Consider the following 55,377-nt stretch of genomic DNA (forward strand, 5'->3'; position numbering starts at 1 on the left):
CCCACTTCGCGCTGGCCCGCACCTACCAGCGGCAGGGCCGCGCCCGCCCGGCCAGGCGGCACTTCCGGCTGGCGGCGGCACTGGACCCCAACCCGGAGTATCTGAAGGCGGCCCGCTTCGAGGAGTGACGGGCGGCCCGTGTGTTCGGGCAGACGGGCGGCCCGCGTGCTACGGCCGGTCCCGGGGCGGTGAGTCCTTCGACGGCTCGTACGGCGGGACGTCGCGCCCCGGCTGCCAGTGCGGTCCCTGGCGGATGTGCCGGAGGACGACGAGCAGATCGGCCGTGACCAGCAGCCACAGTGCCCCGCACGCGAGCGCCCAGGCAGGATGACCGGCGAGAGCGAACGCGACCGTTCCGGCCACCGTCCAGACCTCGCCCCACACGCTCAGCCAGAACCGCATCCGCAGCGCACTGCGCGCGGTCGCCGGCTCACTGCCCGTACGCATCGTCCTCACCACCGCACGGTTCCTTCCGCCTCCGGGTGCCCCGGAACCCGCTGTTCCACCGCCCGGCCGGCCACCGGCTCTCACTCGGACGGGTGAAAACCGGGGGGCTGGGAACGGGTGTGCGGGGATGGTCCGTTGGACGGGCGTGGAGCTGAGAATGCGTGAGGGGCACGAGGGGACGGGACCCGGGGCGATCACTCCGGACGGCAGCGCGGTGGAGCTCTACGAGCGGCTGCCCGTCGGGGACGAGCCGGACATCATCGCCGCCGCCGTGCCGGCCGGGGCGCGGGTGCTGGAGCTGGGCTGCGGCGTGGGGCGCATGACGCATGCGCTGCTGGAGCGCGGTTTCGAGGTCACGGCGGTGGACGAGTCGGCGGAGATGCTGGCGCGCGTGCGGGGCGCGCGGACGATCCGCGCGCCGATCGAGCGGCTCGACATCGGCGAGACGTTCGACGTGGTGCTGCTCGCCTCGTTCCTGGTGCACGCGGAGGACGTCGGGGTGCGCCAGGGCATGCTGCGTACGTGCGTACGGCATCTGGCGAAGGGCGGGTGCGTGCTGATCCAGCGGGAGGGCGAGGACTACCACACCGATCTGCCGCGCGAGCGGGTCGACCCGGCGGGCTTCACCGTGCGGATCCTGTCGGCGGAGCCGGTCGGTGACGGGGTCGACTCGGTGCGCGCGGAGTATGTGTTCCCGGACGCGGTCTGGACCCAGACCTTCCGTGCCCGCCCGCTGACGAGGCAGCAGTTCGAGGAGGCGCTGGCGGAGGCGGGCCTGAGGGTGGACCGGTATCTGACGGCGGACCGGGTGTGGGTGAGAGCGGTCCCGGCGGCCGAGCGAGGAATGAGGACCGGGGAGCGATGAGTTCGCGGGCGAAGGGCGGTCTACCCCGGTGACACCGAGACGGACCACATCCTCAGGAGCCCTTCATGTCCGAGACCACCGTTGACGCCGCGACCGCCACCGGCCCCGCGACCACTCGCGGACGGCGTGCCCGTATCGCACTGCGCGCCGTGCAGGTGCTGCTCGCCCTGTTCTTCGCGGGAGCCAGTGCGCTGCCCAAGCTGATCGCCCACTCCTCCGCCCTCGAGCCCTTCGAGGAGATGGGCTGGGGCAGCACGGGCATGTACGCCGTCGGCGTGCTCGAACTGGCGGGGGCCGTCGGCCTGATGGTGCCCGTGCTCCAGTCGGCTGCGGCGACGGGCCTGGCCGCGCTGATGGTGGGCGCGTTCGTCACGCAGGTCACGGTGTTCGACGGTGAGAACGCGGCGACGCCCGTCATCCTGCTCATACCGCTCGCCCTCATCGCCTGGACCCGCCGCACCCACAACAGGGACCTGCTCAGCCTCCTGCGCCGCAGTTCCTGAGGCGGGCCGTCAGCGGCGGGGCGAGCCGCCGGGGTCGCCGCCGCGGGACGGGCGGCCGCCCTTCGTACGCCGGGTGGCCGCCCCTCCCCGGGCACCGGGACCGGGACCGGCGCCCGGGGTGCCGCCGTCCGGTGGGGCGAACCCGCCCAGGCCGCCGAGTCCGCGCAGGCGCTCCATCTCGCGGCGGTCGCGCTTGGTCGGGCGGCCCGTGCCGCGGTCGCGGACACCGGCCGGGGCGACGGCCTCGCGGGGCGGCGGAGGCGGTGAGTTGTCGATGTAGCACTGGACGGCCACCGGAGCGCCCACCCGCTTGCGGATCAGCCGCTTGACGACGACGATCCGCTCCCGGGTCTCGGCCCGCAGCCGCACCTCGTCACCGACGCGCACGGAGTGCGAGGGCTTCACCCGCTCGCCGTTCACCCGGACATGACCGCCCCGGCAGGCGGCGGCACCGAGGGAGCGCGTCTTGACCAGACGCACCGACCAGATCCAGCTGTCGATCCGCACGGACTCGCCGGCACCCGGCCCAGCCGCCTCGGCGGCGGCCACCGCGGCGGCGGTCTTCGGGCCCTCGGCAGCCCCGGACGCGGCACTCTCAGAAGCCATGGTCCCGACCCTAACCCCGCGACCACCGCCGGTGCGGACGATTTTCCCGCTCCCCGCAGCGCCTACCGTGGAGTCATGGACCCCGACGGCCTCTCCCGTCTCGACCGGCGCATCACGGACTGCCGTGCCTGCCCCCGGCTGGTCGCCTGGCGCGAGGAGGTCGCCCGTACCAAACGCGCCGCGTTCGCGGACTGGACGTACTGGGGCCGGCCGGTACCCGGGTTCGGGCCGCCGGACGCCCGGCTGCTGATCATCGGACTGGCACCGGCGGCGCACGGCGGGAACCGCACGGGCCGGATGTTCACCGGGGACCGCTCCGGTGACGTGCTGTACCAGGCCCTGTACGACGTCGGGCTCGCCTCGCAGCCGTCCTCCGTGCACGCGGAGGACGGCCTGCGGCTGTACGGCGTGCGCGTCACCGCGCCCGTGCACTGCGCCCCGCCCGCCAACAAGCCCACCCCCTCCGAACGGGACGCCTGCCGGCCCTGGCTGGTACAGGAGCTGCACCTGCTGCGCCCCACGCTCCGGGCCGCCCTCGTCCTCGGCGCCTTCGGCTGGCAGGCCGCCCTGCCGGCGTTCGCCGAGGCCGGCTGGACCGTGCCCCGGCCCCGGCCCGCCTTCGCGCACGGCGCCCGCGTCACGCTGGACGCCGCCGACGGGCCGGGCCTGGACCTCTTCGGCTGCTTCCACGTCAGCCAGCGCAACACCTTCACGGGCCGGCTCACCCCGGAGATGCTCCGGGAGGTCCTGCGCACCGCAGCCCGAGCGGCGGGACTGGGCACCACGGAAACCACATGAGCGGGTCCGGCCGGCGGCATTAGGGTGACCGGATGGGCAGATACCCGGCGATCGAACCGTACGACCACGGCATGCTGGACGTCGGTGACGGCAACCGCGTCCACTGGGAGATCAGCGGCAACCCGCACGGCAAGCCCGCGGTGGTGCTGCACGGCGGGCCGGGCTCCGGGGCCGGACCGAACCTGCGGCGCTACTTCGACCCGGCCGCTTACCGGATCGTCCTGCTCGACCAGCGCGGCGCCGGACGGTCCCGGCCGCCCGCGAGCGACCCCGCCACCGACATGAGCGTCAACACCACCGCGCACCTCATGGCCGACCTGGAGCGGCTGCGCGCCCACCTGGGCATCGAGCGGTGGCTGGTGTGGGGCGTGTCGTGGGGGTCGGCGCTGGGCCTGCGGTACGCGCAGACCCACCCGGGCGTGGTGTCCGAACTCGTCCTCACCGGAGTCGCCACCGGCTCGAGCGCCGAGGTGGACCTCCTCACCCGGGGGCTGGGCAACATCTTCCCGGAGGCGTTCGAGCGCTTCCTCGCCGTGCTGCCGCCCGACGAGCGGGGCGGCAACCTGGCCGCCGCGTACAACGGGCTGCTGGAATCACCCGACCCCGAGGTCAGGGAGCGGGCCGCCCGCGCCTGGACCGACTGGGAGACGGCGATGATCCCCGCCCCGCCGGGCTCGGTCGCCCGCTTCCGGGACCCGGAGTACCGCTTCGGCTTCGCCCGCACCGTCACCCACTACTGGGGCAACGACCACTTCCTCGGCGAGAGCGAGGACCCGGGCGGCGACAGCGGTGAGCACGGGCAGAGTGTCGTCCTGCGCGACGCCCACCTGCTGCGGGGCATCCCCGGCACCCTGGTCCAGGGCAGCCTCGACCTCGGCAATCTCCTCGGCATCGTCTGGCGCCTCCACCACGCCTGGCCCGACAGCGAACTGGTGATCGTCGACGAGGGCGGCCACGACGCGGGCGCGGCGGGCGACGACGCACTCGTGGCGGCGACGGACCGGTACGCCCGCCGCGGCTGACCCCGCGCCACGGCAGGTGCCCTACGGACGCCACACGTACCGCACGTCCGGCTCCCGCTCCTCGTTCCCGGCGCCGTCCGTCCACTCCACGGCCGTGAAGCCGTGCCGCTCGTAGAAGCGGTGGGCCGGCGTGTTGACCTGGAACGTCCACAGGGCGAGCCCCTGGGGGCTGCGCCGCTTGGCCAGCGCGACGAACCGGTCACCGAGCCCGCGCCCGCGCCACCCGGGCTCCAGGTACAGCTGCTCCAGCTCCCGGCCCTCCAGCACGAGCACCCCGACGACGCCCTCGCCCGCCGCCTCCGCCACCCAGGTCTCGCGCAGGGGCACCAGGACGTGCCGGAAGTACTCCAGGACCTCGTCGTCGGAGCGGGGCCGCACCACGCCGGGCAGCGCGGCGGCGAAGGACCGCAGCCACACGCCGGCCGCGGCCCCGGCGTCGGAGGGGCCGGACCGGCGCAGGGTGACGGCGCTGTCGGGGGCCGTCACGACCCGGCGGCGTCCGGGACGGCCGCCGTCGCCGTGATCTCCACGAGCTGTCCGGGGTAGCCGAGGCAGGCCACCCCGATCAGGGTCGAGGAGTGGGGCCCGGTGCTCAGCCCGGACGCCTCGACGACGTCCCACACGGCGGAGAGCACGGCGGGCTCACCGCTGACCACGTACACATCGGTGGTGACGACCTGGTCCAGGGCGCTGCCCACCGCCGTCAGCTGTTCCTCGAGGTTGGCGAGCACCTGCCGGGCCTGACGCACCGGATCCCCCTCGCCGACCAGCGTCCCGTCCGCGCTCAGCGGGACCGAGCCGGCGAGGAACGCCAGTCTCGTGCCCGCCTCGACGACGGAGGCGTGCGAGTAGGCGGGCGGGGGGAACAGGGTGGGCACGGTGACGCGCTGGATCACGGCGGCTCCTGGAGCGGTGGACGGTCGACGCCGTCGTCGATCGTCCACCGCCCGGCCCGTCGCCGCATCCGAATTACGGGTGCAGCACCACCTTGGTGTAGCCGTCGATCCGCTTGTCGAACTTGTCGTAGGCCGACGGCGCCTGGTCCAGGGGCAGTTCGTGGGAGACGACGAAGCTCGGCTTCGCCCTGCCCTCGATGATCATGTCGCGCAGGAACCGGTTGTAGCGCTTCACGTTGCACTGTCCGGTGCCCATCCGCAGGCCCTTCTCGAAGAACTTGCCGATCGCGACGAGGAGCATGCCCTGCTTGGCCTGCTCGTCCGGGGCGCCCGGGTCCGAGGGGACGTAGAGCCCGGGAATGCCGAGCATCCCGGTGGCCCGGACGGTACGGATGAGGGAGTTCAGCACGGTCGCCGGTTCCTCACGGTCCGTGCCGCCGCCCGCCGACGCCTGGTAGCCGACGGCGTCGATGCCCTTGTCGGTGCCCATGCCCTCGGTCTGCGCCTGGATCTGCTCGACCGGGTCGCCCTTGGAGAAGTCGATCGGGATCGCGCCGATCTCCTCGGCCTTCTGCAGCCGCTCGGGGACCCGGTCCACGACGAACACCTTGCGTGCGCCGCGCAGCAGCGCCGAGTAGGCGGCCATGAGGCCGACCGGGCCCGCGCCGTACACCGTGACGCTCTCCCCGGGGCGCACCTGGGCCAGTTCGCAGCCGTGGTAGCCCGTGGGGAAGATGTCGGCGAGCAGGATGAAGTCCTTCTCGTGCTCCTCTCCCGGCGGAAGTTTCAAGCAGTTGAAGTCGGCGTAGGGAACGCGCAGGTATTCGGCCTGTCCGCCCTTCCACGGCCCCATCGCGACATACCCGTAGGCGCCGCCGGGGAAGCCGGGGTTGACGGTCAGACAGAATCCCGTGTAGCCCTCCACGCAGTTGGTGCAGAATCCGCAGGCGACGTTGAAGGGCATGACGACGCGGTCGCCCTCCTTGAGCCCGGTGACGCCGGAGCCGACCTCCGCGATGATCCCCATGTTCTCGTGGCCGAAGGTGATGCCCGGCTCGGCGGCGGTACGGCCCTCGTACATGTGCAGGTCGGAGCCGCATATCGCGGTTGAGGTGACCCGTACGATTACATCGTTGGGGTGCTGGATCGAGGGGTTGTCCACTTCTTCGACCGCGACTTCGAACGGTCCCTTGTACACGACGGCCTTCATGACCACGACCTCCAGTCGATGGTGTGCATGTGCGGTTGAATCGCCTCTCCCGACGGTCCGCGTGACCGATATCTCATGATTCTCCGGTCCGCTGAACGGGGCAAGCCGGTAATAATTTCTGAATATCGTTTTCGGCGTCGTCCGGCAGGAACCGGCGCCGCATACTGAGTCGTAGCGAGGAGAAAGGGCGGAAATGGCAGCTCAGAGACTGGGAACACTCCTTGTCGCCGTGCCCGGACTGTCCGGCAACACCTATCCGCCGGGCACCACGGTGACCGTCCGCGGTCGCGGGGCCACGGTCGACGGCTATGTGAACGGCGACTGGCTTCCGCTGTCCTGGTGGGAGTTCTCCGACGGTCTCCGCGAGGACATCGCCGACCGCTGACCCTCCCGCGGCCCCGGCGGCCGGGGCCTCAGGTGACCTTGACCCAGTCCAGGGTGCGCTCCACGGCCCGCTTCCAGTCCTCGTAGCCCTCCTGACGCCGCTCCTCGCTCCACTGCGGCTCCCAGCGCTTGGACTCCTGCCAGTGGGTGCGCAGCTCGTCGGTGTCGCGCCAGAAGCCCACCGCGAGCCCGGCCGCGTACGCGGCGCCCAGCGCGGTGGTCTCGGCGACCACCGGACGGCTCACCGGCACCCCCAGCACATCGGCCTGGATCTGCATGCACAGGTCGTTCGCGGTGACGCCGCCGTCGACCTTGAGCACGTCCAGATGCACACCCGAGTCCTGCTCCATGGCCTCGACCACGTCACGGCTCTGGTAGCAGATGGCCTCCAGCGTGGCCCGCGCGATGTGTCCCCCGGTGTTGTACCGGGACAGCCCGACCATGGCGCCGCGGGCGTCGGAGCGCCAGTAGGGGGCGAACAGGCCGGAGAAGGCGGGGACGAAGTACATCCCGCCGTTGTCCTCCACCGTGCGCGCGAGCTGCTCGCTGTCCGGGGCGCTCCCGATGATCTTCAGCTGGTCGCGCAGCCACTGCACCGCGGCACCGGTGACGGCGATGGAGCCCTCCAGGGCGTAGACCGCGGGGCTGCCGGAGAACTGGTACGCGACCGTGGTCAGCAGCCCGCTGCGCGAACGCACCAGCTCGGTACCGGTGTTGAGCACGAGGAAGTTGCCCGTGCCGTAGGTGTTCTTCGCCTCGCCGGGGGAGAAGCAGACCTGGCCCACGGTCGCCGCGTGCTGGTCACCGAGTACGCCGGTGATCGGGACGGCGGCGCCCAGTGGCCGGGAGCTGCGGGCCTGCCCGAACGCCTCGGGGTGGGACGAGGGGTTGATGACCGGCAGCATGGAGCGCGGGACGCCGAAGATCTCCAGCAGTTCGTCGTCCCAGTCCAGGGTCTCCAGGTTCATCAGCATGGTGCGGCTGGCGTTGGTCACGTCCGTGGCGTGCACACCGCCGTTGGGTCCGCCGGTGAGGTTCCACAGCACCCAGGCGTCGGTGTTGCCGAACAGGGCGTTCCCCGCCTCGGCCGCCTCGCGCAGCCCGTCCACGTTCTCCATCAGCCACTTGAGCTTGCCGCCGGAGAAGTACGTGGCCGGCGGCAGACCGGCCTTGTGCCGGATGACGTCGCCGTGGCCGTCGCGTTCCAGTGCGGCCGCGATGCGGTCGGTGCGGGTGTCCTGCCAGACGATGGCGTTGTGGTACGGGCGGCCGGTGCGCGGATCCCAGACCACCGTCGTCTCGCGCTGGTTGGTGATCCCGATGGCGCGCAGATCGCCGGCCGTGAGACCGCCGTCGCGCAGGGCGTTCTGGATCACCGTGTTGGTGCGCTCCCAGATCTCCACCGGGTCGTGCTCGACCCACCCGGATCTCGGCAGGATCTGCTGGTGCTCGAGCTGGTGCTTCGCCACCTCGTTCCCCGAGTGGTCGAAGATCATGAAGCGGGTGCTGGTGGTCCCCTGGTCCACCGCGCCGACGAATTCGGGCATGGCTGCCACCTCTCCTGGTGTGACGACAGGGCCTGAGGGCTACGGTTCCTCGGTCGCCGGACCTTCCTCCTGGGCCCCCGCCCTGGCGTTGATCACCGGCTTGATGAGCAGGTCGTACACGAGGACACCGACGACGCCGCCGATCAGCGGACCGACGATGGGGATCCACCAGTAGCCGCTGAACCACTCGAAGCTCCCGGGGAAGGCGATGGAGCCCCAGCCCTCGAAGTAGGTGAACAGCCGTGGCCCGAAATCTCGCGCGGGATTGATGGCGTATCCGGCATTGGTGCCGAACGTCAGGCCGATCACGGTGACCACCATGCCGATGAGGAACGGGTGCAGATTCGACAGCGGGGCCACATTGCGCAGGTCGATGAGCGCGCAGATGAGCAGCAGGAGAATTCCCGTTCCCACGATCTGGTCGAGCAGCGGACCCCACCAGGAATCCCCGAAATACTCGGCGGGGAATGTCGCGAAGATGGAGTAGGTGGGTAGTGATTCGTCTCGTGGGACTCCCGCCGCGGTCTCCGCGGCGTCGATGGCCCACCGGTAGCAGGCGTAGACGAGCGCGGCGCCGGCGAAGGCGCCCACCACCTGGGCCAGCCAGTACGGCAGCACCTTCCGCCAGGGGAAGTCCCCGCGTACGGCGAAGGCCAGGGTCACCGCGGGGTTGATGTGGGCGCCGCTGATGCCGCCGGCCACATACACGCCGAACACCACGGCGAAGCCCCAGCCCCAGGCGATGATGAGCCAGTTCGCCGGCCCGAATTCCACCGCTTGTCGTCCCGACCCGGGCAGACCGACGACGGCGACAGCCACCGAACCGGCTCCCAGCAGAAGCAGGACGAATGTCCCAAGGAATTCGGCGAGCATTTCGCCGCCGACACCTTCCTTGTAACCGCGTCTACGTACAGTGCGTTCAGCGCGTTCAGCCATCGGCTCTCCTCGGCAGGAATGGCGCGGGCCTTTCCTCCCCCTACCGGAAGCGTAGGCGTAGGTCGGTGATCGGGCGCGCGGGGCGTCATATTTACTTCCAATAGAGCAATGTGTATTGCGCTTCGGCGTCGCCCTCACTTCCTCGCCCGCCTCCCTTCGGATCGTCACCTCCCGGAAACACGGCCGTTCACCGTCCTCCCGCGCCGGCGGCTACCGTGGGGACCACGTGTCCCAGGCCCGGTCAGCGTCGTCCGCGAGCTCGTTCCCCCTTCCGATGCGACGACCGGAGCCCAGTGAGCCGTCCCACCCGTGCCGTTCCCCCCTGGCTCGCCCATGCCCTGCGGGCCCAGCGAAGGCCGGTCGCCCGGAGCGCGGTCGCGCGGGGCGCGCTGGGCGGCGGACCGCTGCTGCTCGCGGCCGTCCTCGCGGGGCGGCCCACCGTCGGGGTCGTCGCCGCCATCGGCGCCATGTTCGCCGGCATCAACGACCGCCCCGGCAGCCGGCGGGCCTCGGCCGCACGCATCGGGGGACCCGCGCTCGCGGGGGCGGCCGGGCTGGCCGTCGGGACGTACGCGGGCGACCACCTTCCGGCCGTACCGCTCACGCTGCTGCTGACCGGGCTCGGACTGATCGCCGGCGCGGTCAGCGCGCCCGGGCCCGTGGGGTCCGCCATGGGCACGCAGCTGCTGGTCGGCGCGGCCGTCGGGGCCGGGATGCCGCTGCCCGAACCGGGCCCGCTGCGGGCGCTCGCCCTGCTCGCCGGCGCCGGGTGGTTCCTGCTGCTGCGGCTGGCGCTGCCGGGGGCGCCGGCCGGCCCCTTCCGGCTGGACTTCCGGTTCGACGGCGAGCGGGGTGCCATCGCGGGGGTGTACGACGCCGTCGCCGCCCTGCTGGACTCCGCCGGGACGGACGACGCCCTTGCCCGCCGGGCCGCGCTCACCGCCGCCCTCGACCACGCGCAGGACGCGCTCACCGGCCCCCGGCTGCGGCGGTACGCCTCCTCCGCGGCCGAACGCCGGCTGCACGCGCAGTACGCCGCCGCTCTGCCGCTCGCCGAGGCCGCGACCGCGCTGGCCTGGGCGGGCGAGACCGTACCGGCCCGTGCGTCCGAGGGCCCCCGGCGGCTGGCCGCCGCCGTGCGCGGCGGCACCCCGACCGGACCGCTGCCCGCCCCCTCCCGTTCCGTGCCCGCCCTGCGCGCCCTGGACGACGCCCTGCTGCGGGCCGCCGAAGCCTTCGACTCGGGCGCGGGCGGCGACCTGCACAGCCGCAGGCGGTCCCGGGCCGCCCGGCTGCGCACCGTCACCGGCGCCCGGGGCCGCGAGTACGGCACCCGGGTCGCCCTCTGCTTCGGCACCGGCGTCGCCCTCGCCCAGGCCCTGCACCACGCGCGCTGGTACGGGCAGCACACGCACTGGTACTGGCTGCCCGTCACGGCCGTGTTCCTGGTCAAACCCGACCTCGGGCCGCTCGCCTCCCGGGTGCTGTCCCGCGCTGCCGGGACCGTGCTCGGCGCGCTGCTGTTCGCCGCGTTCGCCGCGGTGCTGCCCCGCCCCGCGGGGCTGGTCGCCCTGGTCGTGGTGTGCGGGGCGCTGATCCCCTTCGCCGCACGGCACTTCGCCGCGCAGACCGCCGTCGTCACCGTGCTGGTGCTCGCCCTGGTGATGGCCGCCGGCGAACCGCAGGCCTCCGTCGGCCGGATCGGCGAGACCCTGCTGGCCTGCGCCGTCGTGCTGGTCGTCGGCCATCTCCCGATGCCGGGACAGCGCGGTCACGCCATCCGGGCCCGGCTCGTGGAAGCGGGCGGCGCCGCACAGGCCTACCTCGACCACGTCCTCGCAGGCTCCGCCGACCGCGAGGCCCGCTGGGCCCTGCGCCGCGAGGCCTACCGCACGCTCGCGGAGGCCCGTACGGCCATCGCCCTCGCGTCGGCCGAACTGCCCCCGCTGGCCCGGCACGCGGACGGCACCGACGAGATCGCCGTCACCCTCGAACTGCTCGTCGACACCACCACCGCGGGCGCCGTCCACCTCGACGACACCGGCCGGCTCGACCCCCGGCACCTGGCGCGGCTCACCGAACTCCGGGACGAACTCGCCCGGCGCCACCGGCGCGCCGGACTCCCCGTGCCCGAACTGCGGGTCACCGGGTGACGCGCCCGCGGCGGGACCGGGACGACGGGCCGGGTCAGCCCACCCGGACCCACACCGGGGCGTGGTCCGACCCCGCCGCCCCGCGCCGCTCCCCGGGGTCCGGGCCGACGGACGGCAGCCGCGGCGGGCCCTCGTCCGGCAGGCCCGTGCCCGCAGCCGTCACCCGGCGCACCAGACGGTGACTGAGCAGCACATGGTCGATCAGCTCCCGCCGCCCGGAGTTCACCCGCGAATAGCGCTGTGCGACCGGGATGAGGGGAGCGATGTTCCACAGCCGCCCGGCGTCGCCCTGGTCCGGGTGGTCGTGTCCGGACGTGCCGATCTCCCAACCGGGCGGCCCGAGCAGGATCTGCGTGGTCGCCGCCTGCACCTCGTCGTTGAGGTCGCCGAGGACCGCCACGTCCCGCTCCCGCCCGTCACCGTCGAGCAGCGCGTCCGCCAGGGCGCGCAGCGTCGCCGCCTCCGCCGTGCGCCGGTACAGGGCGTAGGCACCGTAACGGGCCCGTTCGCCCTCATCACGCGGGTGGAACCGGTTGTGCGGATACGTCAGCAGCTTCGACTTCAGATGACCGACCGCCACCCGCAGCGGCGTCCCGTCCTCGCCGGTCACCTCCACCGCGAGGAAGCCCCGGCCCGCCGCGGCGGCCGTCGGGCCCGCGTCGTCCGCCTGGACCGGGCGCAGCTTCGCCGGGAACGCCGCGGTGTCGGCGACCACGGTCGGCTCCGCGCGGCTCAGGAAGCCGACCCGTATGCCCCGGCCGTCCGCGTGCTCGGACAGGGCGATCCGCCAGTCGTCGTCCAGCAGTCCGGCCAGGTCCTCCAGCGCGCCGGGGTCGCCGACCTCCTGCACCCCGAGCAGCGCCGGATCGAGTTCCGTGATCACGGCGGCGAGCGCCGCCAGCTTCGACTCGTACGCGGCCCGGTCCGCGGGCCCGAAGGGGCCGCCGGGCCGGTAGAGGTTCTCCAGGTTCCAGGTGCCGAGGAGCATTCCGGGCCCCTTTCAGCCGTGGGCGGGCTCGTGGCGGGGCCAGGGTGCGCGCCCGGCCCGCGCCGCGACAGAGGCGCGACGGGATGTCGCGGTTCGGCTCACTCCGGGTCAGGAACGCGTCGTACGTTGTCGGGATGACGCCTTCTGCCGTGGAGAGTCCCGCCGGGCTCATCATCACCGGATGCACCGTCCTCACGCACGACGATCAAGAACGGATCCGGTTCGTCCAGGACGCGGCCGTCGTCGTGCGCGACGGAGCCGTGGCGGAGGTCACCCGCGCCGACGCCGTCGCGGGGCTGACGGCCGACGAGTGGATCGACGGCCGGGGGCAGGTGGCGCTGCCCGGTCTGATCAACTGTCACACGCACGCCCCGATGGTGGCGCTGCGCGGTCTCGCCGAGGACCTGCCGACGGAGCAGTGGTTCAACGACGTCGTCTGGCCCGTGGAGTCCAACCTCGGCGAGCGGGACATCGAACTGGGCGCGCGGCTCGCCTGCGCCGAGATGATCCGGGGCGGCGTCACCTGCTTCGCCGACCACTACTTCGCCATGGACGCGGTCGCCGCCGTGGTCGCCGAGTGCGGGATGCGGGCGCTGCTGGGGGAGGCGTACTTCTCCTCCCAGGGCGCCCAGGGACGCGAGCGGTCCCTGGAGTTCGCACTGCGGCACCGCGGATCGGCGGACGGCCGCATCACCACCGCGCTCGCCCCGCACGCCCCCTACACGGTGAACGACGCCGACCTCGCCGCCACCGCCGAACTCGCCCACGCCCACGGGCTGCCCGTCCATCTGCACGCCGCCGAGAACCGCGACCAGACCGAGGCCTCCCTCGCCCGGCACGGCGTCACCCCCGTCGAGGTCCTGTCCCGCACCGGGATCCTCGACACGGACGTGCTCATCGCCCATGGCACCGGCATCGTGGAGAGCGATCTGCCGCTGCTGGAGCGGGCGCAGGGACCGACCGCCGTGGCCACCGCGCCCCGCGGCTACCTCAAGTTCGCCTGGCCCACCACCACACCGGTGCGGGCGCTGCGGGACCTCGGCATCCCCGTCGGGCTCGCCACGGACGGGGCCGCCTCCAACAACTCCCTCGACGTGTGGGAGTCGATGGCGCTCACGTCCCTGATCCAGAAGTCGACGGAGGACGATCCCCGCTGGCTGACCTCCCGTCAGGCCCTGCACCACGCCACGCTGCAGAGCGCCCGCGCGGTCGGTCTCGCCGGGCGCGCCGGCGGCATCGCGCCCGGCCACCGCGCCGACATCGTCCTGGTCGACCTCACCGGCCCGCACACCCAGCCGGTCCACGACCTCGCCGCGACCCTGGTGCACAGCGCCCGCGCCGCCGACGTCCGTACGACGATCGTCGACGGCCGTGTCCTCATGCGGGACCGGGAACTGCTCACCATCGACGTGCCCGAGGTGGTGCGGGAGCTGCGGGAGCGGCTGCCGGCGCTGGTGGACCGGAGCCACGGACGGCGGATCCAGGACTACGGCACCTGAGCGGCACCTGAGAAATCTCCGCCGCCGGCGATGAGTTCCCGGTCCGCGCGCGGTCACCCCTCGCAACGGGACCGTCGCACAGGAGGAACCATGTCGCTTCCGGAGATCGTCTCGCGGGCCGAGTGGCGCGCGGCGCGTGAGGAACTGCTGGCCAAGGAGAAGGCCGTCACCCGCGCGCGGGACGCGCTCAACGCCGAGCGGCGCCGGCTGCCGATGGTCCTGATCGACCGGGTGTACGTGTTCGAGGGCGGCGACGGCAGGGCCACGCTGCTGGACCTGTTCCAGGGGCGGCGGCAGCTCGTCGTCTTCCACTTCATGTTCGCCCCCGAGTGGGACGCCGGGTGCCGCGGCTGCTCCGCATGGCTGGACCAAGTGGGGCATCTCGCCCATCTCGAGGCCCGGGGCACCTCGTTCGCGGTCGTCTCCCGGGCGCCGTACACGCGGATCCTGCCGTTCAAGGCGCGGATGGGGTGGACGGTGCCCTGGTACTCCTCGTACCCGGGCGTCTTCAACGAGGACTTCGACGTGACCGTCGAGTGCGAGGGGGAGCTCGTCGAGCGGTCGGGAGTGAGCTGCTTCCTGCGGGACGGCGAGCGGGTCTTCCACACGTACTCGGCCTGCGCGCGGGGGCTGGAGGGGCTCGGTTCGACCACCAGCCTGCTGGACCTCACCGCGCTCGGCCGGCAGGAGGCGTGGGAGGAACCCGAGGGGCGCGCGTCGGTCTTCGGGTCGCCTGCGGCGGGGGAGCGTGTCCGCTATCACGACGAGTACGACGACTGATACGGAAGGTGACGGATTACTCCGGAAAGCTGAGAGCCCGCTCACACTTGGCGGTGAACGGGTGTCAACTACGTCTCAGTACCGTCACCGGACGAGGTGTTCGCCCCATGGTTGGCGTTTAACTCTACGAGTACAGCGCTACATGGAGGTGGCAGGGTGAACGGGCGAACGGTGCTCGAACGCTTTCCCGCAGGTGGACCGCGCGGCTCGTGGCCGGCGGAGGAGTTCGCGCATGCGCGGCGCCTGGAAGGACTGCCCGCCGAGGTCGTCATGGACCTCGCTACCGACATGTTCCTGGTGATCGTCCGCGGCGACGGCGGCGGGGGTGACGCGACGGCGTGAGCGCAGGCGCGACGCCGGGGGTCCGAACGGCGTCGAGGGCCCTTTGATGTGCCGGGGGTGCGGGGAGGCCGCTACGCGCTGACGGGACGGGACCAGGCGGGGGTGGTGTCCGTCAGGCGGCACAGGGCCAGATAGAGGGGGATCGGCGGGGTGTAGGGGAGCGTGCCGTCGGGGCGGTGGATGAGCCCGGGCAGCTCGGGGGCCTCGGCGTCGGGGAGGACCGCGCCGGCCGCGTAGTGCGCGGGGGCGGGCCATTCCAGCGCGTAGTCGGAGTCGGACGGGACCAGCCACCACCAGTGCGCCTCATCGGCGTAGACGCAGCCCACGCGGGGCAGCCGGGGCAGCACCAGCGGGCCGAAGCGGGCGGGTACCGCCACCGCGTCGCAGCCCATGGGCGCCGTCATGCCGTCGGGTACCGGCAGCCGCCGGGCCGCGGCGGGTGTGTTCCGTCCGCGCCGGATGCGGACCAGAGAGTCCAGGCTCAGCACGCGTGTGCCGCGGCCGCCTGTCACGCCCGGCCCCCGTCCCGGTGGACGCGCTGGCGCGGAGGGATGCCCAGGGGCGCCGGTGCGTGTGCGTCCGGGGCGGTCGCCGGCCGCTGCGACCGGGGGGTCCCGCCGTTCTCGTCGGTGCCGCCGCCGTCCGGAACGTCCGCCGGGCCGGGCTTCGGCCGCGCTCCCCAGCCCAGGTCGCCGCGCGGCTCCGCGGCATCGCAGGGCGTGTCCGTGTCCGTCCCGCTGGGAAGGTCGGCCCAGACCAGCAGCCCGGGGCCGTGCTCCTGGGCGCCCCACGCATGGCACAGGGCGTCGACGAGGAGCAGTCCTCTGCCGTGCTCCTCCTCCGCCTGCTGCCGGGGGTTCGCCCGCGGCCGGCCCGGTGCGCAGCCCTCGTCCTGCACGGCTATGCGCACGAGATCCCCGCCGTCCTGCAGCTCGCAGACTATGTGACTGCTCGCGGTGTGCACGATGGCGTTGGTGACCAGCTCGGAGACGACGAGTTCCGCCGTGTCGCAGACGTCGTCGCACAGCGACCAGCCGGTCAGCCGTGCCCTCGTCAGGCGTCTGGCCTGAGCCGGGGAGCCCGGATGGGCGGCCAGTTCGAAACGGAATCGGCGGCGCTCGACGGCGGCCCCGGAGGGGCATGGTGCCGAGGCGGCGCCGAGACCGACGGACGCTGCGGCGGCGTCTGTTCCTAAGGGCGCGGGCGGAATCACGCTTGCCACTATCGCCCCGTCGTGAACACTTGGCAAGTGTCACTCTGAAAAATGCAGAGTGCCCTGTGACGGTCTGGAAGGCCATGGCACACTGCTCGCAACAGCACCATGCGCGGCGCCAGTTGGGATCGCCGGAGATTTGTTCGAACGCGAGTTCTATCGGATGGGTCTTCGAAGAGATCTTCGAATGGCGCCGCCCGGCTGTCAGGATTTGTTCGAGGGAGGTGGAGTATGAGCGAACCCCGGTCCGCGCCCACGGTGGGCCAGGTCGTTCTCGGCCGGCGCCTGCTGGACCTGCGGGAACGCGCGGGACTCAAGCGTGAGGAGGCCGCCCGCATCCTCCGGGTCGCCCCCGCCACCGTGCGCCGCATGGAGATGGCCGAGGTCGCGCTCAAGATCCCCTACCTCCAGCTCCTGCTGAAGGCGTACGGCGTCGGCGACGACGAGGCCGAGGCCTTCGTGCAGCTGGCGGAGGAGGCCAACCGCCCCGGCTGGTGGCAGCGCTTCCACGACATCCTGCCCGGCTGGTTCTCGATGTACGTCAGCCTGGAGGGTGCCGCCTCCCTCATCCGCAGCTACGAACCCCACTTCGTCCCCGGAGTGCTCCAGACCGAGGACTACGCGCGCGGCGTCCTGCGCTCCGGCGCCATCGGGCAGACCCAGCCCGAGGACATCGAGCGCCACGTCGCCCTGCGCATGCAACGGCAGGAACTGCTCACCCGTAAGGACGCGCCCCGGCTGTGGGTCGTGATGGAGGAGACCGCGCTCCGCCGCCAGGTCGGCGGCCCGGAGGTGATGCGTGCGCAGATCGACAAGTTGCTCGAGGCCACCGAGCTGCCCCATGTGACGCTGCAGGTCGCCACCTTCGAGGGCGGGCCGCACCCCGGCACGTACGGGCCGTTCGTGCTGTTCCGATTCGCCATGCCCGAACTGCCGGACATGGTCTACAGCGAGTACCTGACCGGCGCCGTCTACCTGGACGCGCGCACCGAGGTGGCGACCCACCTCGAGGTCATGGACCGCATGGCGGCGCAGGCCGCTACGGCACATCGCACGAAGGAGATCCTCCGGGACCTCCGCAAGGAGCTGTGAATGGAACTCATCAAGCCCCCGAAGCTGCTGCACCGCGCCGCGGCGCACACCGGAAGGATCTACAACGGCATGCCCGCGCGGGAGCTGGGCAGCGAAGGCTGGCACAAGCCGTGGAGCGGCGGCAACGGAGGGAACTGCCTGGAGGCGATGAAGCTCGACGACGGCCGGATCGCCGTACGCCAGTCCACCGACCCCGACGGTCCCGCGCTCATCTACACCTCCGCGGAGATGACGGCCTTCATCGAGGGAGCGAAGGCGGGAGAGGCGGATTTTCTGCTGTCCTGAGCTTGGTTGCCCGCTCTACCTTTGCGTTCCCTCTCCGATGTGAGCACCGACTTGACCACTAACAGTTGCGACCAGTTACGGAGTCCCGACATGACCGGGCAGCACCCCGTGGAGATCGACACCAGCAGACCGCACCCCGCCCGCATGTACGACTGGTACCTCGGGGGCAAGGACAACTATCCGGTCGACGAGGCCATGGGCCGGCAGATGCTGGCCCTCGAACCGCGGACGCCGGTGATGGCCCGGGTGAACCGCGCGTTCATGCACCGGGCCACGCGCTGGCTGGCCGGCCAGGGCATGCGCCAGTTCCTCGACATCGGCACCGGCATTCCCACCGAGCCCAATCTGCACCAGGTGGCCCAGGAGATCGTGCCGGACGCCCGGGTCGTGTACTGCGACAACGATCCCATCGTGCTGGCCCACGCGGCGGCGCTGCTGCGGGGCACGGACGAGGGCGTGACCGAGTACCTCCAGGCCGACGTCCGGGAGCCGGACGCCATCCTGGAGGGCGCGCGCAGGATCCTCGACTTCGACGAGCCCATCGCCCTGTCGCTCATCGCGCTGCTGCACTTCGTCCCCGACGAGGACGCGGCGCACGAGCTGGTCGGGCGGCTGCTGGCGGAGCTTCCCTCCGGCAGCCACCTGGTCGTCACCCACGCGACGGCCGACTTCACCCCCGACCTGTCCAAGGAGGCCACCGAGAAGTTCAAGGCCGCGGGCGTCACGCTGGCCCTGCGCTCCCAGGAGGAGTTCACCCGCTTCTTCGACGGTCTCGACTTCGTCGAGCCCGGCGTCGCGGTCCCCCACGAGTGGCACCCCGAACTGGGGGAGCCCGTCCCGGGCCAGGACGACGGCGTCATCCCCGGCTACGGAGCGGTGGCCCGCAAACCGTGACGACGGGGCGGCCCGCGGGCAGCGGCCCACACCGCGCCCGCGGGCGGCTTCCGCCGCTCCCGCACCGTCCCCCGGCGCGCGGGGCCCTCATACCGTCATGGGGCGGTCGAAGGGACCGATCGGTGCCGACAGCCGGCTCGGCGAGCCGGTCAGATACCGGTCGGCCGCCGCCGCCACCGCGCGCCCCTCGGCGATCGCCCACACGATCAACGACTGCCCGCGCGCGGCGTCCCCCGCCGCGAACACGCCCGGCACATTCGTGGCGAACCCCGCGTCCCGCGCGATGGTGCCGCGCGGATCCAGGGCCAGTCCCAGCTGGGCGATGAGCCCGTCCCCCTGGTCGGGCCCGGAGAAGCCCAGCGCGAGCAGCACGAGATCGGCCGGCAGCGTCCGCTCCGTACCCGGCACGGGCCGGCGCCCGGCATCCACGTCGACCAGGCGCAACGCGCGCACGCGCCCCTGTGCGTCCCCCTCGAACCCCAGCGTCGACGCCGCGAACAGCCGCGCGTCCGCGTCCGCCACCGGAGCCGTCCGCAGCGCCCCCGCCTCCTCGTGCGCCGGGGACAGCCGGTACACCTTCGGATAGGTGGGCCACGGATCGGTGTCCTCGTCCCGCTCGTCCGGCGGCCGGCCGTAGATGTCGAGCTGGGTGACCGAGGCGGCACCCTCCCGCACGGCCGTCCCCAGACAGTCCGCCCCCGTGTCACCACCGCCGACGATCACGACATGCCGGCCCGCGGCGGACAGCGGCGACGACTCCAGGTCCCCGGCGCACACCCGGTTGGCCAGCGGCAGGTACTCCATCGCCTGGTGGATCCCGCCGAGTTCACGCCCCGGCACCGGCAGCTCCCGCCAGGCGGTCGCACCCGTGGCGATCACCACGACGTCGTACCGGGACCGCAGCTCCCTCGCGTCCACGTCCCGCCCGACCGTGACGGAGGTGCGGAACTTCGTGCCCTCCGCCCGCATCTGCTCCACCCGCCGGTCCAGATGCCGCTTCTCCATCTTGAACTCGGGGATGCCGTACCGCATCAGCCCGCCGACCCGGTCGTCCCGCTCGTACACGGCGACGGTGTGACCGGCCCGGGTCAGCTGCTGGGCCGCGGCGAGGCCGGTGGGCCCGGAGCCGATGACCGCGGCCGTCCGGCCGGACAGACGCTCGGGCGGCGCCGGCGGAGCGAAGCCCTCCGCCCAGGCCCGGTCGGCGATGGCGCACTCGACGTTCTTGATGGTGACCGCCGGCTGATTGATCGCGAGGACACAGCCCGCCTCGCAGGGCGCCGGGCACAACCGCCCGGTGAACTCCGGGAAGTTGTTGGTGGCGTGCAGCCGCTCCGCCGCCGCCCGCCAGTCCTCGCGCGAGACCAGGTCGTTCCACTCGGGGATGAGATTGCCCAGCGGGCAGGCCTCGTGGCAGAAGGGCACACCGCAGTCCATGCAGCGGTCGGCCTGGGCGCCGATGAGGGGCAGCAGCGCCCCGGGCACATGAACCTCGTCCCAGTCGCGGACGCGTTCCGCCACCGGCCTGCGCGGCCACTCCTCGCGGGGTGTGGTCAGGAAACCCTTGGGATCGGCCATGGCCGTCGTCCTTGCGTGCGCGGGTGACAGGCCGTGCGTCGTCGGTCGGCGCTCTTCCGGCCACGATACGTCCGCCCGCGCGGGTCCGCAGAGCGCCGGGAGAGCGCTTGCTCCGACGCCGGGGCCACCGGCCCGTCAGCCGGTGAGCGCCAGGACGTACGCCAGCGCCGCCCCGGCGGAGGCGAGCATGCGGACGTGGTTCCACGTCGTCCATCCGCGTACGTAGACCGGCCAGTACGCGGCCGCCTCCGGGCTCCCCGGCTCCAGCCGGGCCAGCGCCTCGTTGCGCGGCACGTTCGCCACCACCGTCGGTGCGAACGAGCCCAGCAGGTACAGCGCGCCGCCCGCCAGCAGTTCCGCGGTCCCCTCGCCGGGCCACACGATGAACGTCACCACCGTGAGCACCGCGCACAGCACCGACGAGCCCAGGAACACCAGCATGAAGGCCGGCCGGAGCGCCGCCGTGTTCACCGCCTGCATCGCGGCCACGCCCTGCGCGGGCGGCAGCGCCGCGAGCCCTCTCATCACGAAGGCCGAGAAGGCGCAGAAGACCCCGGCCACCAGTCCCGTCCCGAGCACACCCAGCACCGTCAGCACGTAGTACGGACCGTCGATCATGTCGTCACCCCCGTCCGAAGGGCCGGTACCCGCCCGGCCACCACCGTCACCACCAGTGCATCCGAACGCACCACGCCCGGCCATGGCCGAGCGGCGCGGACGCATGCGCGAGCGTCCAGCGCGGCCGTCACCCGGCGGAACCCAGGGCCTCCCGGGACCACTCCCGCAGCACCGTCTCCACCGCCGCCGCGATCCGCCGCCGCGCCTCCTGCCGAGGCACCCCGCTCATCAGCAGGCGGTCGTACGGCGTGTCCAGATGCCGCACGGACGCCGTGACCGCGGCGGTCACGGCCCTCCCGGACAGCGCCCGTCCCGCCGGGCTCCGGCCCACCCGCCCGCTCCCGCGGACCGAGGCGTGCGCGGCGACGGCACGGGCGCGCTCCTCGGGGCAGCCGGGGAACAGCCGCCGTATCTCCGCCGCGAACGCCTCCGTGAACCGCACGTCCTCGGCGGCCCGCCGCCGGGCGTCCCGCAGCCGCCGTCTGCGGCGCGCCTCCGCGTCCGCGAGACACCGCCGCTCCGCCCGGGCCAGCGCGGCCTCCTCGACCAGCACGCCCTGCCGCTCGTACCGTCCCCTGCGCCGGTTGAACCGTACGACCACCGCCGACAGCGCGCTCTCCTCCCGTGAGCGGCGGGTGAGCGCCGTGTCGCCACGCGGCAGGAAGACGAGGTGGCCGAGGTCGGCACAGTCGAGGCAGCGCGGCGCGCCGTGCTCCGTGACGAGCAGGGGGAGCGGGCCCCGACGGCAGCCGGCACAGTGCCGTTCCCGCAGCGGCTGCTGGACGACGAGTCCGGCGAACCGAGGGGGAGTCGCACGGGATGCCATGCCGGGATCCTTCCCCCCGGCAGGCCGCGCGCCACGTTCCTCACGCCGGGCTGGCGCATTATGGCCGTGTGCGACTCGAAGCGATCACCTGGGACCGGCTCGGCGACCTCCTCGCCGAGCGCCTGCTGGAGCTGAAGACCGCCGACGGCGGCCCCTGGCCCCGGGTCGCCCTCGACGGCGCCCCGGCCGCCCGGCCCCAGGACCTCGCGGAGCGGATCGCGCAGGCGCTGCGGATACGCGGCCGGCCCTCCCTCGTCGTCGGCGCCGAGGGCTTTCTGCGCCCCGCCTCGGTGCGGCTCGAGTACGGCCACCGGGACGTGGACTCCTACTACGACGGCTGGTACGACACCGGCGCCCTGTGGCGCGAGGTGTTCGGCCCCCTCGAACCCGGCGGGACCGGCCGGGTGCTGCCCGACCTGTGGGACCCCGTCACCGACCGCGCCACCCGCAGCCCCTACTCGGTGCTCCCGCCCGGTGGCGTGCTGTTGCTGCACGGTCCTCTCCTCCTGCGCCACTGGTTCCCCTTCGACCTGAGCGTCCACCTCCTCCTCTCCCCGGGTGCCCTGCGCCGCCACACCCCCGAGGCCGAGCACTGGACCCTCCCGGCGTTCGAACGCTACGAGCAGGAGAGCGACCCGGCCGGCACGGCCGACGTCCTGGTGCGGGCCGACGACCCCCGCCGCCCGGCCTGGCGCGGCTGACACCGCCCTCCGGGTGCCGTCCGCAGGCGGCGCGACGAGAATGAAGGGCGCCGGTACTCGCGGCGCGCCCGCGCCGCGCCGGCCGTCCGGCAAGGGAGGTAGTCCATGACCACCGCCGGAGACATCATGCACCGCGGCGCCCAGTGGATCCCCGCACACGAAACCCTCGACCGCGCGGCCCAGTTGATGCGCGAGCTCAACGTCGGTGCCCTGCCCATCAGCGACGAGAACGAGCGGCTCTGCGGCATCCTCACCGACCGCGACATCGTGGTCGGCTGCGTCGCCCTCGGCCACGACCCCGCCCAGGTCACCGCCGGCGACATGGCCAAGGGCACCCCGCGCTGGATCGAGGCGGACGCCGACGTCGGCGACGTCCTGAACGAGATGCAGACCCACCGGATCCGCAGGCTGCCCGTCATCGAGGACAAGCGCCTGGTCGGCATGATCAGCGAGGCCGATCTCGCCCGCCATCTGACGGACGACCAGATCGCCACCTGGGCCGAGAGCGTCTACGCGCGGTCGGGCACCGACTGACCCCCCGGCCCTCCGCGGAGGCGGCGCCTTCGCGGAGGGCCGGCCTCAGAGCCAGCGGCCGCGCCGGAACGCCCGGTACAGCAGCAGGCACGCCACGGATATCACCCCGATGACCATGCCGTAGCCGTACTTCCAGTGCAGCTCCGGCATGTGGTCGAAGTTCATGCCGTACACCCCGCAGACCATCGTCGGCACCGCCACGATCGCCGCCCACGCGGTGATCTTGCGCATGTCCTCGTTCTGCGCGACCGTGACCTGCGCCAAGTGGGCCTGGAGGATCGAGTTGATCAGCTCGTCGAACGCCGCTATCTGCTCCCTGGCCCGCAGCAGATGGTCGGAGACATCACGGAAGTACGCCTGTATCTCGGGGGCGACGACCCGGACCGGCCGTGTGGCGAGCTCCTCCAGCGGCCGGTCGAGCGGCACCACCGCCCGCTTCAGCTCGAGCAGTTCCCGCTTGAGCTGATAGATGCGGCCCGGGTCGACCCGCGCGCCGTGCTCCGCGAACACATCCGTCTCGACCTGGTCGATGTCCTCCTGGACCGCGTCGATGACGGTCAGATAGTCGTCGACCACATGGTCGGCGATCGCGTGCAGCACCGTGGACGGACCCCGGGCGAGCTGCCCGGGATCGGATTCGAGCCCCTCGCGCAGCGGTCCCAGGGAACCGTGCCGTCCGTGCCGCACGGTGACCACGAAGTCCTCGCCGAGGAACACCATGATCTCTCCGGTGTCCACCACTTCGCTGTTCGCCGTGAGCTCCTCGTGCTCCACGTAGCAGACCGTCTTGAACACGGCGAACAGCGTCTCCCCGTACCGCTCCAGCTTGGGCCGCTGATGGGCCTCGACGGCGTCCTCCGCCGCCAGCGGGTGCAGGTCGAACAGCTCGGCGATGCCGGCGAACTCCCGGTCGGTCGGCTCGTGCAGCCCCAGCCAGACGAACCCCTCCCGCTCCTCGCGGACCTGCCGCACGGCGTCCACCAGTTCGCCGGTGGTGGAGACACGGTGACCGTCCCGGTAGGTGACGCAGTTGACCACCGAGGAGCCCAGCGGGGACCGGGCCGGATGGCTCAGGTCCACACGAGGACGCCGCCGGGCCAGTCCGGCCACCCGGCGCAGCCCGCCGACCCTGCCGAGACTCCTGACCTTCCGCAGATTCCCTGCCATGGACATGTGGCCCCCTCATACGGTTCCCCCGCGTTCGCCGCCGCTTCCCGCGTCCGGCTCGCCAGTCTGCCAGTCCGCGGCGAACCGCGTCCGAGCCTGTGGGAAGGGGCCGTTCCGCTTTGTTCCTTCCTGTGGACAAAGGGAGTTCGCCCATGCTGGGAGCCGTCCGTGCTGGGAGCCGCCCGTGCCGGGAGCCGTCCGGCCGGACGAGCCCACCGGTGCCGAAGGAGCCGGCCGGTGCCGCACCCGTCCGTCAGGCGGGCGCCGGCGGCCGGCCCCCTGTCCGTTCCACCGCCTGTGCGCCGGCCGCGCAGCCCTCCACCGCCGCCTGCCGCGGTCCGGCGCCCGCGACCAGAGCCGCGAGGAACGCGCCGGTGAAGGCGTCACCGGCACCGGTGGTGTCACGGGGCGTCGACGGCACGGCCGGGACCCGGGCGCACACCTCGCCGGACATCGCGATCAGGGCGCCCTCTGCCCCTTGTTTGGCCACCACCAGCGGGACATGGCGGCTCAGCCGCGCCGCCGCGTCCGCGGCATCGGACACGCCCGTCAGCAGACACGCCTCGTCACGGCTGGGCAGCAGCACGTCCACGCCCTCCACGAGCGCCAGAAAGCGGCCGGCGCCCAGCGCGCCCAGGAACCCCGCCGACGCCGGGTCCAGACTCACCGGCACCCCCCGCGCCCGCGCCGCCTTCAGCGCCACCGCGACAAAACCCCGGCTCTCCTCGGAGAACAGCAGGTAACCCGACAGGTGCAGCCGCGCCACCCCGTCCAGCAGGGCGTCGGACCAGTCCCCGGGACCCAGCCGCAAGGACGCCCCGCTGTCGGTGAGGAACGTCCGCTCGGCCGCCGCGTCCTCGTCGACCAGGCAGATCACCGTCCCCGTCGGCGCCTTCGGGTCCACGGCCAGCAGCGGACGGACGCCACAGGCGGTCAGCTCCCGTTCGTGCCAGGCAGCGGCGTCCGCACCCACCCGTCCGACGAGCCGGACCTCCGTCCCGCCCCGGCACGCCGCCCAGCAGGCCACATTGGCGCCCGCCCCGCCCGGCACCGTCCGGATCGCCGCCGCCGTGTCCGTCCCCGAGGCGAGCGGTCCCCGGAACCGGGCCACCACATCGGTGATCACATCACCGGCGACCAGCAACGCACCCGCCCGCACGGCCCCCGCCACGTCCCGTCACTCCCCGGCGGCCCAGGCGGCCGCCACGCGGGCCGCGAGACGCACATTGCCCCGGACGGCGGCCAGGTTCGCGGCGAGTGAGGCACCGTCGGTGCGGCGGACCAGATGATCGAGGAGGAACGGAGTGACCCCCTGACCGGTGACGCCCTCCTCCCGGCACGCGCGCAGCGCCTCGTCGAGCACCCGGTCGTGCACCTCGGGATCCAGTTGCTCGCTCTCGGGCACCGGGTTGGCGACGATCAGCGCCGACTCCGGCCCGCCGAGCGCGTCCTGGGCCCGCATGACGGCCGCCACCTGCCCCGGGGTGTCCAGCCGCCAGTCCACGGGATGCCCCGAGTCCGACAGGTAGAAGCCGGGAAACCGCTCCGTGCCGTATCCGGCGACCGCCACCCCCAGCGTCTCCAGCCGCTGCAGGGTCGCGGGCACGTCCAGGATCGACTTCACCCCCGCGCACACCACGGTGACCCGCGTACGCGCCAGCAGCCCGAGGTCGGCGGACTCGTCCTGGGTGACCGTCCACTCCCGGTGCACCCCGCCGAGCCCTCCGGTGGCGAACACCCGTATGCCCGCACGCGCCGCGAGCAGGGCTGTGGCGGACACCGTGGTCGCCCCGTTCCCGCCGGCCGCCACCACCAGCGGGAGATCCCGGTGGCCCAGCTTGCGGACGTCCTCCCCGCTGGCGATCCGCTCCAGCTGGTCCTGGTCCAGGCCGATCCGGGGCCGGCCGTCCAGCACGGCGATCGTCGCCGGCACCGCTCCCTCCCGCCGTACGGCCGACTCCAGCTCCAGGGCCACCTGGAGGTTGCGCGGCCGGGGCAGCCCGTGCGCGATGATCGTGGACTCCAGGGCCACCACCGGCCGGTCCGCGGCGATCGCCTCCCGCACCTCTTCGGACATCATGAGCACCACGTGCCTGCCTCCTGTCTGCCGCCTCTCCCTCATCCCTGGCGGTCCCGGCCCCGGGCCAAACCCCTTGCACGCCGACACGCAGGTCACGGAGGCTGGCGAACATGACGGACAACACGACTCGCCTCGACCACATCGTCCTGTGGGTGCGTGATCCCATCGCCAGTGCCGGCTTCTACGAGCGGAGCGTGGGCCTGGAGCCCGTGCGGCTCACCGACTTCGCCGCGGGGGAGGCGCCCTTCCCCTCGGTCCGCGTCAACGAGGAGACGATCCTCGACCTCATGCCGTCGGCCATGGCGGAGCGCATGACGATGCTGCCCGGCGCCGTGGAGAGCTCCGGCCATCCCGTGAACCACGTCTGCCTGTCCCTGCCGGCCGACCGGTTCGACGCCCTGCGCCGCCGCCTCGAAGAGCGGTCCGTACCGGTGACGGAGCTCTCGCACGACTCCTTCGGGGCGCGCGGCCTGGCCACACGCAGCTTCTACTTCCGCGACCCGGACGGCAACGTGTTCGAGGCGCGCCACTACGACTGACCCCGGCCGGCCGCGATCACCCCCGGCTGCCCGGCCGTCAGAACAGCGGCTCGGGCAGCACACCCTCCAGGGCGAGCAGCCGCCGCTTCGTCTCCAGCCCGCCCCCGAAGCCGCCGATGCCGCCGTCGCTCTCCACGACCCGGTGGCAGGGCACGACGACGGGCAGGGGATTGGCGCCCATGGCCGTCCCGACAGCCTGCGCCGCGCCCGGCTGACCCACCCGCCCGGCCAGCTCGCCGTACCCGATGACCGCGCCGTACGGCACCCCGGTGGCCAGCTCCCGCAGCACCTCCCTGTTGAAGCCCGAGATCAGCGACCAGTCCAGCGGCAGCTCGAAGGACCGCCGCTCGCCCGCGAAGTACGCCTCGAACTGGCGTATCGCCTCGGCGAGCAGCGGGGCGTCCGGGTCCTCGGCCGGCGCGGTGCCGAGCCGGGACGCCAGCCGCTCCAGCGCGCGGTCGCGCACCGCGTCCCCGGCGTGGAACGCGACGTTGACCAGGCCCTCACGGGTCGCGGCCAGCAGCAGCGGGCCGATGCCGGTCTCCATGACGGTCCACACGACCCGCTGCTCGTCCTGCCCATGGCTGTCCATGGACACCACCGTACGACCCGCCACCGACAACGCCGGGCGAGCGCCGGGCGCCGGGGCGGGCGCTCAGCCGCCGACCGCGTCCCGCACCACGTCGGGGGTGTTGGTGATGATCCCGTCGACCCGGAACCCGGCGACCCGGCGTGCCGTGGCCGCGTCGTTCACGGTCCAGGTGAACACCTCCATCCGCTTGCCGTGCGGCCCCCGCAGACCCTGCACGGCGGCGACGTACGAGGCGGAGAGCGAGCCGTGCGAGGGATTGATCTGGTCGGCGAACGCGGTGTACGAGGGCAGGTCCGCGACCGGCGGTGTCCCGAGGAAGCCGGTCTTCACGGCGGGCTTCAGGTCATGGACCGTGCGCACGCTGTCCGCGCTGAAGCTCTGCACGATCAGCCGGTTCTGTACATGGCTCCGGTCCAGCCACCCCTCGTTGCTCAGCGTCTTGAGGGTCTCGGCCTCGATGCCCGGGTAGAGCTGGGGGTTCTTCAGCTCCAGCAGCAGCTTCTGGTCGTAGCGCTCCATGTGGTGCAGGAACTGCTCGAGCGTCGGAACGCGCGCGCCCGCGTACGCGGGGTCGAACCAGCTGCCCGCGTCCAGCCGGGCGATCTCCGCGGCGGTGAAGTCCTTCACCTTCCACGGAGCGCGGTCGGGGAAGACCTCCTCGACGTCGGTGGTGCGCTGCAGACTGTCGTCGTGGAGGACGACGAGTTCCCCGTCCCTGGTGCGCTGGACGTCGTTCTCCACCCACTCGACGCCGAGGGCGGCCGCCTTGTCGACGGCCGCGAGTGTGTTCTCCGGCGCGTACGCGGAGGCGCCGCGGTGAGCGACGATCTCCGGGCGCGGGGTGCCGTCCTCGGCGGCGTGCACGGGGGAGGACGGGAGCAGGAGGGCGACGGCACCCAGGAGCGCGGTGCTCGTGGCGGCGACAGCGCGTGCTTGCATGCGTACTCCTCGCGTTGAACGGTCACGGTCAGATCAACTGTGACAGCAGAGTGTCAACACGAGGCGGGTGCAGGATGGCCACGAATTGAACGCCGCCGCCCCAACTCCGCACACTGATGCCACACACCTGGGGCAAGGGCGTGTTTCTTTGCCGGATAGTCATTCGACCATTCCGGTGGGGGCCATACTCTCTGCGTCAACCCCGGCCGCCGTCGCGGTCCTGGGAGGGGGACCACATCGGGTCGTTGCGGGACGAACAGGGCGGGAAGGGCAGCCGCGCATGCAGGGCACGGTCGACGGATTCAGTTACGGCCTGGTCACACCGCTGGTGGCCTTCCTCATGGCCTGCCTCGGCGGCGCCCTGGGGCTGCGTTGCACCACCAGATCCCGGACGGCTCCCCCGTCCCGGCGTCCCGGCTGGCTCGCCCTGGGCTCCGTGGCCATCGGCTCGGGCATATGGACGATGCACTTCATCGGCATGATGGGATTCGCGATCGAGGGCACCCCGATCCACTACGACCGGGGCATGACGTTCGCCAGCCTGGGCGTGGGGATCCTCATGGTGGGCGTCGGGATCTTCATCGTGGGCTACCGGGGCGCCTCCGGAGCGGCGCTGTTCACCGGCGGCACCATCACCGGACTCGGCATAGCGTCGATGCACTACCTGGGCATGGCCGGCATGAGCCTTGACGGCCGCCTGGAGTACAACACCCTCGTCGTCGCGGCCTCCGTGGTCATCGCCATGGCCGCCGCCACCGCCGCCCTGTGGGCGGCCGGACAGGTGCGGGGCGTGCTGTGGAGCGTCGGCGCCAGCCTCGTCATGGGCGTCGCGGTCACCGGCATGCACTACACCGGCATGGCCTCCCTCGACGTCCACGTCCACGGCACCGCCACCCCCGCCGTCGGGGAGTCCGCGGGCCAGCTGCTCGGGCCCCTGATGATCGGACCGCTCGCCTTCCTGGTGCTGGCGGGCATCGTGGTGATCTTCGATCCGCTGATCGTCATGGGCGGCCCCGGCACGCCGCCCGCCGAGGACCGCAAGCCCGGCATCCCCGCCCACCCCCCGGCCCACCCCCGTCCGGGGCGCTCGCGCCTGCGTCTGCGCGGCCCCGTGGAGCACCGGTCGCGCACCCCGCAACGACGCTGACCCGGACCCGTTGTCAGTGGAGGGTCGTACGGTGGATGACATGCGGCCCGTTTCCCAGATCGAACGCACGGTGGCGCCCTTCGAGGTCGTCAGCCCCTACCGGCCCAGCGGCGACCAGCCGACGGCCATCGCCGACCTCGCCCGGCGCATCGAAGCAGGCGAGAAGGACGTCGTCCTGCTCGGCGCCACCGGCACCGGCAAGTCCGCCACCACCGCGTGGATGATCGAGAAGCTCCAGCGCCCCACCCTGGTGATGGCGCCGAACAAGACCCTGGCCGCCCAGCTGGCCAACGAGTTCCGCGAGCTGCTGCCGAACAACGCGGTCGAGTACTTCGTCTCGTACTACGACTACTACCAGCCCGAGGCGTACGTCCCGCAGTCGGACACCTACATCGAGAAGGACTCCTCGATCAACGAGGAGGTCGAGCGGCTGCGCCACTCCGCGACCAACTCGCTGCTCACCCGCCGCGACGTCGTCGTGGTCGCCTCCGTCTCCTGCATCTACGGCCTGGGCACGCCGCAGGAGTACGTGGACCGCATGGTCCCCCTCCGCGTCGGCGAGGAGATCGACCGCGACGAGCTGCTGCGCCGCTTCGTGGACATCCAGTACACGCGCAACGACATGGCCTTCACCCGCGGCACCTTCCGCGTCCGCGGCGACACCATCGAGATCTTCCCGGTCTACGAGGAGCTCGCCGTCCGCATCGAGATGTTCGGTGACGAGATCGAGGCGCTGTCCACGCTGCACCCGCTCACGGGCGAGATCATCAGCGACGACCAGCAGCTGTACGTCTTCCCCGCCTCCCACTACGTCGCGGGCCCCGAGCGGCTGGAGCGCGCGGTCAACGACATCGAGAAGGAGCTCGGCGAGCGCCTGGCCGAGCTGGAGAAGCAGGGCAAGCTGCTGGAGGCCCAGCGGCTGCGCATGCGGACCACCTACGACATCGAGATGCTCCGCCAGATCGGCTCCTGCTCCGGCGTGGAGAACTACTCGATGCACTTCGACGGCCGTTCGCCCGGCTCGCCGCCCCACACCCTGCTGGACTACTTCCCGGACGACTTCCTCCTCGTCATCGACGAGTCGCACGTCACCGTCCCGCAGATCGGCGCCATGTACGAGGGCGACGCCTCCCGCAAGCGCACCCTCGTGGAGCACGGCTTCCGGCTCCCCTCCGCCCTGGACAACCGCCCGCTGAAGTGGGAGGAGTTCCAGGAGCGCATCGGCCAGGCCGTCTATCTGTCGGCCACCCCCGGACCGTACGAGCTCTCGCGCGCGAACGGCTTCGTCGAGCAGATCATCCGCCCCACCGGCCTCGTCGACCCCGAGGTCGTGGTCAAGCCCACCGAGGGCCAGATCGACGACCTGGTCCACGAGATCCGCACGCGCGTGGAGAAGGACGAACGCGTCCTGGTCACCACGCTCACCAAGAAGATGGCCGAGGACCTCACCGACTACTTCCTGGAACTCGGCATCCAGGTGCGCTACCTGCACAGCGACGTCGACACCCTGCGCCGCGTGGAGCTGCTGCGGGAACTGCGCAGCGGCGAGTACGACGTCCTGGTCGGCATCAACCTGCTGCGGGAGGGCCTCGACCTGCCCGAGGTGTCCCTGGTGGCGATCCTCGACGCCGACAAGGAGGGCTTCCTGCGGTCGGGCACCTCGCTGATCCAGACCATCGGCCGCGCGGCGCGCAACGTCTCCGGCCAGGTCCACATGTACGCCGACAAGATCACCCCGGCGATGCAGAAGGCCATCGAGGAGACCAACCGCCGCCGCGAGAAGCAGATCGCCTACAACCGGGCCAACGGCGTCGACCCGCAGCCCCTGCGCAAGAAGATCAACGACATCGTCGCGCAGATCGCCCGCGAGGACATCGACACCGAGCAGCTGCTCGGCTCGGGCTACCGCCAGGCCAAGAAGGACGGCGGCGGCACCAAGGCACCCGTGCCCTCCCTCGGCACCAAGGCCGCCAAGGGCGCGAAGAACGCCAAGGGCGCCAAGGGCAGGGCCGCCGAGACCGTGCCGACCGACCGCCCCGCCGCCGAACTCGCCGAGCAGATCGAGGAACTCACCGCGCGGATGCGGGCCGCCGCCGCGGATCTCCAGTTCGAGATCGCCGCCCGGCTGCGCGACGAGGTGTCGGAGATGAAGAAGGAACTGCGGCAGATGCAGGAGGCAGGCCTGTCCTGACGCGCGCACGCGATGTGTTGCAAGAACGACACAAAGTGCGGACCGGAGTACGTCCCTGTCAGTGCCCCTGCGTAGGGTTCTGGTCAACCGCGGTTCCGCGGCAACAGGGGAAGTTCGAGAGGGGAAACAGCGCGTGACCGTCAACATGACCAAGGGTCAGGCCATCAGTCTGCAGAAGAACGACGGCGGCAGCCTGACCGCGGTGCGCATGGGTCTCGGCTGGCAGGCGGCTCCCCGTCGCGGCCTGTTCGGCTCGCGCACCCGGGAGATCGACCTGGACGCCTCCGCCGTCCTGTTCGCCGACAAGCAGCCGGTCGACGTCGTCTTCTTCCGTCACCTCGTGAGCGACGACGGCTCCGTTCGCCACACCGGCGACAACCTCGTCGGCGGTGTCGGCCAGGGCGGCGACGACGAGGCGATCCTCGTCGACCTGTCGCGGGTCCCGGTCCACATCGACCAGATCGTCTTCACCGTGAACTCCTTCACGGGCCAGACGTTCCAGGAGGTGCAGAACGCGTTCTGCCGCCTCGTCGACGAGACCAACGGCCAGGAGCTCGCCCGCTACACGCTGGCCGGCGGCGGCGCCTACACGGCGCAGATCATGGCCAAGGTGCACCGCGCCGGCTCGGGCTGGACGATGACGGCCCTGGGCAACCCGGCCAACGGCCGTACCTTCCAGGACCTGATGCCGGCGATCCTGCCGGTCCTCTAGGCATCCGAGGGCTCACCGGCCCCCGTGGCGGGGCCGGTGAGCGGCACACGATCCATCACACGCGACGCAGGGGGACGAAGGCGATGACGGCCGAGCTGGTGCGGGGGCAGAACCACCCGCTCTCCCAGTCCCGTCTGGAGATCAGGATCTCGGCCGGCACGCCGATCGTGGCCGCGGCCGCGCTCGGCGACGAGGACGGCCGGATCCGAGGGACGGGGTGGGTGGCCCACCCGGGCGCCCCGACCCAGCCCGGTCTCGAGGTGTCCCGGCAGGCAGCCGCCGACCACCGGCTCGCGGTGGATCTGGACGCCGTGACGGACGCGGTCCACCGCGTCAGTGTGCTGATCGCCCTGCCTGCCCCGGCCGGTGCCCCCGGGCCCTCCCGGTTCGGTGCCGCGGCGGCCCCGTTCGTCGCCGTGACCGGTCTGGACGGCCAGGAGGTCGCCAGCTACACCATCACCGGCCTGGCGGCCGAGTCGGCCGTGGTCGCGCTGGAACTCTACCGGCGGCAGGGCGCCTGGAAGGTGCGCGCCGTGGGCCAGGGATACGCCGGCGGCCTGCCCGAACTCTTCACCGACCAGGGCCTGCCCGAGGCCGCGCAGCTCGCGGGCAGCATCAACGAGGCGGTCGCGCAGGGCCTCGCCCGCTCCGTGCAGGCACCCCCGCCCCGCACCACCGACGGCGACCGCTCCCGGCAGGCGGCCGCCCCCGCCCTCGGCCCGGACCAGGGCGGCACCGCACCCCAGGGCGCGCCCGGCCCCGTACCGCCGTCGTACGGCGGGCAGCAGGCCGGCGGGCCCGGACAGGACGGACCGCAGCCGGCGTACGGCGCGGGACCCGGCGCCGCGGACCCGTCCCCGGCCACCGGCGGCGGCCCTGTCAACTACAGCCACCCCCGCAGGCAGACCTCCGCCCCTCCACCGCCCCCGCCCGCCGCACCGCGGCCGCAGCCCGGACAGCCCGCGCAGCCCGTGGCGGGGGACGCGACCGGCTGGTCCATGGAGGAGCGGCTCTACAACCAGGTCTGGGGCATGTTCGAGGACCTGGCCCGCACCGCCGCCGCGTACCGCAGCGCCGTCGACTTCGCCGAATCCCGCATGGACAAGGAGCTCGAGCAGGCCCTGTCCGACCCGCGCAGCCGGATCGGCGGTCAGGGCGATGCCGCCCGCGAGAGCGCCCGGGCCCGGCACGCCGAACTCGTCGGCCAGGCCCGCGAGTCCCTCGACCGGGACCTCGCTCAGCTCCGTGCCGAGTCCGACGTCGTCGAACCGGCCCTGCCGCCCGCGTTCGCCCGCTGGGACAACCCCGCCTGGCACGCCTACCGGGTGCCGATGGAGATACCCATGGCGGTGCGCCTGGGGGACCTGCGCCTGCCCGAGGCCGAGCGGATCCGGATCCCGATGCTGCTCCGGCTGCCGCTGGAGCGCGGCCTGTGGATCGACAGCGGACGCACCGACGGCATCGACGGGTCGTTCACGGACGCGCACGACATGCGGCGCCTGGCCATGGAGACGGCGGCGACGCACGCCGCGCGGCTGCTCGCCGTCTACCCGGCGGGCGAGTTCACGGTGCACGTCATGGACCCGGCCGGATCCGGCGCGCAGGCACTGGCCCCGCTGACGCAGACCGGTGTGCTGGCGGCCCCGCCCGCGCAGGGCGCCGCGGGCGTGACGGAGGTGCTGGGCCGGCTCACCGAGCGGGTCGACCTGGTGCAGATGGCGCTGCGCGGAGGCGCCCCGGACGCGTTGCCGCCCGGGTTCGACACTTCCCAGCAGCTGCTGATCGTCAACGACTTCCCGCACGGCTTCGACGACCGGGCCGTGAACCAGTTGCGCTATCTCGCCGACGAGGGCCCGTCCGTCGGTGTCCATCTGATGATGGTCGCCGACCGAGAGGACTCCTCGGGCTACGGTCCGCTGCTCGACCCGCTGTGGCGTTCGCTGCTGCGCCTGACGCCCGTGCCCGACGACCATCTGGCCGATCCGTGGGTGGGCCACGCCTGGACGTACGAGCCGCCCGTGGTGCCGCCGGGCAGCCAGGTGCTCCAGCAGGTCCTCACCCAGGTCGCGGCGGCCCGCCGCGCCTGGAACCGGTGACCGCACGCCCGCTTACCAAGTACAGGCAAAGCCTCATGACCTGGGCTTTTGTAAGTTTCTTTACGTGGCTCTTTACCAACCTTTGGTGGTTGGGTACTGTGGACCGCACGGAGGGGAGTACTCCCCGTCTGTGCGGCGACCCCGTCAATACGGATCCGGCCGGATCCCGGGGCGTCGGCCCGAAGGACCGTTTGAGCGCACCGGCGCGGGCGGCCCGGGTGGAAGAGACCTCCGGCAGCGACGACGCTGACTTTGCCCTGTGACGTACTGCCGGAGGCGCAGTGGATGTTTCCCTGACCCTGTGGGTCCTGACCATCGTGGGCCTGATCGCCCTCATCGCGGTCGACTTCTTCATCGGCCGCAAACCGCACGACGTGTCCCTCAAGGAAGCGGGCATCTGGACCGTCGTCTGGATCGTCCTGGCCGCGCTCTTCGGACTGGGCCTGCTGATCTGGGGCGGGGGACAGCCGGCGGGTGAGTTCTTCGCCGGGTACATCACCGAGAAGTCGCTGAGCGTCGACAACCTCTTCGTCTTCGTCCTGATCATGGCGAAGTTCGCCGTGCCGTCGCAGTACCAGCAGCGCGTCCTGCTCGTCGGTGTGCTCATCGCCCTGGTGCTGCGCGCGATCTTCATCGCCGCGGGTGCCGCGATCATCGCCAGCTTCTCGTGGGTGTTCTACATCTTCGGCGCGTTCCTGATCTGGACCGCCTGGAAGCTCGTCCAGGAAGCCCGCGCCGACGCGGACGACGAGGAGTACGAGGAGAACAAGCTGCTCAAGGCCGCCGAGCGCCGCTTCGGCGTGGCCGACCGGTACCACGGCACCAAGCTGTGGATCGCGCAGAACGGCAAGCGGGTCATGACCCCCATGCTCGTCGTCATGCTCGCCATCGGGACCACGGACGTCCTGTTCGCCCTCGACTCGATCCCCGCGATCTTCGGTCTGACGCAGGACCCGTACATCGTGTTCACGGCCAACGCGTTCGCGCTGATGGGACTCAGGCAGCTGTACTTCCTCATCGGCGGACTGCTGCGGAAGCTGGTCCACCTCTCCTACGGGCTGTCGATCATCCTCGGCTTCATCGGCGTGAAGCTCGTGCTGCACGCGCTGCACGAGTCCGGGGTGCATGTCCCGGAGATCAGCATCCCCGTCTCGCTGGGCGTGATCTGCTCGGTCCTGATCGTCACCACGATCACCAGTCTCCGGGCCTCGCGCAAGCAGGCCGAGGCGGCGGCCGCGGAGCGGGGGCACCTCCCGTCGAGGAACGACATCGACGTCTGAACCCCTGTGCCGGACGCCGACGTGCTCCGGCACCGACCGCACGCCACTCGCACACAAGGAGACCATGCGTGACCTCGATGACCCCCGCACCCGGCCGCCGGGCGGCGGTCCCCGACGGGGTGCGACGCCCCGCCCCGTCTGGGACGATCGCACCATGATCGTTCGGCTCAGGGCACTCGCGATGCGCTGGACGACCACCGCCCCCGTGCTCGCCGTGGTGCTGCTGGCGCTGACCTGGGGCCGGGACCTGCCCGGCGGGATCGTCGCGGTGGTGACCCTGGTCCTCGCGGCGGCCGTGCTGGCCGCCGTGCACCATGCCGAGGTGGTCGCCCACAGGGTCGGTGAGCCCTTCGGCTCACTGGTCCTGGCGGTCGCCGTCACCGTCATCGAAGTGGCGCTGATCGTCACCCTGATGATCGACGGCGGGGACAAGAGCGCGACGCTGGCCAGGGACACCGTGTTCGCGGCCGTGATGATCACCGTCAACGGCATTCTCGGACTGAGTCTGCTGATGGGCTCACTGCGCCACGGCACGGCGGTGTTCAACTCGGAAGGCACCGGAGCGGCCCTGGCCACCGTGGCTACCCTGGCGACCCTCAGCCTGGTCCTGCCGACGTTCACCACGAGCAAGCCCGGCGCGGAGTTCTCCACCGTGCAGCTCTCGTTCGCGGCGGTCTCCTCGCTGATCCTCTACGCGCTGTTCGTCGCCACCCAGACCGTCAGACACCGCGACTACTTCCTGCCGATAGCCAAACAGGGCGAGTCGCCCGCACCGGAGGCGCCCGCGGCGGAGGTGCACGCACCGGCGCCCTCCACCCGTACCGCCCTGATCAGCCTGGCCCTGCTGGGCATGGCCCTGATCGGCGTGGTCGGCCTGGCCAAGGGCGTCTCACCCACCATCGAGTCGGGCGTGGACGCCGCCGGGCTGCCCCACTCCGCCGTCGGTGTGATCATCGCCCTGCTGGTCCTCCTCCCGGAGACCATCGCCGCGGCCCGCGCCGCACGCCGCGACCAGGTGCAGACGAGTATGAACCTCGCGCTCGGCTCGGCTATGGCCAGCATCGGACTGACCATCCCCGCCGTCGCGCTGGCCTCCCTCTGGCTGCCCGGCCCGCTCGTCCTCGGCCTCGGCAACACCCACATGGTGCTGCTCGCCCTGACCATGGTGGTCGGCGCGCTGACGGTGGTCCCCGGCCGCGCCACGCCCCTCCAGGGCGGAGTGCACCTGGTGCTGCTCGCCGCCTACCTGGAGCTGGCGGTCAACCCGTAGGCACCGTGATAGACCGGGGGCGAACGGCGGTCCCGGGGAGGGCCGCCCCACCCCGACGGACCGGAGGAACCGTGCCCCGCAACCTGGCCAGCGCCCCGATCATGATCCTCAACGGGCCCAATCTCAACCTGCTCGGACAGCGCCAGCCGGAGATCTACGGCTCCGACACACTCGCCGACGTGGAGGCGATGTGCGCCAAGGCGGCGGCCGCGCACAACGGCACGGTGGACCTGCGCCAGTCCAACTACGAGGGTGAGCTGGTGGACTGGATCCACGAGGCCCGGCTGGACCACTGCGGGATCGTCATCAACCCCGGCGCCTACTCGCACACCTCCGTCGCCATCCTGGACGCCCTCAACGCGTGCGACGGACTGCCGGTGATCGAGGTCCACATCTCCAACATCCACCGGCGCGAGTCCTTCCGGCACCACTCCTACGTCTCGCTGCGCGCCGACGGGGTCATCGCGGGGTGCGGGGTGCAGGGATACGTGTTCGCGGTGGAGCGGATCGCCGCGCTCGCCGGACCGGGACAGGCCCGGGCGTAGGCGCGGTACCGGTCACCAGCCCCGCGCGCGCCACTCCGGCAGATGCGGACGCTCCGCGCCCAGCGTGGTGTCGTCGCCGTGGCCGGGGTAGACCCAGGTCTCGTCCGGCAGGACGTCGAAGATCTTGGTCTCGACATCGTGGAGGAGACGGGCGAACGCCTCCGGGTCCTTGTGGGTGTTGCCCACACCGCCGGGGAAGAGACAGTCCCCGGTGAACACATGCGGATGCCCATGGGGATCGTCGTAGACCAGGGCGATCGAGCCGGGGGTGTGCCCGACGAGGTGGCGGGCGGTGAGCTCCACGTTCCCCACGCGGATGGTGTCGCCGTCGTCGACCGGCACGTCGGTCGGCACCGGGATGCCCTCCACGTCGTCCCGGCCCGCGAAGGTGCGGGCGCCGGTGGCCGCCACGACCTCGGCGAGTGCCTGCCAGTGGTCGCCGTGCCGGTGGGTGGTGACGACGGACGCGATGCCGTCGTCACCGATCGTGCTCAGCAGGGTCCCCGCGTCGTTGGCCGCGTCGATCAGCAACTGCTCGTCGGTGGCCCGGCAGCGCAGCAGATAGGCGTTGTTGTCCATGGGGCCGACGGCGACCTTGGTGATCATCAGGTCCTTGAGTTCGTGCACGTCGGCGGGGCCGCCGACCGTCACCCGACCGCTGTACGTCATGCACGTCAGCCTATAGCGCGGACCCGTGGCCCAGGGTGCGAACCCGCGCGGACGGGCGCTACAGCGGGGGCAGCGCCGGCAGGTCCCCGCCCTTCACCGCCAGAGCGGAGCCGTCCCGGCGTCCGGCGAGCCAGCCCAGCAGGCCGGCCGGGGTCCCCTCGACCGCCACCGGACCACCGTCCGTCCCGCCGCCGGTCGTCCAGGTCCGGCCGTCCGCCGTGCCCAGGGTGGTCGCCGGCACGTCCCGGTGACCGGTGAACCGCGCGGCGAGGAAGTCGATCTCCCGCTGCGTGAAGTCCTCCGGCAGATCCTCCAGCTCGTAGCCGATCCCGAGGTCCACGTGGTGCAGCTCCACCTCGATCCACCGCCGGAACGGCACCCGCTCCGCGCGGTCGGTGACGCCGTTGCGCAGCTCCACCGTGCGCGACCAGTCCGCCGGGGCCGCGCCCGCCGCGCGGAAGCGTTCCGCGCTCTCCCGCAGGTCGGCGAGGTGCGCGTCGAGGGAGCGCGGGGCGTCCCGCTCGATGTCGGCGTCCCGTACCTCGCCGGAGACGTACATGGGACGGCCCTCCAGGACGTTCACGAGCGCGTCCGCGTTGCGGGCCAGGTGGGCCAGCACATGGCCGCGGGTCCAGCCGGGCAGGCGTGACGACTGGGTCACAGCCGCGTCGTCCAGTGTCCCGACCGCGCTGAGCAGCCGCTCGGTAGCAGCGTGCACAGACGCCAGGTCATCAGCGTGATCAATCATGGTGCTGACCCTAGCTCCGTCCCCCCTTCGGGTGAAGGTGGTGAACCGGCACGTCCGCTGTGGCGGGCGCCGGCGATGACGTCTCGCCGCACTGCGGCTCGGGAAGACCGCACCGCTCAGCTCAGCTCAGAGGGTGGGGTCTCCACCGGGCATGCCCAGGAGGGTGCGGCCGGCCAGTTCGTAATGGGCCGCCGACAGCATGTTGTGCTGCGCCGCGGCCTGGCCGTCACGGAACGCGCGGCCCAACCGGTTCGACGGATACAGCACGGCCGAGCCGCCCAACTCGTACATCGAGGTGAGCACGGCGCGTGCGGTCTCGCCCGCGTGCGGCAGCGCCCCCCGTACCGCTCCTCGCTCCGCCTCCGTTGCCCTGCGGCCCGCCGCCGCGGCGGCGTCCAGGTCACCGAGCGTGGTGAGCAGCAACCCCAGAGCGGCGTCCACCTGTGCGCCGGCCCGGCCGAGAGCGGCCTGGATCCGGGGCTGCCGGCACAGCGGGATGCCGTCCGGCCCGGTCTTGGTACGCGACAGCTCCGCCATCTCGTCGATCGCCGCACGGGCCACGCCGAGCGCCACGGCCGCGCCTCCCGAGGTGATCTGATTGATCACGGGGACGCGGTAGAGCGGGCGGTCGATGTGGGCCTTCACATCGGGATCGACCGCCATGGCGGCTTCCACCCGCACGTTCTCGGCGACCACGGTGTTGCTGTTCGTTCCCTGCAGGCCGGTCGAGTACCAGGTGTCCCGCACCTCCACCGACGAGCGGGGAATCAGGCAGAATCGCACATCCGGACCGGCCTTCGTCATGCGCGGACGCCCGCCGTCCAGGACAAGTCCCAGCAGCGCCAGCCACTGGGCGGAATCAGCACCGCTGACGAGGTTCCACCTACCGGAGAGCAGGAATCCGTCCTGGTCCTGCACCAGGTGACCCGGCTGGCTGGAGTGCGCGATCATCGGGTCCGGTCCACCGCTCCAGGCCCGTTGCACGACCTCCTCACCGAGGAATGCCGCCGCGAAGCCGGTGTTGAGGTTCCAGACGATCCAGGCCGTCGCACCGTCGATGCGGGCGAGCCGTTCGATCAGGGCCACGGTGGTGACCAGGGGGAGCTCGAAGCCACCGAGCTCGCGGGGGGTGTTCAGGCGAAAGGCCCCGTTGGCACGCAGGGCCTCGAAGAGCCCGTCCGGCAGCCTGCGGAGGTCCACGGCTTCGTCCCGGTACTTCTCGATCGCCGGGCGAAGGAGCTCGGGCAGGTCCTCGGGGGCGTGGGAGGGTTGCGGATAGGAAAGCATGTCGTTCTCCGTACTGGGGGGTATGGCCCGGTCGGCGAGGGCGCCGTTGCGTCGGCGGACACCGCCGCCACCGCACGCGCTCGCCCCCACCAGAGGCGTGGGGCGGAGCGAAAGTTCGGAGATCTCGACGTGTCCTGCGTCACACTGCGTGGGCGGGCTCCGGCGACTGGCCGCGAGCATGGAACAACCGGGCCTGCCGCACCCAGCCGGAGCGCAGATGCAGCACCCATGCCGCGGCGGGGGGACAGTGGAACGGGTCATCGGGCGGGCTCTGCATCGTGACCTCCCAGACCGTGAGATCACCGCCGCCGACCACGTTGGTCAGGTGGTACCCCACCCCGTCGCTCATGTCCCGCTCGAGCGTACGGGCGAGCCCGCTGTACCCCTCGGCGCGCATGCCGCCGGGTCCGGACACCGCGACGGTCGGCAGCCAGGAGGCGGCCAGCGAGGGCTCCGGCTCACCACGCCGTGTGGCCACCAGCAGCTCCTGGGCCTGGCGACGCCGCTCCGCGTGCACGGTCCGGACGTCGTCATGGGCACGGTCCGCGGTCGCCAGCAGAGCCCGCGCCAGCTGGGCGCGGGCCTCGGCCAGCCGGCTGCGTACGGTACCGACCGGCACTCCACAGGCCGTGGCGATGTCCTGGTACGTCGTCACGCCGCTGAAGTAGCGGAGCATGAGCACCAGACGCAGCGGGGACGACAGCTCGGCCATGGCCTGCCAGACCCAGTCCCGCGTGGCAAGCTGCTCCAGTTGTTCCAGGGGCTCCGCTTCCGCCGCACGAAGCAGTGCGGCGCGGCGGTCGTCCAACGGCGCGTGTGCGGGTGTCCGCAACTGCGCGCGGCAGGCATTGCGGACCACCGCACGCAGCCAGGGCCCCACCGCGGCGGGATCGCGAAGGGTGCCGATCCGGCGCAGCGCGATCATGCTCGCCTCCTGCACGGCGTCCTCGGCGTCGGGCCCGTAGCCGACCAGGCTGTAGGCGACGGCGAGAAGCGTCGGGCGGTGGCGGACCAGAAGACAGCCGAGAGCACCCGCGTCTCCCGCCTGCGCGGCGCGCGCCAAGTCCGCGTCGGTGGACTCCCCGGTGTGAGGTATTCCCATGCGGAAATGCTATGAGGTTCGTCTCCCGTTCGGTGGTGACGGAGTGTGCCGCCGGCCGGTGCGGAGGTGCCGGACGGCCGGGGAGGCACACCGCTGACCTGTCGCGGCGGCGCACCCGGCCGAGGCGGTCGCGACGGGTGACCTCGTGGTGGGCGAGCCGTTCTACGCGGCTCCGTCGGCAGTAGTGCCGATACGACCCGGTGTCCCCGGCGGTCTGTCGAAACGGGCCGCCGACGCCGGGGCCGGCGCCACGCAGCCGCCACCGTGTCCTCTGATGGCGGATCGCGACGGCACGTGTAATCGAATATGCGTGCTATATGGTGGGGGTGCGGCGTCGGGCATGCTGGAGAGCCGGGGTTTGTTGACAACCCGTGAATCCGGACCGGCGTTGTCAGTGGCTCCCCCTAGTCTGAGAAACACGGGGGCCCCGCCCCTGTCACTTCTCTCAAGAAAGGTGCGGACCGGCGTGGCCGACCGTCTCATCGTCCGTGGAGCGCGCGAGCACAACCTCAAGAATGTCTCGCTCGACCTCCCGCGCGACTCGCTCATCGTCTTCACGGGCCTGTCGGGGTCGGGCAAGTCCTCGCTGGCCTTCGACACCATCTTCGCGGAGGGGCAGCGGCGCTACGTGGAGTCGCTCTCCTCGTACGCCCGGCAGTTCCTCGGCCAGATGGACAAGCCGGACGTCGACTTCATCGAAGGCCTGTCCCCGGCGGTCTCCATCGACCAGAAGTCGACCTCCCGCAACCCGCGCTCCACGGTCGGCACCATCACCGAGGTCTACGACTACCTGCGCCTGCTCTTCGCGCGCATCGGCAAGCCGCACTGCCCCGAGTGCGGCCGGCCCATCTCCCGCCAGTCGCCGCAGGCCATCGTCGACAAGGTGCTGCAGCTGCCGGACGGCAGCCGCTTCCAGGTGCTCTCCCCCCTGGTGCGCGAGCGCAAGGGAGAGTTCGTCGACCTCTTCTCCGACCTGCAGACCAAGGGCTACTCGCGCGCGCGGGTGGACGGCGAGACGATCCAGCTCTCCCAGCCGCCCACGCTGAAGAAGCAGGAGAAGCACACCATCGAGGTGGTCGTCGACCGCCTCACGGTCAAGGACAGCGCCAAGCGCCGCCTCACCGACTCCGTGGAGACCGCCCTCGGCCTGTCCGGCGGCATGGTCGTGCTCGACTTCGTCGACCTCCCCGCCGACGACCCCGAGCGCGAGCGGATGTACTCCGAGCACCTGTACTGCCCGTACGACGACCTGTCCTTCGAGGAGCTGGAGCCGCGCTCCTTCTCGTTCAACTCGCCCTTCGGTGCCTGCCCCGAGTGCACCGGCATCGGCACGCGCATGGAGGTCGACCCCGAGCTGATCGTGCCCGACCCGGACAAGAGTCTGGACGAGGGCGCCATCCACCCGTGGTCGCACGGCCACACCAAGGACTACTTCGACCGCCTGATCGGCGCCCTCGCCGACGCGCTGGGCTTCCGGACGGACATCCCCTTCGGAGGGCTGCCGCAGCGCGCGAGGAAGGCCCTGCTGCACGGCCACAAGACCCAGGTCGAGGTCCGCTACCGCAACCGCTACGGCCGCGAGCGCCGGTACACCACGGCCTTCGAGGGCGCCGTCCCCTTCGTCAAGCGCCGGCACAGCGAGGCCGAGAGCGACGCCAGCCGGGAGCGCTTCGAGGGCTACATGCGCGAAGTGCCCTGCCCCACCTGTGAGGGCACGCGGCTCAAGCCGGTCGTCCTCGCCGTCACGGTCATGGGCAAGTCCATCGCCGAGGTCTCCGCGATGTCCATCAGCGACTGCGCGGACTTCCTGGGCGAGCTGAAGCTCACCGCCCGCGACAAGAAGATCGCCGAGCGCGTGCTCAAGGAAGTCAACGAACGGCTGCGGTTCCTGGTCGACGTCGGTCTGGACTACCTCTCGCTCAACCGCGCGGCGGGCACCCTCTCCGGCGGCGAGGCCCAGCGCATCCGCCTGGCCACCCAGATCGGCTCCGGACTCGTCGGCGTGCTCTACGTCCTCGACGAGCCGTCCATCGGCCTGCACCAGCGCGACAACCACCGGCTGATCGAGACCCTGGTCCGGCTGCGCGACATGGGCAACACCCTCATCGTCGTCGAGCACGACGAGGACACCATCAAGGTCGCCGACTGGATCGTCGACATCGGTCCCGGCGCCGGTGAGCACGGCGGCAAGGTCGTGCACAGCGGCTCCCTGAAGGAGCTGCTGGCCAACACCGAGTCGCAGACCGGGCAGTACCTGGCCGGGAGGAAGAGCATCCCCCTGCCCGAAATCCGCCGCCCGCACGACCCGTCGCGCCGGCTCACGGTGCACGGTGCCCGCGAGAACAACCTCCAGGACATCGACGTGTCCTTCCCGCTGGGCGTCTTCACCGCGGTCACCGGTGTCTCCGGCTCCGGCAAGTCCACCCTGGTCAACGACATCCTCTACACGCACCTCGCGCGCGAGCTGAACGGCGCGCGGAACGTCCCGGGGCGGCACACGCGCGTGGACGGCGACGATCTCGTCGACAAGGTCGTCCACGTCGACCAGTCGCCCATCGGCCGCACCCCGCGCTCCAACCCGGCGACGTACACCGGTGTCTTCGACCATGTGCGCAAGCTGTTCGCCGAGACGACCGAGGCGAAGGTCCGCGGCTACATGCCGGGCCGCTTCTCCTTCAACGTCAAGGGCGGCCGCTGCGAGAACTGCGCGGGCGACGGCACCATCAAGATCGAGATGAACTTCCTCCCGGACGTGTACGTCCCTTGCGAGGTCTGCCACGGCGCCCGCTACAACCGGGAGACCCTGGAGGTCCACTACAAGGGCAAGTCCATCGCCGACGTGCTGAACATGCCGATCGAGGAGGCCATGCACTTCTTCGAGGCGGTCCCGGCGATCTCCCGCCACCTCAGGACGCTCAACGACGTCGGCCTCGGCTATGTCCGCCTGGGCCAGTCGGCGACCACCCTGTCCGGCGGCGAGGCGCAGCGCGTGAAGCTCGCCAGCGAGCTGCAGAAGCGCTCCACCGGCCGCACGGTCTACGTGCTCGACGAGCCGACCACCGGTCTGCACTTCGAGGACATCAGCAAGCTGCTCAACGTCCTGTCCGGCCTGGTCGACAAGGGCAACACGGTCATCGTCATCGAGCACAACCTCGACGTGATCAAGACCGCCGACTGGGTCGTCGACATGGGCCCCGAGGGCGGCTCCGGCGGCGGACTGGTCGTCGCGGAGGGCACGCCCGAGCAGGTGGCGGGCGTTCCGGCGAGCCACACCGGCAAGTTCCTGAGGGAGATCCTCGGATCGGACCGGATCAGCGACGCCACCCAGGTGCGGGCCCCGCGCAAGGCGGCGGCGAAGAAGACGGCCGCCGCCAAGACCACCACCCGCAAGACGGCCACGAAGGCGGTCGGCACCGCCAGGAAGGCGGCCACCACGACCGCTGCGAAGAAGACGACGCGGGCGCGCAAGGCCTGACCGGCCCGCCCGCACCGGCACCGCGCCGTGCCGCGCGGGGGACCTGACCCCCCGCGCGGCACGGCGCTCGCACGTCAGATGCCCCGCTGCTCCAGCTCGTGCGCGTACGGCGGTTCCGCCCCCGCCCGTGAGCAGGTGATCGCGGCGGCGCGGGCCGCGAGGCCCAGCAGGCCCGTCCAGCCCTCCGCCCCCAGCGCGTCCATACCCTTCCCACTGAGCGCTCCGCGCTCCGCGAGGCCGTGCAGCAGCGCCGCGTTCACCGTGTCACCGGCGCCGATCGTGTCCACGACCCGCACCCGCTCACCCGGCACGGCGTACTCCTCGCCCCCGCGCGTGAACACCGTCAGCCCGTCGCCGCCCCGCGTGACGACGACCGCCGCGGGACCGGCGGCCAGCCACTCCCGCGGTGACCCGCCGAGCCACCGGGCGTCCTCCTCGGACAGCTTCAGCAGCGACACCGACGGCAGCCAGCCGCGGAACCGGGCCCGGTAGGCGTCCGGATCCGGGATCAGCCCCGCCCGGACATTGGGATCCAGCGCCGTGAACACACCCCGCGCCGACGCGGTGCGCATCAGCGCCTCGTAGGCGCTCGCGCCGGGCTCCAGCACCAGCGAGCAGGTCCCGAACGACACCGCGCGGGTGCCGGCCGGCAGCGCCTCGGGCGCCGTGAACAGCCGGTCCGCGGTCCCCTCCACGTAGAAGGAGTACGCGGCCGAGCCGTCCGCGCCGACCGTGGCGACGGCGAGCGTCGTCGGTTCGTCGCCCCGCTGCACCGACGTCACGTCCACGCCGGTCTCCCGCAGCCGGTCCAGCAGGGCGTCGCCGAAGGCGTCACGGGACACCCGGGAGCAGAAAGCGGTGGGGGAGCCGAGGCGGCCCAGCGCCACCGCGGTGTTGAAGGGGCCGCCGCCGAGGGCCGGCGTCAGCGCCGCGAGCGCACCCGCGCCGCGCGGTACCAGGTCGATCAGTGCCTCACCGGCTACGACGATCACGACAGGGGGTCCTTTCTCGGGGGCTCGGGATCAACGGAGCGCGCGGGCCGCTCCGGTTCGTCCGGGCAGCCGCAGGAGGTGCGGTGCACGAACGTGCACGGCAGCCGCTCGGTCCGCGCGGGGCGGTCCGGGTCGGCGAGGCGGTCCAGGAGCACCCGCACGGCACGGGCACCGATCTCCCTGCTGGGCTGGGCGACGGCCGTCAGGCGGGGCGAGAACAGGTCCGCCCAGGCGAAGTCGTCGAAGCAGCACAGGGCGATGTCCTCGGGCACGGACAGCCCGTGGGCGCGCAGGGCCCGCAGCGCGCCGATGGTCATGGTGTTGTTCGCGGTGACCAGCGCCGTGGGACGGGAGCCGAGGGCCAGCAGGGCGGCGGTGGCCCGTTCCGCCCCTTCGGACCGGGAGTCGCCGTGCACCAGGACGCGCTCGTCGTACGGCAGTCCGGCCGCGGCCAGCCCGTGCCGGTACCCGGTGATCCGCTCGGCCGTCGTGCTGAGGCCGGGCAGCCCGGCGACCAGGGCGATGCGGCGGTGGCCGAGACCGGCGAGGTGGGTGACCAGGCGGGCCGTCGGTTCGGTGCTCTCGGCGCACACCTGGTCGAAGCGAGGGCCGTCGGGGGCCGCGGGGCGGCCGGGGTTCGCCGGGCCGTCGACCAGCCGGTCCAGGAACACGGCGGGTACGCGGTGGCGCCCGAGGTAGGCGAGGAGTTCGCGCGGGCGGGCGGAGGGGGCGACGATCAGGCCTTCCACGCGGCGCTCGTGCAGCAGCTGGACGGCCTTGCGCTCGTGCTCGGGGTCGTCGTGCGGGTCGGCGATGAGGAGGCTGTAGCCGTGCTCCAGGGCGGCGGCCTCGACGCCCTGGAGGATCTCGGTGAAGTAGGGGTTGCTGATCGCCGACACCGCGAGACCGATCGAGCGGGTGCGGGAGGTCACCAGGGAGCGGGCGAGGGTGTTGGGGGTGTAGCCGAGTTCCTCGATGGCGTCGAGGACCGCCTGGCGGGTGTGGGGGCGGACGGGGCGGGTGTCGTTGAGCACGTGGGAGACGGTGGCGACGGAGACGCCGGCGTGGCGGGCCACGTCTGTCATGGTCGCCATGGTGCGGGGTCCTTCCGGGGGTGCGGCGGCTTGGTGCCGGGTGGGACCGTATCCCATCCCGGGGGCTCGCGTAAACGTTTGCGTATGCGTTTACGCGCTGGGAGTGGGCCGGGGGTGTTCGCGCAGCCCGGTGCCTTCGGGGTGCCGCCGCGGGCAGTCGTGCCGCCCCAGCGGCACGACTGCCCGCGAGGGCGGATATCGTCCCCCGTATGTCCGTCCGACCTGGTGCAAGTCGTCGTGTTGTCCTGCGAGGGGCTGTTCTCGCCCCCGTCGCCGGAGTGGGGGTCTCCGGGTGCAAGGGGGGTGCCGACGACCGGTCGGCGCCGCTGAGCGGGCCCGTCGAGCTCGGGCCCGAGAGTGAGATCGCCGAGGGCGGGGCGAAGCTGTACCGGGACCACAACGTCGTGGTCAGCCGGACCGGGGACGGAACGCTCAAGGCGTACGACACCGTCTGCACCCACGCGGGGTGCCCGATCAACAAGCTGGACGGGACGAAGCTGATCTGCCCGTGTCATGGCAGCGAGTTCGACGCCACGACCGGAAAGGTGCTGCGGGAGCCGGCCGTGGCCCCGTTGCAGCCGCTGGTGGTCGAGGTCGAGAACGGCACGATGATCGCCAGGCCGCAGACCTGACCGGGGCAGACCTGACCGGGGCGGACCCGACCGCAGCGGGCCCGGCCGGGGTCACTCCCAGTCCCAGGAGATCCCCACATGGCCCGACCGCACCCGCGGCTCCACCAGGTGCACCGAGCGGTGCCGTGCGCTGAGCGGCAGTTCCTGGCGTCCTCCGCGCGGTGCCGCCGCCGAGTGCTGGGTGAAACGGTGGCAGCGCACCGGGAGCACCCCGGGTTCGAAGCGCACCTGGAGGGCGTACTGGCCGCCGGGGGAATCCGCCGCCCGCACGTACTCGCGCGAGACGCCCGCCGTGCCGTCCTCGACGGCGTAGCGGAAGAGGAAGGTGTCACCGGTCCGCAGCCGCGTGTCGAAGAGGAGCTCGACCGCGAGCACGCCGGTGTCGTGGTGCCGGAGTACGCGTCCGGCGCGGCAGTTCTCCAGGGCGTGCACGCGCATCCGCTCCGGCGCGGAGCCAGGGTCGCCGTAGTGGACGGCCACGTGGCGGTCGACGCCGTCCCGGTGCGCGCGCACGATGTGGTGCGACTCGCGTTCCGCCAGTTCCCGACGGGCACCGATGCGCACCCGCTCGTGGTGGCCCAGGGTGTGCAGACCGCCGTCGCGCGGTGCGCCGAGCTCGTCCAGCAGCTGTTCCAGCACGCCCGACGCCTCCACCAGGGACCGGTGGGAGCGGCCGGGGGAATGCCGGTCCGCCGTCCGGTCGTCCGCCTCGGCGAGGAGCCGGATCAGTGACTCCTGCGGCAGTTGCAGGATCTCCTCCAGCGCCCGTACGGCGCGCAGGGACTCCGGACGCTGCGGGCGGCGGGCGCCCTGCTGCCAGTAGCTGAGACTGGTGACGCCGACCCTCACGCCGTGGCGCGACAGATGGTGCTGCACCCGCTGCAGCGGCAGGCCCCGCGCCGCTATCGCGGCGCGCAGGGCGACGTGGAACGGTCCGCCGCTCAGGGCCGAGTCCAGTTCCGCGGTGGCGATGTCCGCGTGCTGTGTGGCGTGCGGCATGCAGGGGCCTTTCTGTGAATGTCCACAACGGCTGGTCAGGCCGTTCGCGCGGGGCACCCCGGAGCCCGCCCCCCGCCGGCGGCGGCGCCTTCACATCCGTACGCCGTCGTTCAGGACCCCGAGTTCCCCCGCATTGAAGCGTGTTGACAAAGTCCCGACAACACCTCAGGCCCAACACCGGCAGACACCTGCCGGGGGCCGTACCGGCCCGGGGGCCGGCACGGCCCCCGGGGCACGTACCGCGATGCGTTGTTCGTCCTGCTCTGCGCCGCTGCTTTCGTCCTGACCGTCCGGCCCCGCGCCGCTACTGCGCGCCGGTGCCGTCCGCTTCCCGCAGGCGGAGCCGCAGGAGTTTGGCGCGCACGATGTCCGGATCGCGCGGGTCGAGGGACTCGACGGTCGCGGACATCTCGTCGGCGTACCGGCGGTACCGGGCCGGCCGCCGTGGTTTCTCGATCCGCGTCCGTCGCATTCGATCAGCCCTCCGCCTCGTGGCCGCCCTCATGTCCGCCATGTCCGCCTTCGTGACCGCCTCGGATCGCCCGAAGGGCGGAACCCCCACTTTCCCGCTTCCCGCCCGCCGTAACCCATCCGGACCGTGCCGGGCTCCGCTGTCCACAGGCCCGCCGCGGTGTCGGTCACCGCCAGTAGGGTGTGAGACATGGCCGACCCCTCCAGCTACCGCCCCAAACCGGGTGAGATCCCCGACTCGCCGGGGGTCTACCGGTTCCGTGACGAGCACCGCCGGGTGATCTACGTCGGAAAGGCGAAGAGCCTGCGCCAGCGCCTGGCGAACTACTTCCAGGACCTGGCCGGGCTGCACCCGCGCACCCGCTCGATGGTCACCACGGCCGCGTCCGTGGAGTGGACGGTGGTGTCCACGGAGGTGGAGGCGCTCCAGCTGGAGTACTCCTGGATCAAGGAGTACGACCCCCGCTTCAACGTGAAGTACCGCGACGACAAGAGCTACCCCTATCTCGCGGTGACGATGAACGAGGACTTCCCGCGCGTGCAGGTGATGCGCGGTCACAAGAAGAAGGGTGTGCGCTACTTCGGCCCGTACGCGCACGCGTGGGCGATCCGCGACACCGTGGATCTGATGCTGCGCGTGTTCCCGGTGCGCACCTGCTCGGCCGGCGTCTTCAAGAACGCCTCCCGTACCGGGCGCCCCTGTCTGCTCGGTTACATCGGCAAGTGCTCGGCGCCCTGCGTGGAGCGCGTCTCCGCCGAGGACCACCGGGAACTGGCCGAGGAGTTCTGCGACTTCATGGCCGGCCGCACCGGCACCTATCTGCGCCGGCTGGAGCGGCAGATGGCCGAGGCCGCCGAGGCGATGGAGTACGAGCGGGCCGCGCGACTGCGCGACGACATAGGGGCCCTGAAGAAGGCCATGGAGAAGAACGCGGTCGTGCTCGCGGACGCGACCGACGCCGACCTGATCGCGGTCGCCGAGGACGAGCTGGAGGCGGCCGTCCAGATCTTCCACGTCCGTGGCGGACGCGTGCGCGGCCAGCGCGGCTGGGTCACCGACAAGGTCGAGGAGATCACCACCGGCGCCCTGGTCGAGCACGCCCTGCAGCAGCTCTACGGCGAGGAGACCGGCGACGCGGTCCCCCGGGAGGTCCTGGTCCCCGCCCTGCCGGACCCCCTGGACCCGGTCCAGCAGTGGCTGACCGAGCGGCGCGGTTCGGGCGTCTCCCTGCGCGTCCCGCAGCGCGGCGACAAGAAGGCCCTGATGGAGACAGTGGAGCGCAACGCCCAGCAGGCGCTCGTGCTGCACAAGACCAAGCGCGCCTCCGACCTCACCACCCGCTCGCGCGCGCTGGAGGAGATCACCGACGCCCTGGGCCTGGACAGCGCCCCGCTGCGGATCGAGTGCTACGACATCTCGCACCTCCAGGGCGACGACGTGGTGGCCTCCATGGTCGTCTTCGAGGACGGACTGGCCCGCAAGAGCGAGTACCGGCGCTTCCAGATCAAGGGCCGTGCCGGAGACACGCAGCTCTGGCACGGCACCGGGCAGGACGACGTCCGCTCCATGCACGAGGTGATCACCCGCCGGTTCCGGCGCTACCTCGCGGAGAAGGAGCGCACGGGGGAGTGGACCGACGGCGCGCCCTCCGGTGCCGACGGCTCCGGTGGCAACGGTTCCGGTCCCGTGGAGGGAGGCCTCGCCGAGCCGCCCGTGAGCACCCTCACCGAGGACGACGGCCGGCCCCGGCGGTTCGCCTACCCGCCGCAGCTGGTGGTGGTCGACGGCGGTGCCCCGCAGGTCGCGGCGGCCCAGCGGGCCCTGGACGAACTCGGTATCGACGACGTCGCCGTGTGCGGTCTCGCCAAGCGGCTGGAGGAGGTCTGGCTGCCGGGCGACGACGACCCGGTGGTGCTCCCGCGCACCAGCGAGGGCCTGTATCTGCTCCAGCGGGTCCGGGACGAGGCGCACCGCTTCGCGATCACCTATCAGCGCACCAAACGGGCCAAGCGCTTCCGCTCCAGCCCCCTGGACGACGTGCCCGGCCTCGGCGACACCCGTAAGCAGGCACTGCTCAAGCACTTCGGGTCGTTGAAGAAGCTGCGATCAGCGACAATCGACCAGATCTGTGAGGTTCCGGGCATAGGTCGCAAGACGGCCGAGACGATCGCCGCGGCTCTCGCGCGGGCGGAGCCCGCCGCCCCCGCCGTCAACACGGCGACGGGCGAGATCATGGATGACACGGAGGAACCCGGGCAGGCGACGGGTTCTCCCGGGGAACCCGTGTCCACGGGCGCCCCGGACGAACGACGGGGGCAGGAGCGATGACGGAGCACGAGACAGGACGCGCGACGGAGCAGGACGGAGCGCGGCAGCACACCGGCGGGACGGCGGCCCCCGGGCCCGCCCGCGAGGACAACGGAGCACAGGTGAAGACGGGCAAGGAACAGGCCGGGGTACCCGAGGCGGGCATCCCCGAGCTGGTGATCATCTCCGGCATGTCCGGGGCCGGCCGCTCGACGGCCGCGAAGTGTCTGGAGGACCTGGGCTGGTTCGTCGTCGACAACCTGCCCCCCGCCCTGATCACCACCATGGTGGAGCTCGGCGCGCGTTCCCAGGGCAACGTCGCGCGCATCGCGGTCGTCGTCGACGTGCGAGGCCGGCGCTTCTTCGACAACCTGCGCGAGTCCCTCGCCGACCTCGACTCGCGTGGCGTCACCCGGCGGACGGTCTTCCTGGAGTCCTCCGACGAGGCCCTGGTGCGCCGCTTCGAGTCCGTGCGCCGCCCGCACCCGCTGCAGGGCGACGGCCGGATCGTCGACGGCATCGCCGCCGAGCGGGAGCTGCTGCGCGAGCTGCGCGGCGACGCCGACCTGGTGATCGACACCTCCAGCCTCAACGTGCACGAGCTGCGCGCCAAGATGGACGCCCAGTTCGCCGGCGAGGAGGAGCCCGAACTGCGGGCCACCGTCATGTCCTTCGGCTTCAAGTACGGCCTCCCGGTCGACGCCGACCTCGTCGTGGACATGCGGTTCCTGCCCAACCCGCACTGGGTTCCGGAGCTGCGCCCGTACACCGGCCTCAACGAGGAGGTGGCGTCGTACGTCTTCAACCAGCCGGGCGCCAAGGAGTTCCTCGACCGCTACGCCGAGATGCTGCGGCTGGTCGCCGCCGGCTACCGCCGTGAGGGCAAGCGCTATGTGACCATCGCGGTCGGCTGCACGGGCGGCAAGCACCGCTCGGTCGCCATGTCGGAGAAGCTCGCCGCCCGGCTCGCCGCCGAGGGCGTGGAGACGGTGGTCGTCCACCGGGACATGGGACGGGAATGACGCGACGTACTCCGCGGCTGAGCCGGCTGCGCAGAGCGGTCCCCGAGGGCCGCGCCGGCCGCCCGGCCGAGACCCGTGGCGCGAGACCGCGCCGCCGGGGCGCCCAGCCCAAGGTCGTCGCCCTCGGCGGCGGCATGGGCCTGTCCGCCTCGCTCGCCGCCCTGCGCCGGATCACCGGTGACCTCACCGCGGTGGTCACCGTCGCCGACGACGGCGGCTCCAGCGGACGCCTGCGTGACGAGCTGGGCGTGCTGCCGCCCGGCGACCTGCGCAAAGCGCTGGCCGCGCTGTGCGGCGACGACGACTGGGGCCAGACCTGGGCCCGGGTCATCCAGCACCGCTTCCAGTCCCAGGGCGAACTGCACGAGCACGCGGTCGGCAATCTGCTGATCGTCGCCCTGTGGGAGCAGCTCGGCGACCACGTCCAGGCGCTGGACCTGGTGGGACGGCTGCTGGGCGCGCACGGACGGGTGCTGCCCATGTCCGCCGTGCCGCTCGAGCTCCAGGCCCGGGTGCTGGGCCACGACCCGGAGCGGCCCGAGGACGTCGTCACCGTGCGCGGACAGGCCACCGTCGCGCTCACCCCCGGCGAGGTGCAGTCCGTGCATCTCGTGCCGAACGACCCGCCCGCCGTACCCGAGGCGGTCGCCGCGGTCCTCGACGCCGACTGGGTGGTGCTCGGGCCCGGCTCCTGGTTCTCCTCGGTCATACCGCACCTGCTCGTGCCCGAACTGCTGGACGCCCTCATCGAGACCAAGGCGCGCCGGGTACTGTCGCTGAACCTCGCTCCGCAGCCGGGAGAAACCGAGGGCTTCTCCCCGCAGCGTCATTTGGAGGTTTTGGGACGACACGCCCCTAAACTCGCCCTGGACGTGGTGCTGGCCGACGAGGCCGCCGTGCCCGACCGCGACTCGCTGACCGAGGCCGCCGAGCGGTTCGGCGCGGCGGTCGAGCTGGCCCCGGTGGCCCGGCCCGACGGAAGCCCCCGGCACGACCCGGAGCTGTTGGCAGCCGCGTACGACCGTATTTTTCGGATGCATGGAAGGATCGGCCCATGGCGATGACGGCAGCGGTGAAGGACGAGATCAGCCGGCTCCCCGTCACCCGGACCTGCTGCAGGAAGGCGGAGGTCTCCGCCATTCTGCGGTTCGCCGGCGGCCTTCACCTGGTCAGCGGGCGCATCGTGATCGAGGCGGAGCTGGACACCGCGATGGCGGCGCGCCGCCTCAAGCGGGACATCCTGGAGATCTTCGGCCACAGCTCCGAACTGATCGTGATGGCGCCCGGCGGCCTGCGCCGCGGCTCGCGCTACGTCGTACGGGTGGTCGCCGGCGGCGATCAGCTGGCCCGGCAGACCGGCCTGGTCGACGGCCGGGGCCGCCCGATCCGCGGTCTGCCCCCGCAGGTGGTCTCGGGCGCCACCTGTGACGCCGAGGCGGCCTGGCGCGGCGCCTTCCTGGCCCACGGCTCGCTCACCGAGCCCGGCCGCTCCTCCTCCCTGGAGGTGACCTGCCCCGGCCCCGAGGCCGCGCTCGCCCTGGTCGGCGCGGCTCGCAGACTGCACATCGGGGCCAAGGCGCGCGAGGTGCGGGGCGTGGACCGCGTGGTGGTCCGCGACGGCGACGCGATCGGCGCGCTGCTCACCCGGCTGGGCGCGCACGAGTCGGTGCTGGCCTGGGAGGAGCGCCGGATGCGCCGCGAGGTGCGGGCCACGGCGAACCGGCTGGCCAACTTCGACGACGCCAACCTGCGCCGTTCCGCCCGCGCGGCGGTGGCGGCCGGCGCCCGGGTCCAGCGCGCGCTGGAGATCCTCGGCGACGACGTGCCCGAGCACCTCGCCGCGGCCGGCCGGCTGCGCATGGAGCACAAGCAGGCCTCCCTGGAGGAGCTGGGCGCGCTCGCCGAGCCGCCGCTCACCAAGGACGCCGTGGCCGGCCGGATCCGGCGGCTGCTGGCGATGGCCGACAAGCGCGCCTCCGACCTGGGCATCCCGGGCACGGAGGCCAACCTCAGCGAGGAGCTGGCCGACAACCTCGTCGGCTGACAGGCCGTCAGCCGACAGCCTCGTCCCCGGCGGACACGGCTGACAGGACGTCAGGACACCGGCGCCGTCATCCACTTGGGTGATCCGGCGCCGGTTTTCCGTGTCGTGGCGGCGCCCTTGACTCGATCATGTTGTGTCATGAGCCTGGCATCTGTTCGCTGCTGTGGCGGACCACTCTCTGGGGGGCTCATGAGACACAGAGCGAGATCGATCCTCGCTGTCGGCACGCTCCTGATCGGCGGAGCGAGCCTCGCACCCATCGCCCAGGCACAGCCCGGAAACCCCGCGGCCTCCGACCCCGAGGAAGTCAAGGTCTTCCGCGCCGACGTCACCAAGGAGCAGGTGCCCCTGCTCCTGACGGCGGGGCAGGACGGTCACGAACTCGGCGAACGGGTGCCCGACCGCGGCACCGCCACCGTCGAGGTCTATCTGACCGACGGACAGGCCGAGAAACTGGAGAAACAGGGCGTCGACCTCACCGAGCACACTCTCTCCGCCCGCGCGGCCGACCGCGTCGAGGACGCCGCCGACGGCGTGTTCCGCCCGTACAGCGGAAAGGGCGGCCTGAGGGAGGAGATCCTGCGCACCGCGCGGGAGCACCCGCACCTCACCAAGGTCGTCTCCATCGGAAAGACGGTCAAGGGCCAGGACATCCTCGCCCTGAAGCTCACGCGGAAGGCCAGGCACACGCGGGACGGGTCGAAACCGGCCGTCCTCTACATGTCCAACCAGCACGCACGGGAGTGGATCACCCCGGAGATGACCCGGCGGCTGATGCACCACTACCTGGACACGTACAGGACGGACAAGCGGATCAAGAAGATCGTCGACACCACGGAACTGTGGTTCGTCCTCTCCGCCAACCCCGACGGCTACGACTACACCTTCGCCGACGACGACAGCCGTCTGTGGCGCAAGAACCTGCGGGACGTCAACGGCGACGGCGCCATCACCACCGGCGACGGCGTCGACCTCAACCGCAACTTCCCCTACAAATGGGGCTACGACGACGAGGGCTCGTCCCCCAACCCCATCAGCCAGACCTACCGCGGCGCGAGCCCCGGCTCCGAACCGGAGACCCGGGCCATCGACGCCTTCCAGAAACGCATCGGCTTCACCTACGGCATCAACTACCACTCGGCCGCCGAACTCCTCCTCTACGGAGTCGGCTGGCAGGTGGCCACGCCGACCCCCGACGACGTCCTCTACCGGGCCCTCGCCGGCACCCCCGGCAACTCGGCGATCCCCGGCTACCACCC

At 72.1% G+C, this 55,377-nt stretch carries 56 protein-coding genes (2 of these 56 only partly in view); 30 read left to right on the forward strand and 26 right to left on the reverse strand.

The features are described from left to right. Positions 1 to 128 carry the end of a tetratricopeptide repeat protein gene (locus AC5L3C_RS28795; RefSeq protein WP_125507263.1) on the forward strand. 253 nt of this gene lie to the left of the window's left edge, so the window shows 128 of its 381 coding nt (coding positions 254–381); the start codon falls outside the window, past its left edge; it ends in the stop codon at positions 126 to 128. A gap of 40 nt (positions 129 to 168) precedes the next feature. On the opposite strand, the gene AC5L3C_RS28800 is transcribed toward AC5L3C_RS28795, so the two are convergent. Beyond that, positions 169 to 447, reverse strand: coding sequence for a DUF6343 family protein (locus AC5L3C_RS28800; RefSeq protein ID WP_493651819.1), 279 nt, complete (start codon positions 445 to 447; stop codon positions 169 to 171). A 157-nt stretch (positions 448 to 604) separates the two neighbouring features. Here AC5L3C_RS28800 and AC5L3C_RS28805 point away from each other — a divergent pair, with 157 nt between their 5' ends. Together AC5L3C_RS28805 and AC5L3C_RS28810 are read left to right on the forward strand one after the other, a co-directional pair. After that, positions 605 to 1,312 (forward strand): class I SAM-dependent methyltransferase, encoded by a 708-nt coding sequence (locus tag AC5L3C_RS28805; RefSeq protein ID WP_493651820.1) that lies wholly within the window; start codon positions 605 to 607, stop codon positions 1,310 to 1,312. Positions 1,313 to 1,377: 65 nt separating this feature from the next. Continuing rightward, on the forward strand, positions 1,378 to 1,815 hold the full coding sequence (locus AC5L3C_RS28810) for a DoxX family protein (RefSeq protein WP_493651822.1): 438 nt from the start codon (positions 1,378 to 1,380) through the stop codon (positions 1,813 to 1,815). Positions 1,816 to 1,824: 9 nt separating this feature from the next. Here the strand turns inward: AC5L3C_RS28810 and AC5L3C_RS28815 are convergent, their stop codons facing one another. Continuing rightward, the gene (locus AC5L3C_RS28815; protein WP_493651823.1) at positions 1,825 to 2,421 is read right to left on the reverse strand and encodes an RNA-binding S4 domain-containing protein; all 597 of its coding nucleotides are present in this window, start codon (positions 2,419 to 2,421) and stop codon (positions 1,825 to 1,827) included. A 75-nt stretch (positions 2,422 to 2,496) separates the two neighbouring features. Here AC5L3C_RS28815 and AC5L3C_RS28820 point away from each other — a divergent pair, with 75 nt between their 5' ends. Together AC5L3C_RS28820 and pip are read left to right on the forward strand one after the other, a co-directional pair. Then, entirely contained in the window at positions 2,497 to 3,219 is a 723-nt protein-coding gene (locus AC5L3C_RS28820; RefSeq protein ID WP_125507272.1) for a uracil-DNA glycosylase, read from the forward strand. Between the two features lie 32 nt (positions 3,220 to 3,251). Further along, entirely contained in the window at positions 3,252 to 4,241 is a 990-nt protein-coding gene (pip, locus tag AC5L3C_RS28825; RefSeq protein WP_493651824.1) for a prolyl aminopeptidase, read from the forward strand. Between the two features lie 21 nt (positions 4,242 to 4,262). Here the strand turns inward: pip and AC5L3C_RS28830 are convergent, their stop codons facing one another. The 3 genes from AC5L3C_RS28830 to AC5L3C_RS28840 all read right to left on the reverse strand — a co-directional run bounded on the left by AC5L3C_RS28830 (position 4,263) and on the right by AC5L3C_RS28840 (position 6,347). Then, entirely contained in the window at positions 4,263 to 4,727 is a 465-nt protein-coding gene (locus tag AC5L3C_RS28830) for a GNAT family N-acetyltransferase (protein ID WP_493651825.1), read from the reverse strand. Next, a complete protein-coding gene (locus AC5L3C_RS28835; protein WP_493651827.1) occupies positions 4,724 to 5,137 on the reverse strand; it encodes a RidA family protein in 414 nt (137 codons plus the stop codon). Before AC5L3C_RS28835 ends, AC5L3C_RS28830 begins: the two co-directional genes overlap by 4 nt. Before the next feature lie 73 nt (positions 5,138 to 5,210). Then, positions 5,211 to 6,347 (reverse strand): glutathione-independent formaldehyde dehydrogenase, encoded by a 1,137-nt coding sequence (locus AC5L3C_RS28840; RefSeq protein WP_493651828.1) that lies wholly within the window; start codon positions 6,345 to 6,347, stop codon positions 5,211 to 5,213. 193 nt (positions 6,348 to 6,540) lie between these two features. Between AC5L3C_RS28840 and AC5L3C_RS28845 the strand changes: the two genes are divergently transcribed. Then, complete coding sequence (locus AC5L3C_RS28845) at positions 6,541 to 6,732, forward strand: hypothetical protein (protein WP_493651829.1); 192 nt, start codon at positions 6,541 to 6,543, stop codon at positions 6,730 to 6,732. A gap of 28 nt (positions 6,733 to 6,760) precedes the next feature. On the opposite strand, the gene glpK is transcribed toward AC5L3C_RS28845, so the two are convergent. Together glpK and AC5L3C_RS28855 are read right to left on the reverse strand one after the other, a co-directional pair. Beyond that, positions 6,761 to 8,278, reverse strand: coding sequence for a glycerol kinase GlpK (glpK, locus tag AC5L3C_RS28850; protein WP_125507282.1), 1,518 nt, complete (start codon positions 8,276 to 8,278; stop codon positions 6,761 to 6,763). A 39-nt stretch (positions 8,279 to 8,317) separates the two neighbouring features. Beyond that, on the reverse strand, positions 8,318 to 9,151 hold the full coding sequence (locus AC5L3C_RS28855; protein ID WP_493651831.1) for an MIP/aquaporin family protein: 834 nt from the start codon (positions 9,149 to 9,151) through the stop codon (positions 8,318 to 8,320). Positions 9,152 to 9,507: 356 nt separating this feature from the next. On the opposite strand from AC5L3C_RS28855, the gene AC5L3C_RS28860 reads away from it, so the two are divergent. Next, positions 9,508 to 11,367 (forward strand): FUSC family protein, encoded by a 1,860-nt coding sequence (locus tag AC5L3C_RS28860; protein ID WP_493651832.1) that lies wholly within the window; start codon positions 9,508 to 9,510, stop codon positions 11,365 to 11,367. Between the two features lie 34 nt (positions 11,368 to 11,401). Here the strand turns inward: AC5L3C_RS28860 and AC5L3C_RS28865 are convergent, their stop codons facing one another. Then, entirely contained in the window at positions 11,402 to 12,355 is a 954-nt protein-coding gene (locus AC5L3C_RS28865; protein ID WP_493651833.1) for an endonuclease/exonuclease/phosphatase family protein, read from the reverse strand. 134 nt (positions 12,356 to 12,489) lie between these two features. On the opposite strand from AC5L3C_RS28865, the gene AC5L3C_RS28870 reads away from it, so the two are divergent. The 3 genes from AC5L3C_RS28870 (at position 12,490) to AC5L3C_RS28880 (ending at position 14,976) form a co-directional block, all read left to right on the forward strand. Next, positions 12,490 to 13,854, forward strand: a complete 1,365-nt coding sequence (locus tag AC5L3C_RS28870; protein ID WP_493651834.1) for an amidohydrolase — start codon at positions 12,490 to 12,492, stop codon at positions 13,852 to 13,854. Between the two features lie 90 nt (positions 13,855 to 13,944). Continuing rightward, positions 13,945 to 14,634, forward strand: a complete 690-nt coding sequence (locus tag AC5L3C_RS28875) for a DUF899 domain-containing protein (protein ID WP_493651835.1) — start codon at positions 13,945 to 13,947, stop codon at positions 14,632 to 14,634. 156 nt (positions 14,635 to 14,790) lie between these two features. Next, positions 14,791 to 14,976, forward strand: coding sequence for a DUF8839 family protein (locus AC5L3C_RS28880; protein WP_073937149.1), 186 nt, complete (start codon positions 14,791 to 14,793; stop codon positions 14,974 to 14,976). 71 nt (positions 14,977 to 15,047) lie between these two features. On the opposite strand, the gene AC5L3C_RS28885 is transcribed toward AC5L3C_RS28880, so the two are convergent. Together AC5L3C_RS28885 and AC5L3C_RS28890 are read right to left on the reverse strand one after the other, a co-directional pair. Next, the gene (locus AC5L3C_RS28885; protein ID WP_125507292.1) at positions 15,048 to 15,488 is read right to left on the reverse strand and encodes a hypothetical protein; all 441 of its coding nucleotides are present in this window, start codon (positions 15,486 to 15,488) and stop codon (positions 15,048 to 15,050) included. Then, a complete protein-coding gene (locus AC5L3C_RS28890) occupies positions 15,485 to 16,198 on the reverse strand; it encodes an ATP-binding protein (protein WP_493651836.1) in 714 nt (237 codons plus the stop codon). Before AC5L3C_RS28890 ends, AC5L3C_RS28885 begins: the two co-directional genes overlap by 4 nt. 222 nt (positions 16,199 to 16,420) lie before the next feature. On the opposite strand from AC5L3C_RS28890, the gene AC5L3C_RS28895 reads away from it, so the two are divergent. From AC5L3C_RS28895 to AC5L3C_RS28905, 3 genes are all read left to right on the forward strand, one after another. Continuing rightward, the gene (locus AC5L3C_RS28895; RefSeq protein ID WP_493651838.1) at positions 16,421 to 17,281 is read left to right on the forward strand and encodes a Sco1979 family transcriptional regulator; all 861 of its coding nucleotides are present in this window, start codon (positions 16,421 to 16,423) and stop codon (positions 17,279 to 17,281) included. Beyond that, complete coding sequence (locus AC5L3C_RS28900; protein WP_493651840.1) at positions 17,282 to 17,566, forward strand: DUF397 domain-containing protein; 285 nt, start codon at positions 17,282 to 17,284, stop codon at positions 17,564 to 17,566. Between the two features lie 90 nt (positions 17,567 to 17,656). Beyond that, positions 17,657 to 18,460 (forward strand): SAM-dependent methyltransferase, encoded by an 804-nt coding sequence (locus AC5L3C_RS28905; RefSeq protein ID WP_493651841.1) that lies wholly within the window; start codon positions 17,657 to 17,659, stop codon positions 18,458 to 18,460. Positions 18,461 to 18,547: 87 nt separating this feature from the next. Here AC5L3C_RS28905 and AC5L3C_RS28910 read toward each other — a convergent pair whose 3' ends face one another. The 3 genes from AC5L3C_RS28910 to AC5L3C_RS28920 form a co-directional block, all read right to left on the reverse strand. Then, on the reverse strand, positions 18,548 to 20,038 hold the full coding sequence (locus AC5L3C_RS28910; RefSeq protein ID WP_493651843.1) for a glutamate synthase subunit beta: 1,491 nt from the start codon (positions 20,036 to 20,038) through the stop codon (positions 18,548 to 18,550). A gap of 135 nt (positions 20,039 to 20,173) precedes the next feature. Next, the gene (locus AC5L3C_RS28915; RefSeq protein ID WP_493651844.1) at positions 20,174 to 20,656 is read right to left on the reverse strand and encodes an anthrone oxygenase family protein; all 483 of its coding nucleotides are present in this window, start codon (positions 20,654 to 20,656) and stop codon (positions 20,174 to 20,176) included. Positions 20,657 to 20,783: 127 nt separating this feature from the next. After that, on the reverse strand, positions 20,784 to 21,482 hold the full coding sequence (locus AC5L3C_RS28920) for a DUF2293 domain-containing protein (protein ID WP_493651845.1): 699 nt from the start codon (positions 21,480 to 21,482) through the stop codon (positions 20,784 to 20,786). A 68-nt stretch (positions 21,483 to 21,550) separates the two neighbouring features. Between AC5L3C_RS28920 and AC5L3C_RS28925 the strand changes: the two genes are divergently transcribed. Continuing rightward, entirely contained in the window at positions 21,551 to 22,183 is a 633-nt protein-coding gene (locus tag AC5L3C_RS28925) for a nucleoside/nucleotide kinase family protein (RefSeq protein WP_493651847.1), read from the forward strand. Positions 22,184 to 22,288: 105 nt separating this feature from the next. After that, positions 22,289 to 22,717: a CBS domain-containing protein gene (locus AC5L3C_RS28930; protein WP_125507311.1), complete on the forward strand. Its 429-nt coding sequence runs from the start codon at positions 22,289 to 22,291 to the stop codon at positions 22,715 to 22,717. A gap of 45 nt (positions 22,718 to 22,762) precedes the next feature. Here AC5L3C_RS28930 and AC5L3C_RS28935 read toward each other — a convergent pair whose 3' ends face one another. The 3 genes from AC5L3C_RS28935 to AC5L3C_RS28945 form a co-directional block, all read right to left on the reverse strand. Next, the gene (locus tag AC5L3C_RS28935) at positions 22,763 to 23,890 is read right to left on the reverse strand and encodes a magnesium and cobalt transport protein CorA (protein ID WP_493651848.1); all 1,128 of its coding nucleotides are present in this window, start codon (positions 23,888 to 23,890) and stop codon (positions 22,763 to 22,765) included. 247 nt (positions 23,891 to 24,137) lie between these two features. After that, positions 24,138 to 25,055, reverse strand: a complete 918-nt coding sequence (locus tag AC5L3C_RS28940) for a carbohydrate kinase family protein (RefSeq protein WP_493651850.1) — start codon at positions 25,053 to 25,055, stop codon at positions 24,138 to 24,140. Positions 25,056 to 25,061: 6 nt separating this feature from the next. Beyond that, a complete protein-coding gene (locus AC5L3C_RS28945; protein WP_493651852.1) occupies positions 25,062 to 25,973 on the reverse strand; it encodes a pseudouridine-5'-phosphate glycosidase in 912 nt (303 codons plus the stop codon). Between the two features lie 101 nt (positions 25,974 to 26,074). Between AC5L3C_RS28945 and AC5L3C_RS28950 the strand changes: the two genes are divergently transcribed. Then, positions 26,075 to 26,503: a VOC family protein gene (locus AC5L3C_RS28950; RefSeq protein WP_493651853.1), complete on the forward strand. Its 429-nt coding sequence runs from the start codon at positions 26,075 to 26,077 to the stop codon at positions 26,501 to 26,503. Between the two features lie 37 nt (positions 26,504 to 26,540). Here the strand turns inward: AC5L3C_RS28950 and AC5L3C_RS28955 are convergent, their stop codons facing one another. Next, positions 26,541 to 27,095, reverse strand: coding sequence for a methylated-DNA--[protein]-cysteine S-methyltransferase (locus AC5L3C_RS28955; RefSeq protein ID WP_493651854.1), 555 nt, complete (start codon positions 27,093 to 27,095; stop codon positions 26,541 to 26,543). Positions 27,096 to 27,158: 63 nt separating this feature from the next. Further along, positions 27,159 to 28,034 (reverse strand): glycerophosphodiester phosphodiesterase, encoded by an 876-nt coding sequence (locus AC5L3C_RS28960; protein ID WP_493651855.1) that lies wholly within the window; start codon positions 28,032 to 28,034, stop codon positions 27,159 to 27,161. 280 nt (positions 28,035 to 28,314) lie between these two features. Here AC5L3C_RS28960 and AC5L3C_RS28965 point away from each other — a divergent pair, with 280 nt between their 5' ends. The 7 genes from AC5L3C_RS28965 (at position 28,315) to aroQ (ending at position 37,275) form a co-directional block, all read left to right on the forward strand. Continuing rightward, complete coding sequence (locus AC5L3C_RS28965; protein ID WP_493651856.1) at positions 28,315 to 29,181, forward strand: MHYT domain-containing protein; 867 nt, start codon at positions 28,315 to 28,317, stop codon at positions 29,179 to 29,181. A gap of 40 nt (positions 29,182 to 29,221) precedes the next feature. After that, positions 29,222 to 31,372: an excinuclease ABC subunit UvrB gene (gene uvrB, locus AC5L3C_RS28970; RefSeq protein ID WP_493651858.1), complete on the forward strand. Its 2,151-nt coding sequence runs from the start codon at positions 29,222 to 29,224 to the stop codon at positions 31,370 to 31,372. A 133-nt stretch (positions 31,373 to 31,505) separates the two neighbouring features. Beyond that, the gene (locus AC5L3C_RS28975) at positions 31,506 to 32,084 is read left to right on the forward strand and encodes a TerD family protein (RefSeq protein WP_125507329.1); all 579 of its coding nucleotides are present in this window, start codon (positions 31,506 to 31,508) and stop codon (positions 32,082 to 32,084) included. A gap of 83 nt (positions 32,085 to 32,167) precedes the next feature. Continuing rightward, on the forward strand, positions 32,168 to 34,180 hold the full coding sequence (locus AC5L3C_RS28980; protein WP_493651859.1) for a TerD family protein: 2,013 nt from the start codon (positions 32,168 to 32,170) through the stop codon (positions 34,178 to 34,180). Positions 34,181 to 34,461: 281 nt separating this feature from the next. Beyond that, on the forward strand, positions 34,462 to 35,460 hold the full coding sequence (locus tag AC5L3C_RS28985) for a TerC family protein (RefSeq protein WP_493651861.1): 999 nt from the start codon (positions 34,462 to 34,464) through the stop codon (positions 35,458 to 35,460). 154 nt (positions 35,461 to 35,614) lie between these two features. Continuing rightward, the gene (locus AC5L3C_RS28990) at positions 35,615 to 36,730 is read left to right on the forward strand and encodes a calcium:cation antiporter (protein ID WP_493651862.1); all 1,116 of its coding nucleotides are present in this window, start codon (positions 35,615 to 35,617) and stop codon (positions 36,728 to 36,730) included. Between the two features lie 71 nt (positions 36,731 to 36,801). Next, positions 36,802 to 37,275, forward strand: coding sequence for a type II 3-dehydroquinate dehydratase (gene aroQ, locus AC5L3C_RS28995; protein WP_493651863.1), 474 nt, complete (start codon positions 36,802 to 36,804; stop codon positions 37,273 to 37,275). 12 nt (positions 37,276 to 37,287) lie between these two features. Here the strand turns inward: aroQ and AC5L3C_RS29000 are convergent, their stop codons facing one another. From AC5L3C_RS29000 to AC5L3C_RS29015, 4 genes are all read right to left on the reverse strand, one after another. Continuing rightward, positions 37,288 to 37,944: an MBL fold metallo-hydrolase gene (locus AC5L3C_RS29000; protein ID WP_493651864.1), complete on the reverse strand. Its 657-nt coding sequence runs from the start codon at positions 37,942 to 37,944 to the stop codon at positions 37,288 to 37,290. A gap of 58 nt (positions 37,945 to 38,002) precedes the next feature. Further along, positions 38,003 to 38,692, reverse strand: a complete 690-nt coding sequence (locus tag AC5L3C_RS29005; protein WP_493651866.1) for a maleylpyruvate isomerase family mycothiol-dependent enzyme — start codon at positions 38,690 to 38,692, stop codon at positions 38,003 to 38,005. Between the two features lie 126 nt (positions 38,693 to 38,818). Continuing rightward, a complete protein-coding gene (locus AC5L3C_RS29010; RefSeq protein ID WP_493651868.1) occupies positions 38,819 to 39,979 on the reverse strand; it encodes an acyl-CoA dehydrogenase family protein in 1,161 nt (386 codons plus the stop codon). Between the two features lie 139 nt (positions 39,980 to 40,118). Further along, complete coding sequence (locus AC5L3C_RS29015) at positions 40,119 to 41,081, reverse strand: RNA polymerase sigma factor (protein WP_493651869.1); 963 nt, start codon at positions 41,079 to 41,081, stop codon at positions 40,119 to 40,121. Positions 41,082 to 41,547: 466 nt separating this feature from the next. Here AC5L3C_RS29015 and uvrA point away from each other — a divergent pair, with 466 nt between their 5' ends. Then, on the forward strand, positions 41,548 to 44,556 hold the full coding sequence (gene uvrA / locus AC5L3C_RS29020; RefSeq protein ID WP_493651871.1) for an excinuclease ABC subunit UvrA: 3,009 nt from the start codon (positions 41,548 to 41,550) through the stop codon (positions 44,554 to 44,556). A gap of 74 nt (positions 44,557 to 44,630) precedes the next feature. Here uvrA and AC5L3C_RS29025 read toward each other — a convergent pair whose 3' ends face one another. Next, positions 44,631 to 45,548 carry a carbohydrate kinase family protein gene (locus tag AC5L3C_RS29025; RefSeq protein WP_493651873.1) on the reverse strand — a complete coding sequence of 306 codons (918 nt, stop codon included), beginning with the start codon at positions 45,546 to 45,548 and terminating at the stop codon, positions 44,631 to 44,633. Next, positions 45,545 to 46,642: a LacI family DNA-binding transcriptional regulator gene (locus tag AC5L3C_RS29030; protein ID WP_493651874.1), complete on the reverse strand. Its 1,098-nt coding sequence runs from the start codon at positions 46,640 to 46,642 to the stop codon at positions 45,545 to 45,547. Before AC5L3C_RS29030 ends, AC5L3C_RS29025 begins: the two co-directional genes overlap by 4 nt. 209 nt (positions 46,643 to 46,851) lie before the next feature. On the opposite strand from AC5L3C_RS29030, the gene AC5L3C_RS29035 reads away from it, so the two are divergent. Further along, a complete protein-coding gene (locus AC5L3C_RS29035) occupies positions 46,852 to 47,274 on the forward strand; it encodes a Rieske (2Fe-2S) protein (protein WP_125507349.1) in 423 nt (140 codons plus the stop codon). A 51-nt stretch (positions 47,275 to 47,325) separates the two neighbouring features. Here the strand turns inward: AC5L3C_RS29035 and AC5L3C_RS29040 are convergent, their stop codons facing one another. After that, complete coding sequence (locus tag AC5L3C_RS29040; RefSeq protein WP_493651876.1) at positions 47,326 to 48,273, reverse strand: hypothetical protein; 948 nt, start codon at positions 48,271 to 48,273, stop codon at positions 47,326 to 47,328. Between the two features lie 304 nt (positions 48,274 to 48,577). Beyond that, a complete protein-coding gene (locus AC5L3C_RS29045) occupies positions 48,578 to 48,745 on the reverse strand; it encodes a hypothetical protein (protein WP_493651878.1) in 168 nt (55 codons plus the stop codon). A gap of 189 nt (positions 48,746 to 48,934) precedes the next feature. Between AC5L3C_RS29045 and uvrC the strand changes: the two genes are divergently transcribed. From uvrC to AC5L3C_RS29070, 5 genes are all read left to right on the forward strand, one after another. Then, entirely contained in the window at positions 48,935 to 51,073 is a 2,139-nt protein-coding gene (gene uvrC / locus AC5L3C_RS29050; protein WP_493651880.1) for an excinuclease ABC subunit UvrC, read from the forward strand. Then, positions 51,070 to 52,074, forward strand: coding sequence for an RNase adapter RapZ (gene rapZ, locus AC5L3C_RS29055; RefSeq protein WP_493651882.1), 1,005 nt, complete (start codon positions 51,070 to 51,072; stop codon positions 52,072 to 52,074). The genes uvrC and rapZ overlap by 4 nt, the downstream gene beginning before the upstream one ends. Beyond that, positions 52,071 to 53,138 carry a gluconeogenesis factor YvcK family protein gene (locus AC5L3C_RS29060; RefSeq protein WP_125507359.1) on the forward strand — a complete coding sequence of 356 codons (1,068 nt, stop codon included), beginning with the start codon at positions 52,071 to 52,073 and terminating at the stop codon, positions 53,136 to 53,138. The genes rapZ and AC5L3C_RS29060 overlap by 4 nt, the downstream gene beginning before the upstream one ends. Beyond that, on the forward strand, positions 53,129 to 54,118 hold the full coding sequence (gene whiA / locus AC5L3C_RS29065; RefSeq protein ID WP_493651884.1) for a DNA-binding protein WhiA: 990 nt from the start codon (positions 53,129 to 53,131) through the stop codon (positions 54,116 to 54,118). The genes AC5L3C_RS29060 and whiA overlap by 10 nt, the downstream gene beginning before the upstream one ends. 189 nt (positions 54,119 to 54,307) lie before the next feature. After that, positions 54,308 to 55,377 carry the start of a M14 family metallopeptidase gene (locus tag AC5L3C_RS29070; RefSeq protein WP_493651885.1) on the forward strand. The gene runs 1,882 nt beyond the window's last position, so only the first 1,070 of its 2,952 coding nucleotides appear in the window; it begins with the start codon at positions 54,308 to 54,310; the stop codon falls past the right edge of the window.

Source organism: Streptomyces speibonae, from assembly GCF_984686075.1.

Coding starts and splice junctions, on each gene's coding strand:
- AC5L3C_RS28900 (WP_493651840.1), top strand. CDS start 17,282: ATGGAACTCATCAAGCCCCCGAAGCTGCTGCACCGCGCCGCGGCGCAC.
- AC5L3C_RS29045 (WP_493651878.1), bottom strand. CDS start 48,745: ATGCGACGGACGCGGATCGAGAAACCACGGCGGCCGGCCCGGTACCGC.
- AC5L3C_RS29010 (WP_493651868.1), bottom strand. CDS start 39,979: ATGCTTTCCTATCCGCAACCCTCCCACGCCCCCGAGGACCTGCCCGAG.
- AC5L3C_RS28820 (WP_125507272.1), top strand. CDS start 2,497: ATGGACCCCGACGGCCTCTCCCGTCTCGACCGGCGCATCACGGACTGC.
- glpK (WP_125507282.1), bottom strand. CDS start 8,278: ATGCCCGAATTCGTCGGCGCGGTGGACCAGGGGACCACCAGCACCCGC.
- AC5L3C_RS28845 (WP_493651829.1), top strand. CDS start 6,541: ATGGCAGCTCAGAGACTGGGAACACTCCTTGTCGCCGTGCCCGGACTG.
- AC5L3C_RS29060 (WP_125507359.1), top strand. CDS start 52,071: ATGACGCGACGTACTCCGCGGCTGAGCCGGCTGCGCAGAGCGGTCCCC.
- whiA (WP_493651884.1), top strand. CDS start 53,129: ATGGCGATGACGGCAGCGGTGAAGGACGAGATCAGCCGGCTCCCCGTC.
- pip (WP_493651824.1), top strand. CDS start 3,252: ATGGGCAGATACCCGGCGATCGAACCGTACGACCACGGCATGCTGGAC.
- AC5L3C_RS29015 (WP_493651869.1), bottom strand. CDS start 41,081: ATGGGAATACCTCACACCGGGGAGTCCACCGACGCGGACTTGGCGCGC.
- AC5L3C_RS28910 (WP_493651843.1), bottom strand. CDS start 20,038: ATGGCCGATCCCAAGGGTTTCCTGACCACACCCCGCGAGGAGTGGCCG.
- AC5L3C_RS28810 (WP_493651822.1), top strand. CDS start 1,378: ATGTCCGAGACCACCGTTGACGCCGCGACCGCCACCGGCCCCGCGACC.
- AC5L3C_RS28980 (WP_493651859.1), top strand. CDS start 32,168: ATGACGGCCGAGCTGGTGCGGGGGCAGAACCACCCGCTCTCCCAGTCC.
- AC5L3C_RS29040 (WP_493651876.1), bottom strand. CDS start 48,273: ATGCCGCACGCCACACAGCACGCGGACATCGCCACCGCGGAACTGGAC.
- uvrB (WP_493651858.1), top strand. CDS start 29,222: ATGCGGCCCGTTTCCCAGATCGAACGCACGGTGGCGCCCTTCGAGGTC.
- AC5L3C_RS28965 (WP_493651856.1), top strand. CDS start 28,315: ATGCAGGGCACGGTCGACGGATTCAGTTACGGCCTGGTCACACCGCTG.
- AC5L3C_RS28915 (WP_493651844.1), bottom strand. CDS start 20,656: ATGATCGACGGTCCGTACTACGTGCTGACGGTGCTGGGTGTGCTCGGG.
- AC5L3C_RS28935 (WP_493651848.1), bottom strand. CDS start 23,890: ATGTCCATGGCAGGGAATCTGCGGAAGGTCAGGAGTCTCGGCAGGGTC.
- uvrC (WP_493651880.1), top strand. CDS start 48,935: ATGGCCGACCCCTCCAGCTACCGCCCCAAACCGGGTGAGATCCCCGAC.
- AC5L3C_RS29030 (WP_493651874.1), bottom strand. CDS start 46,642: ATGGCGACCATGACAGACGTGGCCCGCCACGCCGGCGTCTCCGTCGCC.
- AC5L3C_RS28815 (WP_493651823.1), bottom strand. CDS start 2,421: ATGGCTTCTGAGAGTGCCGCGTCCGGGGCTGCCGAGGGCCCGAAGACC.
- AC5L3C_RS28990 (WP_493651862.1), top strand. CDS start 35,615: ATGATCGTTCGGCTCAGGGCACTCGCGATGCGCTGGACGACCACCGCC.
- AC5L3C_RS28950 (WP_493651853.1), top strand. CDS start 26,075: ATGACGGACAACACGACTCGCCTCGACCACATCGTCCTGTGGGTGCGT.
- AC5L3C_RS28800 (WP_493651819.1), bottom strand. CDS start 447: ATGCGTACGGGCAGTGAGCCGGCGACCGCGCGCAGTGCGCTGCGGATG.
- AC5L3C_RS28805 (WP_493651820.1), top strand. CDS start 605: ATGCGTGAGGGGCACGAGGGGACGGGACCCGGGGCGATCACTCCGGAC.
- AC5L3C_RS28875 (WP_493651835.1), top strand. CDS start 13,945: ATGTCGCTTCCGGAGATCGTCTCGCGGGCCGAGTGGCGCGCGGCGCGT.
- AC5L3C_RS28920 (WP_493651845.1), bottom strand. CDS start 21,482: ATGGCATCCCGTGCGACTCCCCCTCGGTTCGCCGGACTCGTCGTCCAG.
- AC5L3C_RS29035 (WP_125507349.1), top strand. CDS start 46,852: ATGTCCGTCCGACCTGGTGCAAGTCGTCGTGTTGTCCTGCGAGGGGCT.
- AC5L3C_RS28855 (WP_493651831.1), bottom strand. CDS start 9,151: ATGCTCGCCGAATTCCTTGGGACATTCGTCCTGCTTCTGCTGGGAGCC.
- AC5L3C_RS28930 (WP_125507311.1), top strand. CDS start 22,289: ATGACCACCGCCGGAGACATCATGCACCGCGGCGCCCAGTGGATCCCC.
- AC5L3C_RS29005 (WP_493651866.1), bottom strand. CDS start 38,692: ATGATTGATCACGCTGATGACCTGGCGTCTGTGCACGCTGCTACCGAG.
- rapZ (WP_493651882.1), top strand. CDS start 51,070: ATGACGGAGCACGAGACAGGACGCGCGACGGAGCAGGACGGAGCGCGG.
- AC5L3C_RS29000 (WP_493651864.1), bottom strand. CDS start 37,944: ATGACGTACAGCGGTCGGGTGACGGTCGGCGGCCCCGCCGACGTGCAC.
- AC5L3C_RS28895 (WP_493651838.1), top strand. CDS start 16,421: ATGAGCGAACCCCGGTCCGCGCCCACGGTGGGCCAGGTCGTTCTCGGC.
- AC5L3C_RS28955 (WP_493651854.1), bottom strand. CDS start 27,095: ATGGACAGCCATGGGCAGGACGAGCAGCGGGTCGTGTGGACCGTCATG.
- AC5L3C_RS28905 (WP_493651841.1), top strand. CDS start 17,657: ATGACCGGGCAGCACCCCGTGGAGATCGACACCAGCAGACCGCACCCC.
- AC5L3C_RS28840 (WP_493651828.1), bottom strand. CDS start 6,347: ATGAAGGCCGTCGTGTACAAGGGACCGTTCGAAGTCGCGGTCGAAGAA.
- AC5L3C_RS28865 (WP_493651833.1), bottom strand. CDS start 12,355: ATGCTCCTCGGCACCTGGAACCTGGAGAACCTCTACCGGCCCGGCGGC.
- AC5L3C_RS28870 (WP_493651834.1), top strand. CDS start 12,490: ATGACGCCTTCTGCCGTGGAGAGTCCCGCCGGGCTCATCATCACCGGA.
- AC5L3C_RS28960 (WP_493651855.1), bottom strand. CDS start 28,034: ATGCAAGCACGCGCTGTCGCCGCCACGAGCACCGCGCTCCTGGGTGCC.